Origin of the sequence: Botrimarina colliarenosi (genome assembly GCF_007859955.1) — a bacterium.
GTDB classification, from domain to species: domain Bacteria; phylum Planctomycetota; class Planctomycetia; order Pirellulales; family Lacipirellulaceae; genus Botrimarina; species Botrimarina colliarenosi.
In genome coordinates, this window is record NZ_SJPR01000003.1 from 528510 (window position 1) to 584978 (window position 56469).

Annotated in this window: 52 protein-coding genes (2 of these 52 running past the window's edge); 24 read left to right on the top strand and 28 right to left on the bottom strand. The window is 65.6% G+C overall.

Features of this window, described 5'->3' with window-relative positions; genetic code table 11:
- A protein-coding gene (gene ligA, locus Pla108_RS13810) for an NAD-dependent DNA ligase LigA (RefSeq protein WP_146445537.1) crosses the window boundary here: on the bottom strand, window positions 1–1402 show its 5' portion. It extends 938 nt beyond the left edge of the window; 1402 of the gene's 2340 nt are visible here — the first part of the coding sequence; it begins with the start codon at window positions 1400–1402; its stop codon lies beyond the left edge, outside the window.
- Between the two features lie 179 nt (window positions 1403–1581).
- Between ligA and uvrA the strand changes: the two genes are divergently transcribed.
- From uvrA to Pla108_RS13830, 4 genes are all read left to right on the top strand, one after another.
- Entirely contained in the window at window positions 1582–4527 is a 2946-nt protein-coding gene (gene uvrA, locus Pla108_RS13815) for an excinuclease ABC subunit UvrA (protein WP_146445538.1), read from the top strand.
- Window positions 4528–4618: 91 nt separating this feature from the next.
- Window positions 4619–5653: a ThiF family adenylyltransferase gene (locus Pla108_RS13820; protein ID WP_146445539.1), complete on the top strand. Its 1035-nt coding sequence runs from the start codon at window positions 4619–4621 to the stop codon at window positions 5651–5653.
- 176 nt (window positions 5654–5829) lie between these two features.
- Complete coding sequence (locus tag Pla108_RS13825) at window positions 5830–6744, top strand: serine/threonine-protein kinase (RefSeq protein ID WP_146445540.1); 915 nt, start codon at window positions 5830–5832, stop codon at window positions 6742–6744.
- 154 nt (window positions 6745–6898) lie between these two features.
- On the top strand, window positions 6899–7321 hold the full coding sequence (locus tag Pla108_RS13830) for a ComEA family DNA-binding protein (RefSeq protein ID WP_146445541.1): 423 nt from the start codon (window positions 6899–6901) through the stop codon (window positions 7319–7321).
- A 69-nt stretch (window positions 7322–7390) separates the two neighbouring features.
- Here the strand turns inward: Pla108_RS13830 and Pla108_RS13835 are convergent, their stop codons facing one another.
- Window positions 7391–8350 (bottom strand): DUF1559 domain-containing protein, encoded by a 960-nt coding sequence (locus Pla108_RS13835; RefSeq protein WP_146445542.1) that lies wholly within the window; start codon window positions 8348–8350, stop codon window positions 7391–7393.
- 121 nt (window positions 8351–8471) lie between these two features.
- Here Pla108_RS13835 and Pla108_RS13840 point away from each other — a divergent pair, with 121 nt between their 5' ends.
- The gene (locus tag Pla108_RS13840; RefSeq protein ID WP_231934495.1) at window positions 8472–10178 is read left to right on the top strand and encodes an amidophosphoribosyltransferase; all 1707 of its coding nucleotides are present in this window, start codon (window positions 8472–8474) and stop codon (window positions 10176–10178) included.
- Window positions 10179–10231: 53 nt separating this feature from the next.
- On the opposite strand, the gene Pla108_RS13845 is transcribed toward Pla108_RS13840, so the two are convergent.
- From Pla108_RS13845 to Pla108_RS13855, 3 genes are all read right to left on the bottom strand, one after another.
- Complete coding sequence (locus Pla108_RS13845; protein WP_146445543.1) at window positions 10232–10945, bottom strand: hypothetical protein; 714 nt, start codon at window positions 10943–10945, stop codon at window positions 10232–10234.
- Between the two features lie 223 nt (window positions 10946–11168).
- Complete coding sequence (locus tag Pla108_RS13850; protein WP_146445544.1) at window positions 11169–11705, bottom strand: Fur family transcriptional regulator; 537 nt, start codon at window positions 11703–11705, stop codon at window positions 11169–11171.
- A gap of 179 nt (window positions 11706–11884) precedes the next feature.
- Entirely contained in the window at window positions 11885–12199 is a 315-nt protein-coding gene (locus Pla108_RS13855) for a flagellar biosynthesis anti-sigma factor FlgM (protein ID WP_146445545.1), read from the bottom strand.
- Window positions 12200–12931: 732 nt separating this feature from the next.
- Between Pla108_RS13855 and Pla108_RS13860 the strand changes: the two genes are divergently transcribed.
- The 3 genes from Pla108_RS13860 (at window position 12932) to Pla108_RS13870 (ending at window position 14497) form a co-directional block, all read left to right on the top strand.
- The gene (locus Pla108_RS13860) at window positions 12932–13123 is read left to right on the top strand and encodes a hypothetical protein (protein WP_146445546.1); all 192 of its coding nucleotides are present in this window, start codon (window positions 12932–12934) and stop codon (window positions 13121–13123) included.
- Between the two features lie 106 nt (window positions 13124–13229).
- A complete protein-coding gene (gene ispH / locus Pla108_RS13865) occupies window positions 13230–14165 on the top strand; it encodes a 4-hydroxy-3-methylbut-2-enyl diphosphate reductase (protein WP_146445547.1) in 936 nt (311 codons plus the stop codon).
- A 110-nt stretch (window positions 14166–14275) separates the two neighbouring features.
- On the top strand, window positions 14276–14497 hold the full coding sequence (locus Pla108_RS13870; protein WP_197526547.1) for a hypothetical protein: 222 nt from the start codon (window positions 14276–14278) through the stop codon (window positions 14495–14497).
- Between the two features lie 70 nt (window positions 14498–14567).
- Here the strand turns inward: Pla108_RS13870 and Pla108_RS13875 are convergent, their stop codons facing one another.
- The 3 genes from Pla108_RS13875 to Pla108_RS13885 all read right to left on the bottom strand — a co-directional run bounded on the left by Pla108_RS13875 (window position 14568) and on the right by Pla108_RS13885 (window position 17554).
- Window positions 14568–15419 carry an ABC transporter permease gene (locus Pla108_RS13875; RefSeq protein WP_146445549.1) on the bottom strand — a complete coding sequence of 284 codons (852 nt, stop codon included), beginning with the start codon at window positions 15417–15419 and terminating at the stop codon, window positions 14568–14570.
- A 147-nt stretch (window positions 15420–15566) separates the two neighbouring features.
- A complete protein-coding gene (locus tag Pla108_RS13880; protein ID WP_146445550.1) occupies window positions 15567–16409 on the bottom strand; it encodes an ABC transporter permease in 843 nt (280 codons plus the stop codon).
- A gap of 128 nt (window positions 16410–16537) precedes the next feature.
- Window positions 16538–17554 (bottom strand): ABC transporter ATP-binding protein, encoded by a 1017-nt coding sequence (locus tag Pla108_RS13885; protein WP_146445551.1) that lies wholly within the window; start codon window positions 17552–17554, stop codon window positions 16538–16540.
- A 230-nt stretch (window positions 17555–17784) separates the two neighbouring features.
- Here Pla108_RS13885 and Pla108_RS21005 point away from each other — a divergent pair, with 230 nt between their 5' ends.
- Together Pla108_RS21005 and Pla108_RS13890 are read left to right on the top strand one after the other, a co-directional pair.
- Complete coding sequence (locus Pla108_RS21005) at window positions 17785–17961, top strand: hypothetical protein (RefSeq protein ID WP_197526548.1); 177 nt, start codon at window positions 17785–17787, stop codon at window positions 17959–17961.
- Window positions 17962–17979: 18 nt separating this feature from the next.
- Window positions 17980–18801, top strand: coding sequence for a hypothetical protein (locus tag Pla108_RS13890; RefSeq protein ID WP_146445552.1), 822 nt, complete (start codon window positions 17980–17982; stop codon window positions 18799–18801).
- Between the two features lie 7 nt (window positions 18802–18808).
- Here Pla108_RS13890 and Pla108_RS13895 read toward each other — a convergent pair whose 3' ends face one another.
- From Pla108_RS13895 to secA, 5 genes are all read right to left on the bottom strand, one after another.
- Window positions 18809–20152: a 3-deoxy-D-manno-octulosonic acid transferase gene (locus Pla108_RS13895; RefSeq protein ID WP_146445553.1), complete on the bottom strand. Its 1344-nt coding sequence runs from the start codon at window positions 20150–20152 to the stop codon at window positions 18809–18811.
- Window positions 20153–20171: 19 nt separating this feature from the next.
- A complete protein-coding gene (locus Pla108_RS13900) occupies window positions 20172–20519 on the bottom strand; it encodes a hypothetical protein (protein ID WP_146445554.1) in 348 nt (115 codons plus the stop codon).
- Between the two features lie 157 nt (window positions 20520–20676).
- Window positions 20677–20922: a hypothetical protein gene (locus Pla108_RS13905; protein ID WP_146445555.1), complete on the bottom strand. Its 246-nt coding sequence runs from the start codon at window positions 20920–20922 to the stop codon at window positions 20677–20679.
- A 70-nt stretch (window positions 20923–20992) separates the two neighbouring features.
- The gene (locus Pla108_RS13910; protein WP_146445556.1) at window positions 20993–21175 is read right to left on the bottom strand and encodes a hypothetical protein; all 183 of its coding nucleotides are present in this window, start codon (window positions 21173–21175) and stop codon (window positions 20993–20995) included.
- Between the two features lie 78 nt (window positions 21176–21253).
- Window positions 21254–24952, bottom strand: a complete 3699-nt coding sequence (gene secA, locus Pla108_RS13915) for a preprotein translocase subunit SecA (RefSeq protein ID WP_146445609.1) — start codon at window positions 24950–24952, stop codon at window positions 21254–21256.
- 550 nt (window positions 24953–25502) lie between these two features.
- Between secA and Pla108_RS13920 the strand changes: the two genes are divergently transcribed.
- The gene (locus tag Pla108_RS13920; RefSeq protein WP_197526549.1) at window positions 25503–26906 is read left to right on the top strand and encodes a tetratricopeptide repeat protein; all 1404 of its coding nucleotides are present in this window, start codon (window positions 25503–25505) and stop codon (window positions 26904–26906) included.
- Between the two features lie 541 nt (window positions 26907–27447).
- Here the strand turns inward: Pla108_RS13920 and Pla108_RS13925 are convergent.
- The 3 genes from Pla108_RS13925 to Pla108_RS13935 form a co-directional block, all read right to left on the bottom strand.
- Entirely contained in the window at window positions 27448–27978 is a 531-nt protein-coding gene (locus tag Pla108_RS13925; protein WP_146445558.1) for a hypothetical protein, read from the bottom strand.
- A gap of 252 nt (window positions 27979–28230) precedes the next feature.
- Complete coding sequence (locus tag Pla108_RS13930; RefSeq protein ID WP_231934496.1) at window positions 28231–29898, bottom strand: DEAD/DEAH box helicase; 1668 nt, start codon at window positions 29896–29898, stop codon at window positions 28231–28233.
- A 136-nt stretch (window positions 29899–30034) separates the two neighbouring features.
- Window positions 30035–30496, bottom strand: coding sequence for a hypothetical protein (locus Pla108_RS13935; protein ID WP_146445560.1), 462 nt, complete (start codon window positions 30494–30496; stop codon window positions 30035–30037).
- Between the two features lie 360 nt (window positions 30497–30856).
- On the opposite strand from Pla108_RS13935, the gene Pla108_RS13940 reads away from it, so the two are divergent.
- The 9 genes from Pla108_RS13940 (at window position 30857) to Pla108_RS13980 (ending at window position 41263) form a co-directional block, all read left to right on the top strand.
- A complete protein-coding gene (locus Pla108_RS13940; RefSeq protein ID WP_231934498.1) occupies window positions 30857–31327 on the top strand; it encodes a hypothetical protein in 471 nt (156 codons plus the stop codon).
- A gap of 317 nt (window positions 31328–31644) precedes the next feature.
- Window positions 31645–32757: a hypothetical protein gene (locus Pla108_RS13945; protein ID WP_146445561.1), complete on the top strand. Its 1113-nt coding sequence runs from the start codon at window positions 31645–31647 to the stop codon at window positions 32755–32757.
- Between the two features lie 272 nt (window positions 32758–33029).
- Window positions 33030–34454 carry an aldehyde dehydrogenase family protein gene (locus tag Pla108_RS13950; protein ID WP_146445562.1) on the top strand — a complete coding sequence of 475 codons (1425 nt, stop codon included), beginning with the start codon at window positions 33030–33032 and terminating at the stop codon, window positions 34452–34454.
- Between the two features lie 75 nt (window positions 34455–34529).
- Window positions 34530–34952, top strand: coding sequence for an endonuclease domain-containing protein (locus Pla108_RS13955; protein ID WP_146445563.1), 423 nt, complete (start codon window positions 34530–34532; stop codon window positions 34950–34952).
- A 3-nt stretch (window positions 34953–34955) separates the two neighbouring features.
- Window positions 34956–36068 (top strand): iron-containing alcohol dehydrogenase, encoded by a 1113-nt coding sequence (locus Pla108_RS13960; RefSeq protein WP_146445564.1) that lies wholly within the window; start codon window positions 34956–34958, stop codon window positions 36066–36068.
- Between the two features lie 217 nt (window positions 36069–36285).
- Window positions 36286–37305 (top strand): outer membrane protein assembly factor BamB family protein, encoded by a 1020-nt coding sequence (locus tag Pla108_RS13965; RefSeq protein ID WP_197526550.1) that lies wholly within the window; start codon window positions 36286–36288, stop codon window positions 37303–37305.
- A 6-nt stretch (window positions 37306–37311) separates the two neighbouring features.
- The gene (locus Pla108_RS13970; protein WP_146445566.1) at window positions 37312–37713 is read left to right on the top strand and encodes a GxxExxY protein; all 402 of its coding nucleotides are present in this window, start codon (window positions 37312–37314) and stop codon (window positions 37711–37713) included.
- Between the two features lie 38 nt (window positions 37714–37751).
- Window positions 37752–39062, top strand: coding sequence for a coproporphyrinogen-III oxidase family protein (locus Pla108_RS13975; RefSeq protein WP_146445567.1), 1311 nt, complete (start codon window positions 37752–37754; stop codon window positions 39060–39062).
- 230 nt (window positions 39063–39292) lie between these two features.
- Window positions 39293–41263 carry a PAS domain S-box protein gene (locus tag Pla108_RS13980; protein WP_146445568.1) on the top strand — a complete coding sequence of 657 codons (1971 nt, stop codon included), beginning with the start codon at window positions 39293–39295 and terminating at the stop codon, window positions 41261–41263.
- Window positions 41264–41304: 41 nt separating this feature from the next.
- Here Pla108_RS13980 and Pla108_RS13985 read toward each other — a convergent pair whose 3' ends face one another.
- From Pla108_RS13985 to Pla108_RS14025, 9 genes are all read right to left on the bottom strand, one after another.
- Window positions 41305–41697, bottom strand: a complete 393-nt coding sequence (locus Pla108_RS13985) for a HEAT repeat domain-containing protein (RefSeq protein WP_146445569.1) — start codon at window positions 41695–41697, stop codon at window positions 41305–41307.
- A complete protein-coding gene (locus Pla108_RS13990; protein ID WP_146445570.1) occupies window positions 41694–42392 on the bottom strand; it encodes an ABC transporter ATP-binding protein in 699 nt (232 codons plus the stop codon). Before Pla108_RS13990 ends, Pla108_RS13985 begins: the two co-directional genes overlap by 4 nt.
- 33 nt (window positions 42393–42425) lie before the next feature.
- A complete protein-coding gene (locus Pla108_RS13995) occupies window positions 42426–42869 on the bottom strand; it encodes an acyl-CoA thioesterase (RefSeq protein ID WP_146445571.1) in 444 nt (147 codons plus the stop codon).
- A 123-nt stretch (window positions 42870–42992) separates the two neighbouring features.
- A complete protein-coding gene (gene rpsR, locus Pla108_RS21345) occupies window positions 42993–43268 on the bottom strand; it encodes a 30S ribosomal protein S18 (protein WP_231934500.1) in 276 nt (91 codons plus the stop codon).
- Between the two features lie 240 nt (window positions 43269–43508).
- Window positions 43509–44804: a glycosyltransferase family 4 protein gene (locus Pla108_RS14005; protein ID WP_146445572.1), complete on the bottom strand. Its 1296-nt coding sequence runs from the start codon at window positions 44802–44804 to the stop codon at window positions 43509–43511.
- A gap of 132 nt (window positions 44805–44936) precedes the next feature.
- Complete coding sequence (locus Pla108_RS14010) at window positions 44937–46559, bottom strand: sodium:solute symporter family protein (protein WP_146445573.1); 1623 nt, start codon at window positions 46557–46559, stop codon at window positions 44937–44939.
- On the bottom strand, window positions 46556–46774 hold the full coding sequence (locus Pla108_RS14015; protein WP_146445574.1) for a DUF3311 domain-containing protein: 219 nt from the start codon (window positions 46772–46774) through the stop codon (window positions 46556–46558). The genes Pla108_RS14010 and Pla108_RS14015 overlap by 4 nt, the downstream gene beginning before the upstream one ends.
- Window positions 46775–46939: 165 nt before the next feature.
- A complete protein-coding gene (locus tag Pla108_RS14020; RefSeq protein ID WP_146445575.1) occupies window positions 46940–47899 on the bottom strand; it encodes a ferredoxin--NADP reductase in 960 nt (319 codons plus the stop codon).
- 218 nt (window positions 47900–48117) lie between these two features.
- A complete protein-coding gene (locus Pla108_RS14025; RefSeq protein WP_146445576.1) occupies window positions 48118–48552 on the bottom strand; it encodes a Dabb family protein in 435 nt (144 codons plus the stop codon).
- A 145-nt stretch (window positions 48553–48697) separates the two neighbouring features.
- Here Pla108_RS14025 and Pla108_RS14030 point away from each other — a divergent pair, with 145 nt between their 5' ends.
- Window positions 48698–49816 (top strand): alkene reductase, encoded by a 1119-nt coding sequence (locus Pla108_RS14030; protein WP_146445577.1) that lies wholly within the window; start codon window positions 48698–48700, stop codon window positions 49814–49816.
- A 62-nt stretch (window positions 49817–49878) separates the two neighbouring features.
- On the opposite strand, the gene Pla108_RS14035 is transcribed toward Pla108_RS14030, so the two are convergent.
- Complete coding sequence (locus tag Pla108_RS14035) at window positions 49879–51387, bottom strand: carbon-nitrogen hydrolase family protein (protein WP_197526551.1); 1509 nt, start codon at window positions 51385–51387, stop codon at window positions 49879–49881.
- Between the two features lie 305 nt (window positions 51388–51692).
- Here Pla108_RS14035 and Pla108_RS14040 point away from each other — a divergent pair, with 305 nt between their 5' ends.
- Window positions 51693–52526 carry an Fpg/Nei family DNA glycosylase gene (locus Pla108_RS14040; RefSeq protein ID WP_146445579.1) on the top strand — a complete coding sequence of 278 codons (834 nt, stop codon included), beginning with the start codon at window positions 51693–51695 and terminating at the stop codon, window positions 52524–52526.
- Window positions 52527–52634: 108 nt separating this feature from the next.
- On the opposite strand, the gene Pla108_RS14045 is transcribed toward Pla108_RS14040, so the two are convergent.
- The gene (locus tag Pla108_RS14045; protein ID WP_146445580.1) at window positions 52635–53447 is read right to left on the bottom strand and encodes a hypothetical protein; all 813 of its coding nucleotides are present in this window, start codon (window positions 53445–53447) and stop codon (window positions 52635–52637) included.
- A gap of 365 nt (window positions 53448–53812) precedes the next feature.
- Here Pla108_RS14045 and Pla108_RS14050 point away from each other — a divergent pair, with 365 nt between their 5' ends.
- Both Pla108_RS14050 and Pla108_RS14055 read left to right on the top strand, forming a co-directional pair.
- Window positions 53813–55138 carry a DUF1570 domain-containing protein gene (locus tag Pla108_RS14050; protein WP_197526552.1) on the top strand — a complete coding sequence of 442 codons (1326 nt, stop codon included), beginning with the start codon at window positions 53813–53815 and terminating at the stop codon, window positions 55136–55138.
- 367 nt (window positions 55139–55505) lie between these two features.
- Window positions 55506–56144: a PEP-CTERM sorting domain-containing protein gene (locus Pla108_RS14055; protein ID WP_146445582.1), complete on the top strand. Its 639-nt coding sequence runs from the start codon at window positions 55506–55508 to the stop codon at window positions 56142–56144.
- A gap of 321 nt (window positions 56145–56465) precedes the next feature.
- Here the strand turns inward: Pla108_RS14055 and Pla108_RS14060 are convergent, their stop codons facing one another.
- Window positions 56466–56469: the 3' end of an IS3 family transposase gene (locus Pla108_RS14060; protein WP_197526553.1), read on the bottom strand. It continues 635 nt past the right edge of the window; only the last 4 of its 639 coding nucleotides appear in the window; the start codon falls outside the window, past its right edge; it ends in the stop codon at window positions 56466–56468.

Genomic DNA, 56469 nt, shown 5'->3' on the forward strand with positions numbered 1-56469 from the left:
CCAGCGCAGCGCCGCACGAAGGGCAAACGGTCGGCAGTTCGACGGGTTGGCCCCGGTCGGCGCGTTCCGGGTCGAGCACCCGGACGACCTGCGGGATGATCTCGCCCGCCTTCTCGATGATGACGGTGTCGCCGATCCGCACGTCCTTGCGCCGCAGTTCGCCGACGTTGTGCAGCGTCGCGTGCTGCACGGTGGTTTCGGCGACGAAGACCGGCGCCATCTTCGCCCGCGGGGTGAGCTTGCCGGTCTTCCCCATCTGCCACTCGATATCGAGCAGCTCGGTTGCGGCTTGCTCGGTGGCGTACTTGTAGGCGAGCCGCCAACGGGGGAACTTGCTGGTGTAGCCGAGCCGTTCTTGCAGATCGAAGCGGTTCACGGTCACGACGACGCCATCGACGTTGTAAGGAAGCGACGCCTTCTCCTTTTCGAACCAATCGACGTACTCGACCACTTCTTTGATGGTGTCGCACGGGCGTGACAGGGGGCTCGTCACCAAGCCGTAGCTCGCCGCGGCGTTGACCAACTCGACGTGCGACGTGAGCACCAGATCGTCCGACCGTTCGCCGGCGCCGTGGACCACCAGCCGGAGGCCGCGTCCCTCGACGTTCTTGGGGTCGAGCTGCTTGAGCGTGCCGGCGGTGGCGTTGCGCGGGTTGACGAACGGCTCGACGCCGGCGGCGACCTGCTCGCGGTTGACCCGGTCAAACTCTTCCCGCGGCATGTACACCTCGCCCCGGACCTCGAAGATTTCCGGCGCGTCGCCTTCAAGCACCAGCGGCACGCTCCGCAGTGTCCGCAGGTTGTGCGTAATGTCGTCGCCGCGGTAGCCATCGCCGCGGGTGAGTCCTTGGACGAGGGCGCCCCGTTCGTAACGGAGGCTAGCCGCGACGCCGTCGACCTTCGGTTCGGCGACATAGCCGCCGGGGAGGGGATAGCCTTCGGACGCCGCGACACTGAGGCAGTTGAGGCGGTCTTGCAGAAGCGCCGCTCGTTCGCTCACCAATGCTTCACGACTCGCTTTCGATTCCGCATCGCGTTTGCCCTTGAGTTGTGACTCGCGGTCGTCAAGCTCGGCTAGTCGCTCGTTGATTCGCAACAGTTCGGGGTCGATCGCTTCGAAGCAGCGCTGCGCCCAGCGGGTGAGCTCTTCCTCGTCGTACGAGTTGTCGATCGAGTACATCCGCCGGGCGTGGTCGACGGTGCGGAAGCCGGTGATCGGCTCGCCCCCAACCCGCTGGGTAGGGCTATCGGCCGTGACTTGGTCGGGATGCTCTGCTTCTAGTGCGCGCAGCCGCTCCAGCAGCGCGTCGTACTCCCGATCGGAAATCGTCGGCGCCGCCTCGACGTAGTACCGCCGGTCGTGCTCGCGGATCGCGCGGCGGAGCTGTTCAAAATCTTCCACTTCTTATTTACCGCCGATTAACGCGGATGAACACGGATGCTGTCTAGCGATTCGGGCCGGGCCTGCCAAACCATATCGGCGTAATTCCGCGTCTATCGGCGGCAGAAAACGACGGTGGTGGCGGGTTGCTTGGCCGCCGGGTATCGTACGGGACTGCCTCCAGGACAGCCACGCCCGCTATGTCGATCGCCCCCGAACCTGCCGAAACCGCGACCAGCGTGATCCGCGTTCAGGGCGCCCGCACCCACAATCTGAAGGACGTCGATCTCGACCTGCCGCGGAACTCGCTCATTGTCTTCTGCGGCGCCTCGGGCAGTGGCAAGACGTCGATGGCGATCGACACCCTCTACGCCGAGGGGCAGCGCCGCTACATCGAGAGCTTTAGCGCCTACACGCGGCAGTTCCTCGAGCAGCTCGACAAGCCCGACTGCGAGCGGATCGACGGCCTGCCGCCGGCGATCGCCGTCACGCGGGCGAGCGGGTCACGTTCAAACCGGGCGACGGTCGCCACGGCGACGGAGGTAGCCGACCACCTGCGGGTGCTGTTCGCACGCGTCGGCATGATCGTCTGCCCGGAGTGTCAGATCGAGGTGCGTCGGGACACGGTCGATACGATCGTCGACGCGCTCCGCGGCCTCGCCGAGGGCGAGCGGGCGATGCTCGGCTTCGAAGCGCCGCTCGGCGAGCAGCCGGCGGCGCGGGTCGCGGAACTGATCGAGGCGGGCTACGTCCGCGCGCTGGTCGGCGACGAGGTCGTCGCGTTGGCCGACCTCGCCCACGGCGCCACGGTCCCGGAGAGGATCACCGTCGTCGTGGATCGATTTGTTGGCGGGCGCGTCGACGCCGATCGACTCGGCGAGTCGGTTGAGACGGCGATTGCGGGAGGGGAAGGGGCGTGCGTTGTGGTCACTCCGGGCGCTGACGCTTCCGGCTCGCCAGTCCCCCCGCCCCCCGTCCCCCGCACCCGCTCTTTCGACACTCGCTTGCGGTGTAACGGCTGTGCGCGCGAGTTCGCGGCGCCCGAACCGCCGCTATTCAACTTCAACAGTCCCCTCGGCGCGTGCCCCGAGTGCGAGGGTTTCGGCAGCGTTGTCGAGACCGACATGGACTTAGTCGTCCCCGACAAGTCGTTGTCGCTCAAGCAGGGCGCGGTGGCGCCATGGCGGACGCCGGCCTATGAGCATGAGCTAAAGGAGCTACTGGAGCTGGCGCCCGACTACGGGATCGACGTCGACGCCCCCTACGCCGAGCTTCCGCCCGAAGTGGTGCGGATGGTGATCGAAGGGGTCCCCGAGCGCGACTTCGGGGGGCTCAACGGCTTCATCCAGTGGCTCGAGCGACGCAAGTACAAGATGCACCTACGGGTGTTTCTCAGCCGCTGGCGGTCGTACCGGCCGTGCCCCGCGTGCGGCGGCGATCGGTTGCGGCCCGAGGCGCTCGCCGTCCGCGTCGGGGGAAAGCACTTTGCCGAGCTGTGCCGTTTGGAAGTCCGCGATGCGGTCCGTTGGTTCGAGGCGCTACCGCTCGAAGGAGCGGACGCCGAAATCGCCCGCGCGGTGCTCACCGACGTGACGGCCCGGCTCAACTACCTGGCGGAGGTCGGCGTCGGCTACCTGACGCTCGACCGCACGCTCCGCACCCTCAGCACCGGCGAAGCACAGCGCGTCGCGATGACGGCGACGCTCGGCTCGAATCTCGTCGATATGCTCTACGTCCTCGACGAGCCCTCGACCGGGCTGCACCCGGTCGATGTGGCGCCGCTCGTGGGGGCGCTGCGGCGGTTGCGTGATCGCGGCAACACCGTGATTGTTGTCGAGCATGAGGAAGAGGCGATCCGTGCGGCGGACCATGCCGTTGAGTTCGGCCCGCTCGCCGGTGTCGAAGGGGGCGAGATTGTCTTCGAGGGCCCGCCCGACCAGCTCGTCAACGAGAAACAGAGCCGCACCGGCGATTGGCTCTCGGGTCGGCGGATGGTTTACCGGACCGCCGAGAACCGTCGGTCCCCGCAGCAAGGGAAGCTAACGCTCCTCGGCGCCACTGGGGCCAATCTGGGCGGAGAGGGCAGGGCAGACGCCGGCAACGCGGGCCTCGACGTCGAATTCCCGCTCGGGGTTCTGACCGTCATGACGGGCGTCAGCGGCGCCGGTAAGAGTAGCCTCGTGCGGCGGACGCTGTTCCCCGCCCTCAACGACCGGCTGCACGACGGCAATGGGTCGGCCGAGGCGAGGCACGAGGCCGACCGGCCGCTGCCGTACGTCGACTTGCTGGGCTGGAAGCAGCTCGACGACGTCGTGTTCGTCGACCAGTCGCCGATCAGCCGCTCGCCGCGCTCGAACCCCGTCACTTACGTGAAGGCGATGGACCCGATCCGGGCGCTCTTCGCCGATCTGCCCGACGCCAAGGCCCGTGGCTACACGGCGAGTCACTTCAGCTTCAACGTCGATGGCGGCCGCTGCGAGGCGTGTCAGGGGGCGGGCCATGTCGAAGTCGATATGCAGTTCCTCGCGGACATCACGATGCGCTGCCGCGAGTGCGACGGCCGACGCTATCGCGACGAGGTCCTCGACGTGCATTATCGCGATCGCGATATCGCCGAAGTCCTGCAGATGACGGTCCACGAAGCGATCCGTTTCTTCCGCGGCGAGACCAAGATCCAGCAACGCCTGCGGCCGCTGATTGATGTGGGCCTCGATTACCTGCAGCTCGGTCAGCCGGCGAGCACCCTGTCGGGCGGCGAAGCGCAGCGGCTCAAGCTGGCCGGGCGGCTGGCGACCAAGTCGGCCGGTCGCACGCTGTTCTTGCTCGACGAGCCAACGACCGGACTGCACTTCTCGGATGTGGAGCAACTCGTGGATTGCTTCAACGCCCTGGTCGATGTCGGGCACTCGCTCATCGTGATCGAGCACAACGTGCCGATGATGATGGCCGCCGACTGGCTTATCGACCTCGGCCCCGGCGCCGCGGCGGATGGCGGCCGTGTCGTCGCGCAAGGGACGCCGGAGTCGGTGGCCCAGTGCGCGGAGTCGGCGACCGGCCGTGTGCTCGCCGAGGCGCTCGCACGGCGCGACGCGGCGATCGCTGCGCTCGAGGCGGAGGAAGAAGAGTTGGAGGAGGACGAGGTGTGACGCACCTCCGGGAGCTGACGCTTCCCGGCTCGATAGCCGAGTTGCAGCGAGCCGGGAAGCGTCAGCTCCCGGAGTGAACCACCAACCAGCCATGCCCCCCAAAGACCCCTACGCTCGCTACGCCAAACAGACGCGTTTCGCCCCTTTGGGAGAAGCGGGCCAGGCGAGGCTCGCAACGAGTAGCGTGCTCCTCTGCGGCTGCGGCGCCCTCGGCTCGGTGATCGCCAGTACGCTGGTCCGCGCCGGCGTCGGCAAGCTTACGGTCGTCGATCGTGATTTCTTGGAAGTCTCGAATCTGCAGCGGCAGGTTCTCTTCGACGAGAACGACATCGCCGAAGGCTTGCCAAAGGCGGTCGCCGCAGCGAACCACCTCCGCGCCGCCAATTCGACGGTCGAGGTCGAGCCCCTCGTCGCCGACGTGACGGCGGCGAACCTGCCCAGCCTCGCCGCGGGCTGCGACCTGCTGCTCGACGGCACGGACAACTTCGAGACGCGGCTCCTGCTCAACGACTACGCGGTCCGCGAAGGGGTCCCATGGGTTTACGGCGGGGTGATCGGCGCCGAGGGACGCGTCATGCCGATCGTCCCGGGCTCATCAGCGTGCTTGGCGTGCCTGCTGCCGGAGCCACCCGCCGCCGGCGAGACCGAGACGTGCGACTCGGCCGGGGTGCTCGGCCCCGCGGTCAACGTCGTCGCGTCGCTGCAGGCGATGGAGGCGATCAAGCTGCTAGCCGGCGCGGGGGACGCCATCGCCCACGGCCTCACGGTTGTCGATCTGTGGGCGGGCCGCTGGCGTCGCTTAGCGGTGCCGCGCGACCCGTCTTGTCGCTGCTGTGGCCAGCGACAGTTTGATTGGCTCGAGGGCCGACGCGGCAGCCGGGCGGTCGTCCTCTGCGGCCGCGGCGCCGTGCAGATCAGTCCTCCGGAAGGGTCGCCGCCGGTTGATCTTGCCGTGATGCGGGCGAAGCTGGCGCCGCTAGGCGTGGTAGCAGGGAACGCTCACTTGCTGCGTCTGAACTACGACGGCCACGAGGTGACACTCTTCGCCGATGGCCGCGCCATTATTAGCGGCGTCGACGACGAAGCGGCGGCGCGGAGCGTCTGGAACCGCGTTTTAGGCGGGTAAACCCGGGGACGAGCCGTCTGCTGGGCAAGCCGTTGGGCGACTCCCCGACGGTCGCGGTTCGTACGCAGCGCGTTGTCCCGCTCAACTTTGCCGGCCGTTCTAGCCGACCATAACGCTACGGTCACACATCCCGGGGGGGACGCGGCCGCTTTTCTTTGCGAGTCGTGTAGAGCGTTATGACGACAACCGACCAGGTCACCGCTGCCGCGCTGCCCCGGCTAGGGCTGAAGCAGAAGCCGCCGCGCAAGGTGCTGGGCCGCTTGGGCCCGTGGCAGCTGCTGAGGACGCTTGGCGAAGGGTCGATGACCCGCGTCTATCTGGCCCGCCCCGCCGAAGCCGAGAGCGCCCCGGCGGCCTACGCGATCAAGTCATTGCGCCGCGAGTGGTGGAACGACCCCACCGCGATCGAGATGCAGCGCCGCGAGGCGTGGGTCGGCCAGCGGGTGAACAGCCCGCACGTGGTGTCGGTGCTATCGGCGGGCGTCGCCGCGCCGCCGCATTACACCGTCATGCCGATGCTAGAGGGCCAGACGGCCGCTCAGCTGCTCGCTACGGGCCACAAGCCGGCGCTGTCGGCCGCGTTGTGGATCGCTCGCCAAGCGGCCCAGGGCCTCGACGCCATCTGGCAGTCGGTCGGCATGACGCACGGCGACGTGAAGCCGGCCAACCTGATGGTCGGCGCCGACGGCCACACGACACTGCTCGACCTCGGCTTCTGCGAAACGCCCCGCGACGCCCGAGGCTGGGCCGAACGGCCCGTTGTCGGCACGCTGCGCTACTTGGCGCCGGAACGCGTTACGTCCGCCACGACGGTTGACGTCCGCAGCGACCTCTACAGCCTCGGGGCGACGCTCTACGAACTCATCACCGGCCGGCCGCCGCACGATGGCCAGACGCCTGCCGCGTTGATTCAGCAGCACCGCACCGAGCGGCCCGAGTGCCTGCGGACCGTGGCGCCGGGGACGCCCAAGCCGGTCGCCTCGCTGGTGCACCGTCTGTTGTCGAAGGACCCGATGCGGCGTCCTGCGACGCCCGCCGAGGTCGTCAACGAGTTGGCCCCGCTCGAGATCGAGTGCTTCGGGCTACGCTGAAAGTGGTCAACTGAGCGGCACGGCGCTAGCCGCCGGTACTCGGGTTGATCGGCCCGACTCATCGATCACCGGCGGCTAGCGCCGTTCCGCTCACTCTCGGATCCTCCGGGGCGGCTTGGTGGTTCACCCCGAGCAGGGTGGTTAACCTGATGCGGTGCCGACCCCGCTTATCCGCCGCGCCGATCAAGCCGTCATCGCGACGCTTACGGGCGTGGCGATTCTCGGCGCCACCCTCTGGTGGGTGCGGGCCGGGGGACTGCGCGGTGGTTTAGTCGACATCGACGCGGCGGCGCCGCTCGACTACCGGTTCCTCGTCGATGTGAATCGGGCCGACTGGCCCGAGCTGGCGCAGCTGCCCGGCATCGGCCCGACGCTCGCCAAACGGATCGTCGCCTCGCGCGGCGTGGAGGGGGACTTCCGCACCGCCGACGACCTGCGTCGCGTCAACGGCATCGGCCCGCGGACGCTCGAAGGGATGCGACGCTACCTGCTGCCGCTCCCCGACGACACGCAAGTGGCGGGGGCGGCGACGTCGGGAGAAGAACCGGGCGAGGAGCAACGCGGATCAAGCGGATAGGCGTGGGTCACCAGTAGATGACTTGCGCCCGCGTCCTCGCACCGGGATCAACTCGATAGAAGCCGGCGCTTAGTCGTCGAACGCCTCATCGGGGATCGTTCCGCCGTCGCCGATTGCCGCCATGCTATCGAAGACCTCTTGGTCGATGTCGTGCGGGATCGCGCGGACGCTGCCGTCGAGGAAGCCGAAGTGCGACAGCCCGCTGTGCTCGCTGCCGAACGCGCCGCGGTTGCGTTGGTCGCGGTCGTCGTCGGCGCTGCTGAAGTAGCCGCGCTCCTTGGGGAACCCGGCCGAGCTGCGGCGGACGGCCCCGTGGCGGTTGTCGCCGGCGAAGAACGCCGTGTCGCCCCGACGGAAGTCCTCGGTCCCGGGCGCGGCGTCGGCGAGCGGCGGCGGCATGTACTTCTCACCGATGGCGAAGGTCTTCGACAGCCCGTCGGTCACCCGGCGGGCGGCGATCTCCGAGTTGGTGTACATTGGCCCGAAGGTCTCGGGGTCGAACGTCGTCTGGTTGAATGACCCCATGCCGTTGCGGGTGCTGAGGCCGGCGTTGGCGGCGAAGTCACCGCCGGCGGCCGCTTCCATGACGACGGCTGGCAGATTGTTGTTATCGAAGTCGCGGTCGGCGGCCGGCTCGCGGCGTGACGGGCAGTAGAACAGCGCCATCGGGGTCCGCATCGCCCGCGCGTTCGTGTCGGAGTCGACCCGTGCGGTCGGGTCCCACGTGTCCCAGAGCGCTTGCTCTTCGATAAAGGGGGTCAAGAAGAACGCCCAAGAAACGGAGTGCTGCTCGGTCCCCTGGGGGTAGCGTGGCGAACCGGCCCGGCCGGGGGGGAAGTGCCCCTTCGAGTCGTGGAACGTCTGCAGGGCGATCGACTGGTTCCGCAGCCGGCTCTTGCACTCGGTCCGCCGGGCCGCTTCGCGAGCCGCCTGCACCGCTGGCAGCAGCAGGGCGACCAGGATGCCGATAATCGCGATGACGACCAGCAGTTCGACGAGCGTAAAAGCGGCGGGGCGGCGGGAGCGCATAGGGGGGCAGGCCTCGGGGGGAGATGGGGTCAGGGGGCTTACTGCAACGCTTCGCAAACCGGCAGGGGGCGGTTGCAGGTTGAGCCTCCCCGTGGGGGACCCCTAGAATACAGGCATCACCATGCCGCGGCGACCCGCCGCCACCCTCGCCGGGCCGCTGACGCGGCTGCTTCTGATGCCCCTCGACCCCCGCGGTCAACGCGATTCGTCCGTCAATTCCCCGATCGACGACGGTAGCGACGACTCTCCCCGGCACGAGTGCGGCATCGCCGCGCTGTACCACCTGCCGGGCGCGACGAGCCCGTTGTGCCCCCCCCAGGGGCCGGAAGAGGCGTCTCGGCTGATGCCCCGCATGCTGCTGGACATTCAAAACCGCGGGCAGCTCTCCACCGGCATGACGACCTGGGCGCCGGGCCGCGATCTGTTGCTAGAGACCTACAAAGAGCTCGGCGGCGTCAGCGAGGCGTTCCGGCTCAGCCACCGCGGCAAGGCCGAGGCCCTGATGACCCGCTACGCCGGGCGGGCGGCGATCGGCCACGTCCGCTACGCCACCTGTGGCAAGGAAGACCTGAACTTCGCCCAGCCGTTCGAGCACCGCCACCTGCAGAAGCGGAAGTGGTTCGCGTTCGGCTTCAATGGGCAGCTCGCGAACTACGGGACGCTCCGCGACGAGATCCTCGCCACGGACGAGCACCACGTCGCCCTGAAGAGCGACACCGAGATCCTGATGCACGAGCTGGCTCGGCAACGCTCCAGCGAGCACCTGCCGCCCGGCGCGCCGCAGCCTTCATTGATCGACGTGATGCGCGGCGTCGGCGAGCGGCTCGACGGCGCCTACAGCATCGCGCTGCTGAACGCCCAGGGCGAGATGCTCGTCGCCCGCGACCCGATCGGCCTCAAGCCGGTCTCGTACGGCCTGCAAGACAACCTGTTCGCCGCGGCGAGCGAGAGCGTCGCCCTGCTGAACCTCGGCTTCGAGCCGGAGAACATCCACGCCCTCGGCGCCGGCGAGGCGGTCACGATCGTCGACGGCCAGATGAAGGTCGAGCGCTACGCCCCGTCGCCGCGGACGGCCCACTGCTTCTTCGAGTGGGTCTACTTCGCGAATGTCGCCAGCACGCTCGACGACCGCAGCGTCTACCTGGCCCGCAAGGCGCTCGGCGAAGAACTCGCCGCGAACGAGACGCTCGAGCTCGACGCCGACACCGTCGTCGTCCCCGTGCCCGACACGTCGAAGGCGGCGGCCGACGCGATGGCGTACAAGCTCGGCATCCCGAGCGTCGAGGGGCTGATGCGCAACCGCTACTCGGGCCGCACCTTCATCGAAGGAGGCGACGCCCGCCTCGCCAAAGTCACCAGCAAGTACACGCCGCTCCGCCAGGTGCTGGAGGGCAAGAAGGTGCTGCTGGTGGAGGACTCGATTGTCCGCTCTACGACGATGCGGGCCCTGATCGGCCGCCTGCGGGACGTCGGCCGGGTGCGTGAGATCCACGTCCGTGTCGCCTGCCCGCCAATCGTCGCCCCGTGTTTCTACGGCATCGACATGTCGACAGTCGGCGAGCTCTTCGCGCCGCGGTTCCTCGCCGAGAACCAAGACCTAGAGTCGGCCTACGCCGCGATGGCGGAAGAGCTCGGCGCCGACTCGCTGCGTTATCTGCCGGTCGAGTCAATCGCCCGCGCGATCAAGAAGCCCGCCGGCGACCTCTGCCAAGCGTGCGTAACGAGCGACTACCCAACAGCCGAGGGCCAGCGGCTGTACCAGATCGCGCTGTCCGACGCGGCGAGCGGCAACGGCGCGGCGCGGACGTATGAAGGGGCGGGCGTTTAGAGCGGTCTCATGCCAGAGTGATCACCTGTAACACCTGTAAGGAGTGCGTCAGTCTACGCCGCCGATAGACTTCTCACGTGATTCAAATAGGCGATCCCTTGTTTGCAAGCGGAACGAACATCCGGTCGCAAGTATCGCAACCAAGCCGGAGAAAGTTCTGACCTCGCGATGGCGTAGTGGCTCAACGCGTAGCCGTACGCTCTCAGCGAGAGGTAGCCTCGTTGGCCAACCGACCAGCCAGAGTAACTGCCTTGAATCCAATTGGCTTCGACAACCGCGTAGTTCGCTGTGAGCAAACCTAAACCGAGGAAAACGGTTAAGAGGTCGGTAAGGGGCTCGTGGTCGTCTTCGTCGGGGTTGATGCGATTCTCGCCAAGCAAGATGACGTGACCGAGTTCGTGCGCAAGTGTCGCTACGACACCTAACGGATCATTCAATCCCGCCAACTCGATCCACACCGTGAAACGGCCCTCCTCTGCGGTGTACAGACCGCTTGTACGAGATTCGGCGTCGCGATAGAAAGCCAACTCGACTTTTGACGGATTTATCCCCATGTGCTCGGCGAGCAATTTAAGCAGCCGCGATATTTCGCCCTTGGTTGCTTTGTAAGTTGACGGAAAGAAGTCCGTTGTTGGCAGTAGGGTAGTGGCGGACGTTAGGCGGTCGCGACCTAGCTCCGCCAACAGCCAGTTGAATCGCCTGCTTATCCACTCTGCTTCAGTGTCTGAGACCGGACACGACGGTTCGGCCTTAAACCAGTTGAGCATTGCTATCCGTGCAAAGAGGCTTTTGCGTCGAGTTCAGTTGGACACCCCATCCGGCCTCGATGCCGGCTTGGGCGGGCAATTGGATAGCGATTCCGAGGCCCGCAGCAAGACCAGATCGGTTACATAAACAAGACGATCAACGGATTGGCCGAATAGCCATTTCGTCGATGCGCGAGAGCCCACAGCGACTCCACGTCGCTGTCCGAGATCGAAGTGACCCGACTCAGATCAAATCAAGCGGCGAGGGCCGCCGGTGGCGCTTCTCGGCGCACGCACGGCAGATGCCGCTGATCGTCAGGCGGTGGCCGGTCACGCGGAAGCCGTGCTCGCGGGCGACCGCTTCGCGGAGCTTCAGGAGCTCGTCGCTGCGGAACTCGATCAGGTCGTCGCACTGCGTGCAGTGCAGGTGGTCGTGCTGCGGGTACCCGTAGTCGTGCTCGTAGACGCTGCGGCTGCCGAGCGACATCTTCCGCAGCAGGCCCGCCTCGACCAGCTCGTCGAGCGCCCGATAGACGGTGGCCCGGCTGACGCGGTCGTCGCCGCGGGTCTTCTTGTTGAGCTGGTCAATCAGCTCGTCGGCGTCGAAGTGCTCGTGCCGGGCGAAGACGTGATCGACCAGCACGCGCCGCTGCGAGGTGGTCCGTTTTCCCTTGCTTTGCAGGTACTCTTCGAACCGCTCCTGCGGCGAGAGCGAGACGCGGACCTCGCCGAGCGAGAAATCGGCGGCCGCGTCGGTCAGTTGCGAGGTGTCCTGGATCATGGCGGAGCGGCTAGAGGCGGTGCGGATAACGATTCTAGGCCGTTCGCCCCCGACTCACAACTAAGTCATTGGTCGGGTTCTAGCAGGGGAACCACGTAGCAACAAAGGAACGAAGGACTGGGACGCTACCGTCCGCAAGTTCCTTCGTTCCTTTGTGGTTCAATAATGTTCGACGACTCTCAGCCGATCTCGTCGAGGAGGCTGTTCAGAGCGGCGTCGAGCTTGTCGGCCGACTCGTAGGTGCCGGCGGCGATCTGGCTGCGGAGGCGATCGACGAGGCCCGTGCGGACGCCGTTGGCGTCCTTTACGTGCTCGGCGGCGCGGGCGTCGGCTAGTTCCGAGACGCGGGCCGCCTCGGACGCCTCGGGGGAGATGTCGAGTTGGTCGGCAGGCTGGGCCGGGGTCGCGCCTTCCGCTGGGGCCGCGGGGCGGCGGAAATGGGGGCCGTTGAGGGCCTGGGCGCCGTGAACGTTGTTCGTGCCGTGGATCTGCATCGGGGGGGAACTCCTCGCACGCGGCTTGGGCTAGCGTGAATCGGCCAACGGGGCCGGGGGGCTAGCGGGAGGCTTCTGCTGATGACGGGGTTGGATCGGACTGGATTTCGACGCGCACGCCCCCTGGGGGGCTAACAACGCCGCGGGACTCTCCCGGCCAGTTCCGTCTGACCTGTTCGCCGAAACAGCACTTGCTGGGATGAGGGGCCCGTATCCTACGGACTAACCCAGCCAGGGTTCGGCGACTCCGCCTCCTTGTGGCAGCCGCTGCGGCGCCAGCCCAAGGGCTGGTGATAGCAGCGACTCCGCGATGAGTCTGTTCGTTGCATCGGGCCCGCCGCCGGCTGGGCTGCAACGAATTGGCCCGGTAGCCGATCAGCACACAAACGCCCACTTTGCCGGGCGGGCAGGATGATACGGCGGCGTGATGCCTGGCGGCAACAGCGGATAAGCGGGCCGCGTTGCCGGAGGGCAACAAGCGGGGCACGGCTCGCGGCGCCAAGTCCCCCTCCCCCACGGGGGGAGGGGCTAAGGGAGGGGTCTCTCTTTCAGCCGTCACAAATCGCAACGGAATTCGCTTGGCCAGCTAGCGGGGCGGCGGACGGCGGGCAATCCGTCTAACTGCCCCGAACCGGAGAACCCCCCTACGGTGTCCTCCGTAATGCAAGCACCAGGGCGGGCGGTCGACGATCGAGCGGCCACGCGTCCCCGGGCTCACGGGAAGAGGCTCCCATGAATACCCAGGCCCCCAATTCCGAGGTCTTCGCGGTCGACACGTTCGGCCAATTTCACCCGATCCGCCTCCCCGCCGAGGCGTTCGAGACGCTGCATAGCGACACGCTCGACTCGCTCCGCGAGTTCGTAAAAGGCCATCGCGAGCGGTTCCCGAAAGGCCCGAAGGGCCGCCGGCCCAAACCGCGATGAACGGCCCCGGTGATCCCGCCGGCCCGTAGGACGGTAGGTGGGGAGGAGGGTAGGCTTTCTACCGAGAGCCTTTCGTCCTCCCCACCTACCGTCCGCTCGTTTTGCTATGCAAGTTCTCCTCGCCAGCCCCCGCGGTTTCTGCGCCGGCGTCAACATGGCGATCGACTCGCTGGAGCTCGCGCTCAAGGCGTTCGGCGCCCCGATCTACGTCTACCACGAGATCGTCCACAACCGGCACGTCGTCGAGCACTTCCAAGAACGCGGCGTCGTGTTTCTCGAAGAGCTTGAGGAGGCGCCGACCGGCTCGACCCTGCTGTTCAGCGCCCATGGGGTCTCGCCGGAGGTCCGCCAAAAGGCGAAAGAACGCGACCTGCGGGCGATCGACGCCACCTGCCCGCTGGTGACCAAGGTCCATCTAGAGGCGATCAAGTACGCCAAAGAGGGCCGCACCATCGTGCTGATCGGCCACGAGGGGCACGACGAGGTGATCGGCACCATGGGCGAGGCGCCCGAAGCGATCCTGCTGGTCGAGTCGCCGGAGGACGTCGACGCCCTCGAAATCGCCCACCCCGAGCACATGGCGTATCTAACGCAGACGACGCTCAGCGTCGACGACACGAGCCGCATCATCGCCCGGCTCCGGGAACGCTTCCCGCTGATCGCCGGTCCCACCAAAAGCGACATCTGCTACGCCACGCAGAACCGCCAGGAAGCGGTCGCCAAACTCTCGGCCGACGCCGACCTGACGCTGGTGCTAGGGAGCCAAAACAGCAGCAACAGCCAACGCCTCGCCGAGTTGTCGAAAGAACACGGCGTGGCGGCCTACCTGATCGACGGGCCCCAGGACCTGAAGCCCGAGTGGTTCGAAGGCGTCGAGACGGTCCTCGTGACGGCCGGCGCGAGCGCCCCCGAGACGGTCGTCGAAGCGGTGCTCGACTACCTCAAGGAACACTACGACGCGAAGATCGAGCCGCGCTTGGTGCGTGAGGAAAACGTCTCGTTCCCGCTGCCAAGGGAGCTGCGCCAACTGGCTTCTTCGTAAGTCTCCCGCAGAGACGCGGAGACGCCGAGAAATCGCAATCCAAAAGAAACAGCGAGCCCCCAGACGTCAGTCGGGGGAGTGAATCACACAACGGCCTGAAGGAGCATATGGTGGAGGAGATCAAACTAACCCCCGAGCAAGCTTACCTTTCTACTTTTGCCTTTCTCGAAGGCATCTATCGCGTTACCCGGAGTAATGAGTTGGGTACGCTGCTCGGTTCTATGTTGCTGCGTGCCGAAGGCGGAACGGCTGATCCCGCGATTGCTGGCGAGTGGGAACAGGCGATGCGTCAAGCAATTTCAGGCTCAGTGGACGCTCGATTCGAGAGGTGAGATTAATTCTGATTCACTCTCCGACTGGTGTCGCGCTACCGTTTGCTCCGCGTCGCTGCGTGAGACCTCCTCACGAGCTCGCCGAGCGATAACTCGCCAGCGCCTTCTGGAATACCCAGCGGCTGCCCACCAGCGCCAGCGCGGTTGCGACCAGCGCGAAGATCGCCAGGCCCGCGTACTCGGGTGTGAACGGCTTCGCCAGCACCCGTGCCGGGACGTTGATCACCACCAAGATCGGCAGCACGTAGGTGAACCCGAGCCGCAGGCCGTCGCCGAGCACGTTGCCCTGGTAGATCTCCATCGGGTAGCGGCTGAAGTTGGTGATGTAGAACCAGAAGTCGTACAGCGTCTGGTTGCGGCCGAGCCAGATGCTGGTGGCCGCCAGCGAGATCATGATGCTGTACATGATCAGCACCCCGCACAGCAGGTAGAGCGGGTAGAGCAGCCAGGAAGCGAGCGACGGCGGCGCCGGGAGGTGCGGCACGGCGTAAGCGATCAGTAGCAGCGCCACGAAGAAGTTGCTGAGGCTCGACCAGCTGCTCTTGCGGAGCGAGACCAAGAACTGCGTATCGATTGGCTTGAGCAGCGCGAAGTCGAGGCCGCCGGTGCGGACCAACTCGCTCAGCTCCTGCGCGTTGGGCATGAAGAACGCCTGCATCACGCTGTTGACGATCATCGTCGTCGCGATGAAGACGAGGAACTCGGGTTTCTCCCACCCGGCGATGTCGGCGGTCGCCCCCGCGGCTTGCGACTCTTCGATCTTGAGGAACACCAGCAGGTAGAACCCGAGGTTCATCACCATCCAGACGAGGCTGCTGAAAGCCTCGATCAAGAAGTTCGAACGGAACGTCATGTCGCGGATCAGCGAGTTCCGCGCGAACGTCCAGAGGAGCTTCGGGTAGAGCCAGACCGAGTCTTTCATGGTGCTTCTGTTGGGAACCGCAAAGACGCCAAGAGCGCCAAGTGTTTCTATGACAGGATTTACTGGATCGACGGGGATCAACTGTCATGCTTCATCTGGTTGATCCGGTAAATCCTGTCTCAGATAGTCTCTGGATTGAGCGGGCTTTCATCCGCCAAAGCCGCTGTAGCGGTTGTAGCCGCGGTGCATCGCCACGCGGGCCGTGGTGTAGAAAAAGACGACCCACGCCGCTTGCAGCGCCAAGCCTTGCCACAGCTCGGGGCCGGTGATTTTGCCGAGATAGACCGCCGACGGGAAGTAAGCGAGGAACTGCAGCGGCTGGAACCAGAGCAGCGACGCGAACCACGGCGGCACCGAGTTGGTGAGGAACTCAAGCGGGAACATGTGGCCCGAGAAGAAGAAGTTGGCCAGCATGTAGAAGAACAGCAGCGAGCTCACTTCGAGGAACCAGAAGCCGATCATGCCGAGGGTCGCCTCGAGGAAGAATCCCAGCACGAAGCCCATCAACAGCGACAGCAAGAAGGCGACCCAGGTCGGCCCGTCGGGCCAGGGGGGGAAGTAGTCGCCACACAACCAGAACACCAGCGCAAACGGCCCCGCCGCCACCGCGTAGTAAACCAGCTTGTGGGCGACCCGCGCCAGCAGCAGGTAGTGCAGCAGGTCGATCGGCTGGATGAGGAACTTCTTGATCTCGCCCGAGCGGATCTGCCCGGCGATGCCCGACGCGAGCCCCGGCATGCTGCTGAACGCGCGGCCGAGCATGGTTAGCAGGTAGTAGGCGATAACGTCGTTGCGGGTGTAGCCGTTGATCGATCCGCCCGCCGCGGTGTAGACGGCCGTCCAGAGGAAGATCTGCGTGATGATCGGCAGGAACCGCATCAGGGTCCCCAGCGCGAAGTCCCCCCGGTAGACGAGACGCTCTTCGACACACGTGCGGAAGATGATCCACGCGGATGAGAAGCCGGTCGGGTTCGTGGTGGTCGAAGACATCAACGTGTGGGACTTATTGTGGGAGGGGTCTCCTGACCCCGATGACGGCATCTTGGCCGTTCAACATCTTGGCCGTTCAACCTAGCACCGGGTGATTGGCGCCGGCGACGCCTCCCACCGTTGGTTGCCTAAGTGGATACGGCCGCCAGCTCTTGCGAATCGCTCACGTCTTCGGCCGTGGCGAACATCTCGGCGATGACCTCCTCGAGCGGTGGGTCTTCGACGCTGACATCGGCGACTTGGTAGCCGCTCAGCACGCTCGAGAGGACGTCGGCGATCCGCTCGCGCTCGACCTTGATGCGCGCCTTGGGGGGCTGCACGTCGAGCGGCTCGCCGAACCGCGCCAGGTCGGTCGGCATCGCGTCGTCGGCGAACTGTAGCGTGAGCACCTTGTGGCCGCTGAAGCGATCGACGATTCCCGCTAGCGAGCCGTCGTACATGAGCCGCCCGTTGGCGATGATCACCACCCGGCGGCAGAGCGCGGCGATGTCCTTCATGTAGTGGCTGGTGAGCAGCACCGTCGTGCCGCGCGTCTCTTGGTAGTGCTTAAGAAACTGCTGGATCTTGTGCTGGGCGACAACGTCGAGGCCGATCGTCGGTTCGTCGAGGAACAGCACCTCGGGGCGGTGGAGCAGGGCGGCGATCAGCTCCATCTTCATCCGCTCGCCGAGCGAGAGCTCGCGCACCGGCTGGTTGAGCAGCTTGCCGACGCTGAGCAGGTCGGTCAGCTCGGCGGTGGTGCGGTCGTACTCGTCGGGCGGCAGGCGGTAGATCTGCTGGTGGAGTCGGAACGACTCGGCCGCGGGCAGGTCCCACCAGAGCTGGTTCTTCTGCCCCATCACGAGGGCGAACCGGCGGCGGTATTCGTTGGCCCGCTGCCAGGGCGTGAATCCCATGACGGTCGCCTCACCGGCCGTGGGGCTGATGACGCCCGACAGCAGTTTGAGCGTCGTGGTCTTGCCGGCGCCGTTGGGACCGAGGAAGGCGACGAACTCGCCCTGCTCGACGTCGAGGTCGATGCCGCGGACGGCCTCGACCTCGCGGTACTCGCGGTGAAACAGCCCGCGGAACGAAGCGAGGAGCCCCTCCTGCTTCTGGTAGACGCGGTACGACTTCCGCAGCCCGCGGATCTGAATGATGGCCATAGGCTGGATTGTAGAGGGGTCCCGCGCGGGCGGACAGCGAGCGGGCTAACCCGAAGAGTCGGGAGACGCTATCCAGAGAGCCGTGAGACGTCAGTCCCCGGAGGGAAGCGGGTACCCGGCGCCCTCCGGGGACTGACGTCTCCCGGCTCCCTGGGTCGTTCAACTCCACCTTTGCCCGGGCGCGTCGGAGCGGTAACCTGTAGGCATCAACCCACGGAGACGCCCCCGCGATGCTTCCCGATATCAAGATCTCGCTGCCAGTCCTGTTCGTGCTCTGGTGCGCCGGCGGCTACTGGGCGATGAACGGGCCCGTGATGCTCGCCTACCCGGCGATGTGGCTCGGCGTGGCGGTGCTGTTCCTGGTCGTTAGCAAGGCTGTCGGTGGGGCGTCCAAGGACGCGAAGTAACGCGTTTCGGGGCGATTCATGGACTTGCTGACTAAGCTGGAACGCCGGTTCCGCCATCTGGCGGTCCCGCATCTGGTCACCGCGATCGTGATCGGCCAGGTGATCGTCTACACGCTCGCCTACTTGCAGCGAGTCCAGGGACTGCCCGGGATCAACATCGATGCGATCGTCCGTCTCCGCCCCGACCTGATCCTGCAGGGCGAGGTCTGGCGCCTCGTCACGTTCCTGTTCGAGCCCCCGCGGACTTGGTTCGTGTGGATGTTGCTCTACTGGTACGCGATGTGGTTCATCGGCTTGGCGCTTGAGCGAACCTGGGGGGCGTTTCGTCTGACGCTCTATCTGTTTATTGGCTATGCCGCGACCGTCGGCGTGTCCTTCTTTCTACCGGCTGGTTTCGAGGCCACCAACGCCTACCTCTACTCGTCCCTCTTCCTCGCGTTTGCGAGGATATACCCCGACTTCGTGTTCTACATCTACTTTGTCCTCCCGGTGAAAGTGAAGTGGCTCGCCGCGTTGACGTGGGTCTACTTTGCGCTCGACATCGCCGCTGGCGGATGGCCCGTGTTCTGGCTCGTTCTCGCCACGGTCGCGGATTTCCTGCTCTTCTTCGGGGTCGATATCTTCGCCCGGGTCAAGGACGCCAAACGCAAGCAAGACTTTCGGCTCAAGGTCGCGTCCGGCACAAAGCCGATTGTGCACGAGTGCCGCACGTGTGGCCTCACCAGCGCGATGGCCCCGCGGACCGCGTTCCGCTACTGCTCGCAGTGCGCGGGGCAGTGCTGCTACTGCCCGGACCACCTGCGGAACCACGAGCACGTGGTGGAAGCGAAGCCGGAATAAGCAGGCTCTAAGCCGCTCGTCGTTGTCGTTCGATCGACGCGGGGACGCCCATCAGCTTGTCGATCGCGTCGGCGGTCCGACGGGTCGCCCCGAGTTGGGTCGCCACGAATCGCCGGGCCCGATCGCCGAGCGTCTGGGCTTCGACCGGCATGGCGAGACACGCGCTGACGAACGCCTCGAGCGCCGCTTCGTCGGCGACGACACGGGCGCCATCGGCCCGCAGCAACGCCGTGACGATGTCGCGGAAGTTGCGGGTGTTCGGGCCGAAGCAGGTCGCGACGCCGTAGGCGGCGGGCTCGATCATGTTCTGGCCGCCGCGGTCGCCGAAGCTGCCGCCGACGAAGCCGATCTGCGCCGTTCCCCACCAAGCGCCGAGCTCGCCGACGGAGTCGACGAGGAGAACCGAGGGAGAGGGGCCAGGGGACGAGGTGACGGGGGGAGTGGGAGTCAGCTGCGTGCGTCGCTGCCAGTCGAGGCCGCTCTGGTCGAGCAGACGGGACACTTCGGCGAAACGCTCCGGGTGCCGCGGCACCAGGACCAGCCGGAGATGGGGGTTGGTCTCGGCGACTTCCTTGAATACCCGCAGGCAGATCGCCTCCTCGGGCGCCTGGGTGCTGCCGGCGAGCCAGACGGTGTCCGCTGCGTCGAACCCCGCGAGCTCTCGCAGCTCGGTGGTGCGGGGGTTGCCGCGTCGCGTCTCGGCGCCGTCGTACTTCAGCGAGCCGGGAACGTCGGTGCTCCGCCGGCTGGCGCCCAACGCGACGAAGCGCTCGCGGGTCGCGATGTCTTGCACCGCAACGAGGTCGATCTGCCGCAACGTCCGGTGCACCAACGAGCGGATGCGTGAGTACCCTCGAAAACTGTTCTCGCTAAGGCGGCCGTTGACGATCCCGACGCGGGCGCCGTGGCGTTTGGCGGCGTCGATCAGGTTGGGCCACAACTCGAGTTCCGCCAGCAACAGAAGGTCGGGCCGCACCCGGCGGACCGCTTCGGCCACCGCCCATGAGAAATCGAGCGGGCAGTAGAACACGGTGTGGTCGGGGCCGTACTTCTTCTGCGCCAGGTCGTAGCCGGTCTTGGTCGTCGTCGAGACGCAGAGGTCCCAGTCGGGATGCCGGTGGCGTAGCTCGGCGATCAGCACGCCCAGCAGATTCACCTCGCCGACGCTCACCGCGTGGAGCCAGACGCAACGCCGGTCGCCGTCCCGCTTGGGGACGCGACCCAGCAGCTTGGCGTCGTAGCCCTCGCGGTACTTCCCCTTCCGCCACGCCGACCAGGCGATCAGGGGCGAGGCGAGCGCAATCGCCAGCAGGTAAGCGGTGTTGAACGACCAGCGTGCGAGTCGCGACATGCCGAAGTTCGCCTCGCTGTCAGCGGGAATAGCGGTCGCCGACGACCGACTTGTCAGCCGCCGCGGCGCGGAACGATTCGTCGTTGAACTCGACGACCGGCTTGGGGCCCGCCGCCCGTGGCGCGGGGTTCGCGTAGCGGTCGTACGTCGCGGTGACGGCGGCGGTCGGCGGCGCCGTGGGCGTCGCAACAGCCATCGGGGTTGGACTCGCCGCAGCGGGACTGGTCGCCGCAGAACTGGTCACCGGAGGACTGGCGGCCTGCGGCGTTGGGTCGGTCGTCGCCCCACCCGAGCAGCCGATGGCGAGAATCAAGGCCGGCGTCGACCAAACGGCGCCAGAGAGCAGGCGGTAGCTAGCAAGGGACATAACGCCACTCCGTTGGCGAACACGCGCCCGCGCGACCACTGCGCAGCGCAACGAGCGATTCGTAGCAGAATTGCCGCCACCGAGAGAAGGGCGATTCGCGAGGGGTGAACCGCAAAAGACGTCGGCGAAGCCTCCCACAAGCTCAAACGGAGGGGGGCTAATATTTCCGCTGCCGGGTCATCGGCGCCATCTGCATGGCGTGGTCGATGTCGTAATGGACGCCAACCGCCGAATAATCGCTAGCAAGCGCGCCGGCCGGCGGAGCCTGTTCGAGCACCGTGACGCGTTGCTCGAGGTCCGACACCTGAGACCGCAGCGTCAGCACCCAAGACCCGAGGGCGACGACCAACGCCAGCAGCGGGCCGAGGACAACAAGCGTTGCGAGTCGGAAACGCTTGGGCATGGTTTTCTTTTGAGTTCAGGAAGGGAACCGCTGATAGACGTGGATGTTGTTTAGCCACCGCGGTTGACTATTAATTTTGAGCAGGTTGATGCAGCGGTGAGACATTCGGCAGTTGCTGCTCAGCAGCAACTGCTTGATCAATAATCTTCCGAAGCTCTTCGTTGCGTTCGTGCGTCTCTTCGAGTTCCTGATAAGCAGACCAAATCGCCAGTGCGACTAACGCAGCACCAGTAAGACCGAACAGCCATTGCATTAAGCCATGCCGTAAAAGCCATGAAGACCAAGCTTCTCGGTATCTGCGTTTATCCGCGTGCATCTGCGGTTCCTCTTGTTAAGCCGCTGAACCCGACCCCGTTCGCAAGCAGCACTGCTTGTACTTCTTGCCGCTGCCGCAGGGGCACGGGTCGTTGCGGCCGACTTTTTGGTCGCGGGTGCGGATTGGCTCGGGCTTGGCATCCGACTGCGACTGGGTCGGGTCGTCGGGGTCGGCGGACTCTGACTGCTGGCTCGCCGCGTCGCTGAGGCTCGACGCGCTCTCGTGCTTCGCCGTCGCGTCGGCCCAGGTGTTGCTGACGAAATCCTCGTTGAGCTGCTCCATGCGGAACACCAGGTCGGTGACGTACGCCCCGACCGAGTCCCACATCTGCTCGAACATCCGCATTCCTTCGCGCTTGTACTCGACCTTCGGGTCGACCTGGGCGTAGCTCCGGAGGCCGACACTCGAGCGCAGGTGGTCCATCGCCAGGAGGTGCTCTTTCCAACCCTGGTCGAGGATCTGCAGCAGCAGTTGCCGCTCCATCCGCCGCATCTCGGGCCGGTAGCGGTCCTCGACGACGCGGTTGACGCGGCGGAGGGCCTCGTCGCGGCCGAGCTTCGCCAACTCGTCGGCGTCGACCGACTCGCCCGTCTCGCCGCGGAGCCAAGCGGCGAGGTCGTCGAGCTTTCCGTTGCTGCCGGTGACCGAGCCGAGGGTTGCGTCGCTCTCGGCCGAGGCGAAGAGCTTGGCGACCCGGTTGTGGGCCTCTTCGGCGACCTGTTTGGCGTGGACGTTCGCTTCGCGGCTGTACTCGATCAGCTGCTGGCGGATCTCTTCACGCTGCTTGCTCTTGAGGTCCTCGAGCGAAATCGTGACGCCGAAGCGGCGCGACGCCCAATCGACCAGCCCGTCGCGGTCGAGCGCCTGCTGCCGAGCCCCGAAGCGGTACATGGCCGCCAGCACGGGGTACTCCGCCTCGCGGGCGTCGTAGGCCGCTCGGGCGCGCTGGTGCGCGATCTGCTTGACCTCGTTGGGCTCGGCGGCGCCGAGCTCTTCGGGGTTCATCTCGACGCCAAACTTGTCACGCATCCAGCCGCAAGCGCTCGCCACGCCAAAGCCGGGCTCGAGCAGCCGGGCGCCGTCGGTGAGTTCCACCCGGGCGAGCGCCTCGTTGGCGCGCTCGATCAACTCGGTCGAGAGGTGGTCGCGGCCGATCTTCTTGAGGTCACGGTCCCGCAGGTTGAGACCGAACCGGGCGTTGGACCACTTGGTGAGGGCGTCCCAGTTCCATTCGGTTTCGTCGTCGGAGGGCAGGTTCTCTTCGATCGCGTCGAAGATCTGCGCCTCGGCGTAACGCTCCGCCTCATCGTGGGCGAGGCGGTCGGCCTCCTCGAACGGCAGGTTGCGGAAGTCCCGCGGATCGAACTCGACGCCGAACGCCTTGCCGGCGCCGGCGGCGAACGACTCGACGCCGTACTTCGGGTCGAGCAGCACGTCGAGCCGCTCGTCGATCTGCTCGCCGATCATTTTCAGAAGCAGGTCGCGGCAGTTGGCGCCGTCGAGGATCTGCTGGCGGTAGCCGTAGACGCGCTCGCGCTGCGAGTTCATCACCTCGTCGTACTCGAGCAGGTTCTTCCGCGCCTCGAAGTTCATCTCTTCGCGTTTCTTCTGGGCGCCCTCGATGCGACGCTGCACCATGGACGACTCGATCGGCTCGCCGTCCTTCAGGCCGAGCGACTGCATCATCTTGCGGACCCAATCGCCGAAGAAGATCCGCAGCAGGTCGTCCTCAAGCGACAGGAAGAAGCGGCTGGAGCCGGGGTCGCCCTGGCGGCCCGAACGGCCGCGGAGCTGCAAGTCGATGCGCCGCGCCTCGTGACGCTCGGTGCCGACGATGTACAGGCCGCCCAGTCGCTTGACCTCCTTGCCCTGCTCCTTCATGCCGAACTCTTTGTCGATCTGATCGACCAGCGTGTCCCACTCTTCGTTGGGGACGTCGAGCCGCGAGGCGTACTTCTCTTGCAGGCGCGCCCACGCCATCGTCTCGGGGTTGCCGCCGAGGACAATGTCGGTGCCGCGGCCGGCCATGTTCGTGGCGATTGTCACCACGCCGAGCCGGCCCGCCTGGGCGACGATTTCCGCCTCGCGCTTGTGCTGCTTGGCGTTGAGCAGTTCGTGCTTGACGCCGCGCTGCTCGAGCAGACGCGACAGCCGCTCCGATTTCTCAATAGACACCGTGCCGACCAAGATCGGGCGGCCCGGGTACTGGATGTGCTTGACCTTCGCCTTGTCGAAAGTCTTGGTCTCTTTCTTGCCGACCAGCTGGATTTCAATCTCGCTGTCGGTCTCTTTGACGATCGATCCGATGAACCAATCGCCGCCAGCCAGCTCGACGGTCGTGTGCTTGTTGACGCGCTCGATCTCGTCGGCGAGCGACTCGAACTTCTCTTTCTCGGTGCCGTAGATGACGTCGGGCATCTCGATGCGTTGCATCGGGCGGTTGGTGGGGATGCCCACCACGTCGAGCTTGTAGATCTGCCAGAACTCGCCCGCCTCGGTGAGGGCGGTGCCGGTCATGCCGGCGAGCTTGTCGTACTGCTTGAAGAAGTTCTGCAGCGTGATCGTCGCGAGGGTTTGGTTCTCCTGCTTGATCTCGACGCCTTCTTTGGCCTCGACCGCTTGGTGCAGGCCGTCGGACCACTGGCGGCCCTCCATGAGGCGGCCGGTGTGCTCGTCGACGATGACGACGCGGCCATCGGCGACGACGTAGTTCACGTCCCGCTTGTAGAGGTGGTGCGCCTTCAACGAGTTATCGATCAGGTGCGGCCACTGCATGTTGCCGGCCGTGTAGAAGCTCTCGACGCCGGCCAGCTTCTCCGCCTCGCGGACGCCGTCCTCGGTGAGGTTGGCCGAGTGCTCCTTCTCCTTGACCTCGAAGTGCAGGCCGGGCTTCAGCGCGCGGGCGACGCGGTCCGCCTTCTGGTACTTGGTGATGTCGTCCTGGGCGGGTCCCGAGATGATGAGCGGCGTCCGCGCCTCGTCGATCAGGATGTTGTCGACCTCGTCGACGATCGCATAGTTCAGCGGCCCCTGGGCCTGCTGCAGGTGCTTGGGGAAACGATCGTCTTGGAGGGCCGCGACCCGCATGTTGTCGCGCAGGTAGTCGAAGCCGAACTCGTTGTTCGTGCCGTAGGTGATATCGCAGGCGTAGGCGTCTTGACGCTCGTCGGGCTCCATGCCCGAGTAGATAGCGCCGACCCGAAGGCCGAGGTTTGTGAACAGCGGCCCCATCCACTCCATGTCGCGGCGGGCCAGGTAGTCGTTCACCGTCACCACGTGGACATGCCCGCCCAAGGCGTTCAGGTAGGCCGGCAGCGTCGCGGTCAGCGTCTTGCCCTCGCCCGTGACCATCTCGGCGATGGCGCCCGAGTGGAGGATCATGCCGCCGATCAGCTGCACGTCGTAGTGCTTCATGCCGAGGAAACGCTGGCCCGCCTCACGGCAGACCGCGAAGGCCTCGACCAGCAGGTCGTCGAGCGTCTCGCCTTGCTCCAGACGCTGGCGGAAGCGGACGGTCTGCTCGCGCAGCTCGTCGTCGCTCATCGCGGCGTACTTGGTGGCGAGGGCGTTGATCGCCTCGACCTTCGGGTCCATCTTCCGGAGGTTGCGCGCGTTCGCCGAGCCGAAGAGGCTCGTGACGGTGCGTTCAACCCGGCCGAGGATCGCGTTGACGATCGAACCGAGGATTTCCCAGAGACGTTCGAGCAGCTCCATGGCGAGCCAGCGGGGGTAGCGGGTGCGGTGGATGGGTCGGCCCGCGGGGTCGCGGGGGCGGCAGGGCCCCTCGAGCTCGTCTGCCATACTGGCGGACCCCCCGCACACCGCCGTCCGCCATTATCGCGGGGCAAGATCGGCAGCGGGGCGAGCCGGGTCGGCTTTGGTAACGAGACGCGTCGCGGGCAGCGGCGGGTCCGACGGGACCCGCTCTTGTGTCGTAACTACTTGCAGAACAAAACTTTATCGCTGTTTCACGGGGCGGTCAACGCTGACCACCGACGGGAAGCTTTCGGTCGCCCGAGTTGGCCTAACCGGCCGAGTCGGACGCCAATCGCGGCCTCGCTGGGGATTTCGTCTGCAACACTTGTTCCAGCACGCTGTTGGTCGCGGCGCGTTGCGGTAAGCTGACAGCACGCCAAACGGGGGGAACCAATCCGCCGTTGGCGGCGACTCAAGGGGTCGGCGCCTGCCCTAAGTCCTGGCGTTGCCTTATCTTTTCACACGTTCGTTCAAGTCCCATCCCGGGATGCTTAACCCGAGAAGATCCATGACTGCCGTCATCCGCTCGCTACTTTCCGCCCGCATTGCGAGCGTTCTGGCCGCCCTGCTCCTGCTGGCGGCAGGGGTCGCCCCCGCCATCGCCCAGTCGTCCGATGACGCCAATACCCAGGTCGCGGCGATCGGCGTCGAGGCCCTGATTGGCGACAGCGTCAGCAATCCAAGCGACGCCCGCTACAGCGACGTCGCCGAGGCGATCCAACGCTTCCGCAATCGCGACCAGCTCAGCGCCCGGACGTTCCTCGAGCGGGCCGTGCAAAAGAACCCCAAGCTGCCGCCGGTGGGGGTCATGCTCGCCAAGCTGCAGCTCCTCTCGGGCAACGCCGCCGCCGTGCGGCCCGCCCTGGAGCAAGCGGTCCAGGAGGATTCGGCGGGCGACCCGGAGCCCTACCTGCTGCTCGCCGAGGAGGCCCTCGCCGGTCAGCGGACCATCGAGGCCGACGCCCTGTTCGACAAGGCGGTCCAGCTGATCAACGACTACAGCGCCAACGCGAAGCGGAAGCGGCAGTTCGAGATCCGCGCCTACCGCGGCCGCGCGATCATCGGCGAACGCCGCAAGGACTGGGAGCAGGCCGAGAGCGACCTCCGCAAGTGGATCGAGCAGGACCCCGACGAGGCGAGCGCCCAGCAACGCCTCGGCCAGGTGCTGTTCCAGTACCAGACCGACGAGAAGGACCGCCAAGGCTTCGAGGCCTTCACCAAGGCCAAGCAGCTCAACAAAGAACTGCCCAGCCCGTACGTCTCGGCGGCGCTGATGTACAGCCGCAACGGCAAGACCGCCCGCGCCATGGAGGCCTTTGAGAAGGCGTTCCGCGAGAGCGGCACCGACCAGACCACGCTCATCGCCTACGCCCAAGCGCTCGTCAAGGCGAACCAGCTCGACAAGGCCGAGTCGGTCCTCAAGAAGGCCCGTGACGTCGCCCCCGACGCCGACAGCGTCTGGTTGCTCTCGGGCGTCGCCGCTCGCATGGCGGGAGATTCGAAAGCGGCCGAGCAGTACCTGATGAAGGCGTTGTCGCTCTCACCGTCCAATCGTGACATCCTCAATCAGCTCGCGCTGACGCTCCTCGAGTCGGGCGATGAGGGCGCCAAGGCGCGGGCGCTACAGTTCGCCCAGCTCAACCAGCAGCTGAACCAGAACAACCCCGACATCAACGTCACGCTCGCCTGGGTCCTCTACCAGAACGGCGACGCCCGCAACGCCACGACCGCGTTGCGGCAAGGGCTGCAAGGCGGCGCGCTGAGCCCCGACGGCAGCTTCCTGCTAGCGAAGGTGCTGCTCGAACGCGACGACAAGACGAACGCCAAGCGTCTGCTCGAGTCGGCCCTCAAGAGCGACCAGGGGATCTTCGTCGAGCGTAAGGAAGCCGAGCAGATCCTCAGCACGCTGTAGGAACCGCTGTGCGGACCGTGATTCTCGCACAGAGGCGCGGAGACGCAGAGGGTTTAAGAAAGGACTCACGCAAAGGCGCAAAGCCGCCTAGAGCGTGAGACCTTAGGTAACCTTTGCGCTTTCACGCCTTTCGGTGAGCCTTTAATCGCGTCTCTGTGTCTCCGCGTCTCCGCGTCTCCGCGTCTCCGCGTCTCCGCGTCTCCGCGTCTCTGCGCGAATGACTTGGCGACGGCCATTTTTGGAGTTGGCCGAGAACTGCGGTCCGCACAGCGGACCCTACGAAAAGAATGAGCGCAGCAAAAAAGGTCGTGACAGGCCGATCCGTCGACCTGCCACGACCTTTGTCCTGAAGCAAAACACGAGCCGTGTTTCGCCCTCCCGTCTCCGACAATCGGCGCGACGGGACGGAGTCGTGCAGGGAAATCGCCAGAATCGGCCGGATCGGGCGACAGGGTGACGGTTAGCGAAGCGGGGCGATTTAGTCGCCCTTGCCAGACGCCCCTTGCCAGATGCCCCTTGCCAGACGCTTAGTACCCGACGCTTAGTACCCCTTGTCGGGGTCAATCATCATCTTGCGTTGGATCGTCTGCAGAGCCTCCATCCAGAGCCCGCCATTGGCGCCGGCCGCTGGCGCTGGCGGCGCCTCGAGCGGGCCAAGTCCCGACGGAGGCCCCAGCGGAGCGAGCGCCGGACGGCTCAACGAGGGGTCGACGGCGACCGTTCCGAGCGATTCGGAGAACCCCCCCTCGATGCCATCGGGGATCCGCATGGCTTGGCCATCGATGGGTCCTCGTGTCGTGCACGGCGGAAGGAACCGGCCGTGCGGGCGGGTCCCCAGGTCGCGGAGGTCATTGCGGCAAGGGCTGTAAGTCTGCCCGTTGCAGTACCCCAGGTGCGAGGGGTCGCAGGTCCAGTAGGCGTTGTGGCTCCGGTCGGCCGTCGTCGAGGCGAGCCGCATGCCGTTGGTGTGGGTCACCACCGGATCGGACAGAAAGCCGGCGCCGAAACCGGTGGCCGGAACGGCGGCGACCGTTAGCGCAGTGCGCAGCACAAGGAGTTGGGTAGCGTTCATAACCAATGCTTCCGCTAGTGGCGGGGCCGCGCCGGGCGATCGGCGGCGGTGGGTGCGGGAGGGGAGGGCTCTGCAAGTGTTGCCGCGCTCTCCATGGCAAGCGGGCGCCGCGGATCTGAAATAGACGGGGTTGCGCGTCAGCAGATTCACTAATCAGAGCCGGCGGACCTTCTTACGCTGTCGGGAGATTTTGCGCAAGCGGAAAGGTTGTCCGCCAACTTAGACGCTCGATTCTCCAACGCATTCAACCGCTCACGCCGCCGCCCGTCCCGAGGGTCCGCGTAGCGGGAAGAGCCCGAGCAGTTCGTCGCGCGACAGGCCCGCCGAGCCGGCGCCGACGCCGTCGCGGAACACCTCGTCGAAGAGCTCGCGCTTCTGCCGCAGCACTTGGTCGATCCGTTCCTCGATCGTCCCCGTGGCGAGCATCCTCGTCACCGTGACCGGCCCCGCGGCGCCGATGCGATGGGCGCGGTTGATCGCCTGGTCCTCGACGGCCGGGTTCCACCAGCGGTCGAACAAGAAGACATAGCCGGCGAACTGCAGGTTGAGTCCCACACTCCCCGCGCCGTAGCTCATCAGCAGCACGGGGCAGTTCGGGTCGTTCTTGAACCGGTCCAGCACCGCGTCACGCCGCCGCTGCGGTATGCGGCCGTGATACTGTTCGGTCTCGTAGCGAACTGGGCCGGACTTGCCGAGCCGCGCGGCGATCTGGTCGATCGTGTCGACCCACTGGCTGAAGACGATCGCCTTACGCCCCGACGCGACGCACTCTTCGAGGTCGGCCTCCAAGCGGTCGAGCTTCGCGCTCGCGCCGGTGACCGGGTCGAAGTTGCAGACCTGCTTGAGCCGTAGCACCAGCTCGAAGACGTGATGGATCGTGAGCTCACGCCCTTCGGCGCCGTCGAGTTCGCGGAGGTGGATGACCCCCTCGTCCTCAGCGCGTTGGTAGGTCTCCCACTGCTCGGGCGACAGGTCGATCGGTTCGTCGTGGACCATCTTCGGCGGCAGGTCCTCGAGGACGAGGTCCTTCGTCCGCCGGATGACGCTGTCGCGCACCGTGTCGCCGACGACACGCGGCGTGAGCCCGGGCCGCAACAGTCCTGGCGAGACGAACTCGAAGATGCCCACGAGGTCGTCGATCGAGTTCTCGATCGGCGTGCCGGTGAGGGCCCAACTGCGCTCGCGCGTCAGACCGCGGACCGCGGCGCTGGTGGCGCTGCCGGGGTTTTTGATCCGCTGCGACTCGTCGAGCACGACCAAGTCGTAGGGCCGTTCGCCGGCGAGGGCCGCGTCACGCACCAAGGTCTCGTAGCCAACGAGCGTCACCGCCGACGACCCGTGTCGCCAGGCGTACTCGCGCCGCGCCGGGGGGCCTTCGATGACGTTGACCGACAGCTCGGGCGCCCACTGCAGCAATTCGCGGCGCCAGTTCGTCACCAGCGGCTTGGGACAGACCAGCAGCACGCGGCGCACGTCGCCCCGATGGACCAGCAGCCGCATGGCGGTGATCGCTTGCATCGTTTTGCCGAGCCCCATCTCGTCCGCCACGACCGCGTGCCGACGCGGGCAGAGAAACGCGACGCCTTCCATCTGATAGGGGAAGGGGTCGAACGGCAGCGGCAGCGACTCGGCCCGCAGCAGCGCCTCGATTGGGGGCTGCAGCACGCACATCAGCCGGTCTTCGAGCTTCACCATGTCCGCCGGCGGGCGGACTCGTGTGCTCCGTGTCGTTCGATTGGTAGGTGCCGATCCAGCCGCGTGCCGCTCGCGTCGCGGCGAGCGGTTCGAAGCGGGTTTCCCGGCCAACCACGCTTGCCCCTCCGGGAGCACCGCGCCGTGGGTCCGCACCGCGAGGTCGGGGCGTGGCATCGTCAGCACCTCGGGCGCCCGCCGGCCGAGGTCGCTCGACTCGGTGGCCAATACGGCGCGTTGACACGCTTCGGCCCAAGGGCTCGGGTCGCGCAGATCAACAGCGGGACCTTGGAGAGGTGACCAACTTTGTACTGGCAAGCTCGCGGCACCGTCACAACTCATGGCGGCCGGCGATTGATCGGGGTCAAGCGGCGGCACGGTCTTCGCCTCCGCCCGAGACGAGGCGCTGCGCTTCGCAGATCGCTTCACGGACCCGATCGAACGGCTCGGCCGGGTCGATCGCGATCGCCAGCGTTTGGAGGGCGTCGGTCGGCGGGGCGCCGTCGGCCAGGACGATCGTCGGCACCCCCGCGGCGCGGCCCGCGGAGGCGGTCGGCTCGTCGAGGGTCAGCAGCGCTGTCAGTGGCAGCTTGGTCTTCGCCAGCAGGGCGCCGCCGATTTGCTCGCCGCAGACAAAGTCGCGGAGCGTCGGGCCGAACAGGATCTGCTGGGCCCGGCTCGGCTGGACCGGTTCGGTGCAGTGGAACTCGAGGGGCCGCCCCCGGTCGCAGATCACCAACAGCCCGCCGGTGAAGCCGTGGAGCGAGTCCTCGACAACGAGGAGATAGCCGAAGGTCGCAGGACGTTGGTCGCTGGGGGACGTCACAGGGGGTCTCGTCGAAGAGGCGTCAATTCAAGGGAGAAGCCGCCGGGGGGGCCGATGGTCCCACGGACCGAAGGGCCGCCCCCGCCTTGTTCTGATCGGGACGCCGGGCCGCGCCGCTTTAGCAACCCGCAACTTCGTTGCGACCGGCCGCAGCCGGCGCCAGCAGCGCGGGCGGTAATAATCGGAGCGAAAATCCGGCCGCTTGCGCTAAAGTCGGGCTGCCGGATGCTGGATCGCCTGACCCAGCGTCAGTAGACTGGTTGGAACGCTGCCGCCGCGTGCCCGTTTGGCGCGCCAACCAACAATCGATCCCGTCGCCGCCCCCTTCGGCCGCGTTTCACCACCAGCCTTCGAGTCCCGATGAGCGAGAAAGGCCTTCTCCCGCAGCTGTTTTCGCAGCTCGACGTCACCTCGGGAGCCCACCGCCCGTCGCATGTCGAGCCGCAGGACGACCAGACCGGCTTGCTACGGGACATGCTCACCGCCCAGGACCGGACCAACGAGCTGCTGGAAGAGTTGGTCGGCACGCTGACCGCGCAGCAGCGGCACCGCCAGCAAGAGATGCAGCGCTGGCGTGACGCCAACCCCCAGCTGGCCACCAACTGCCGCGAGGCGGCCGAGGTGCTCAGCGAGGTCCAGGTCGATTTTCTTGAGCGGCTCACCGAAGACGTCAAGGATAACGGCGAAGAGATGGCCTACGGCGACTTCATGCTGACGGAGTTTGTCGATCGCTACGGACCGCGGCTGGCGCACCTGAATGGCGTCATCCAGGCGCTCGCGCAGCTGGGCGGTTGCCAAGCGGCGCCGGCCGACGAAGAGCAAGAGGGCTGAGCCCCCCCCGTCGGCGTCACCTTTCGTCGGCGTCACCTTTTGGCAATGCCCAAAGCTGCACAAGACAGCGAGCCGGGAGGCGTGAGCCCCCGGAGTGAGGCGGGTACCCGGCGCCCTCCGGGGGCTCACGCCTCCCGGCTCGCTGTCTTCTTGCAGCTCTTTCGCGTCCTTATGAGGCTTCTTTAGCGAGGCCTCCGCGCGCCCCGGCGTGGGAACGGTCGGTTACCACGGGCGGACTGGGTCGGTTGTCTGCGGGGCGGCACGATTCTATGGTGCCAGCATCCCCTTTGCGTCCGCCTCCCCCCGCACCGACGATCATGCCCGCTGCCGACCCCGCCGCTGTCGCCGAGGCCCGTGCGAAGCTCGACGCCCACGCCGTCGAGACGGTCCAGTGGCACTTTCACGAGTCGACGGGCTGTCCCTTCTGGCTCGAAAAAAAGAAGGAACTAAAGTTCGACCCGCTCACCGAGGTCCACTCGTACGACGATCTCAAGAAGTTCCCGGAGTTCGAGGACGAATGGCTCCGCGGCGGGCCGGTTCGACGTTGGGTCCCCCAGGGCTTAGCCGACAAGCCGGTCTACGTTTTTGAGACGGGCGGCACGACCGGCGTCCCCAAGAGCCGGATCGCGATCGACGACTTTCGGACCGACTACTCGAACTTTAGCGAGACCCTCCCCGATAAGTACTTCCCGGTTGGCAGTAACTGGTTGATGCTGGGGCCAAGCGGGCCGCGCCGGTTGCGTCTAGCGGTCGAGCACCTCGCGCAGCACCGCGGCGGCATCTGCTTCTGCATCGACCTCGACCCGCGCTGGGTCGTGAAGTGCCTCAAGAAGGGCCAGATCGACCACGCCAACGACTACAAGAAGCACTGCATCGACCAGGCGATCACGATCCTCACCGCCGGGCACGACGTCCGGTGCCTGTTCGGCACGCCGAAGCTGATCGAGGCCCTCTGCCTGGAACTCGAAGAGCGCGGCACGAGCCTCGCCGAATGCGGCATCACCGGCATCTTCTCCGGCGGCACCGAGTTCACGCCGCAGTGGACCAAGTTCTGCGTCGAAGAGCTCTTCGGCGGCCCCGCGGAAGAGTCGGGTGTCTACATGACGCCGACCTACGGCAACACGCTGATGGGCCTGGCTTGCAGCGAACCGGTCACCAAAGAGAACGGCTACAAGATCACCTACCACGCCCCCGAGCCGCGCGCCGTCTTGGAGGTGGTCGACTTCGACAAGACCGACGAGGTCGTCGGCTACGGCGAGACAGGCCGCTCGAAGCTGACAACGCTCACGAAAGAATTCTTCGTGCCGGGCTTCCTCGAACGCGACGAGGGCGAACGCGAACCGCCCCACACGATGTACCCGTGGGATGGCATCAGCGGCGTCCGGCCGTTCAGCCGGCTGGCGGGCGGAACGACCGTTGGGGTTTATTAGGAACCACAGATAAACACGGATAGACACAGATGATGGTTTGCCCTGAAGGGGCAACGGACGATAGCCCAGGGCGACGCCCTGGGTGGCGTCACGACAGCGTCACGATAGAAGCCCATGGACGCCCCCCGCGGCGTCATATCCTTGGCCCTTACAGGGCTTGCAACACCAATTGAACGGTTACAACCCAGGGCGATGCCCTGGGCTATCGTCCGCCGGCCCTTTAGGCCGATGAGACATCTGCGTTCATCCGCGTGCATCGGCGGTTCCAAACCATGATCGAACTAAAAGCCATCCGCTGGGGCGAGCCGTACGAGTCGCTCGAGGTGGACGAGGTCAACCACTTCTACACCGGCGAGCCGGTCGCGCGCGTCCACTGTGTCGGCGCGGGGATCATCCAGCGTGACGCCAAGAAGGCGGTCCGGGCGCGGAAGGCCCTGCAAGCGATCCCGCCCGCGGAGCTCGTCGATCGGCTCAAGAAGGCGGGGGAGCTGTTTGAGTCGGGGACGCTCGCTGTCGGTGACGGCAAACAGTCTCCCGACGACTTCATCGCCCAGCAGTCGGCCACCACCGGCATGCCGGTCGCGATGTGTAAGGCGAACGTCACCAAGAACGCGTTCGTGCTCAAGAACATCGATACGATCCTCGATTGCCTCACGCGCGGGTTGTCGCTCGACACGCTGGCGCGCGGCTATGGCGACGAAGGACGCGGCGTCATCGTGAGCTACCAGGCGCAGTGCGACGCGCTCGGCGCCGTGTTGCCGTCGAACTCGCCGGGCGTTCACACGCTGTGGTTGCCGGTGATCGCGCTGCAGATGGGACTCGTGCTCAAGCCGGGCAAGAGCGAACCGTGGACGCCGTACCGGGTCTACGCGGCGATGGTCGAGGCGGGCATCCCGCCCGAGACGTTCTGCCTCTACCCGGGCGCCGGCGCCGACATCGGCGGGGCGATCCTGTCGAGTTGCCGTCGCTCGATGATTTTTGGCGGCCCGCAAACCGTCGCCCAGTACGCCGGCAACGACAAGGTGCAGGTCCACGGCCCCGGCTTCTCGAAGGTGATCTTCGGCGATGACTGCGTCGACGACTGGGAGCAACACGTCGATCTGCTGGTCGACAGCGTCTACCGCAACGGCGGTCGCAGCTGCCTGAACGCCAGCAGCGTCTACGCGTCGCGACACACGAAGGAGATCGCCGAGGCGATGGCGGCGAAGCTCGGCCCGATCGAAGTGCTGCCACCGGACAACCCGGAGGCGGGTCTCGCGGCTTTCACGATCGAGGGCGCGGCGAAGGCGATTTGGGGATCGATCGAGTCCGACGCCGAGGCGCCCGGCGTCACGGATATGACCTCGAAGTATGGCGACCGCCTCGTCGAGCGTCCCCCGGTGGCGTACCTGCGACCGGTCGTGCTGCACCACGCCTCGCACGAGAGTGAGACCCGCAACAAGGAACAGATGTTCCCGATGGTGAACGTCGTGGAGTGCCCGCAGGCAAAGATGCTGTCGGCGATGGGCACGACGCTGATCTGCTCGGCGATCACCAATGACGAGGCGTTCCGTCGCGACCTGATCAACTCGATCGACATCGACCGATTGAACTTGGGGCCGATCCCCACGCCGCAGGTCGATTGGCTGCAGCCGCACGAGGGGAACCTGATCGAGTTCCTGTACCGCAGCCGGGCGCTGCAACTGGCGGGCGCGTAGCAACTAGCAAGAGGCAGCGCAAGCTGCCTCCGTTTCCCCTCCCCCTCAGGGGGAGGGCTAGGGTGGGGGCGCCCCGTGTACCAATCATCCAACCAACGAGACTTTGCACGCGAGCTGCGTACAAAAGCGACGGAACAAGAACGATTGCTTTGGTCACAATTGCGAAAGAGACAGCTGCTGGATTGCCGGTTCAGACGGCAGTTTGCGATTGGCCCCTACGTCGTCGACTTCGAGTGCTTCGAGAGATTGCTAATCGTCGAGCTCGATGGCGGACAGCACAACACGCTGGAGTCACGGGACTACGATGCGAAGCGAACGACCTATCTGGAGCAACGTGGCTATCGCGTCTTGCGATTCTGGAACAGCGACATCGCCGATGATTTCGATGCGGTCTTGGAAGCGATTGCGAAGGCGCTTGTAGAGCGTGCTCCGGGGCGCCCCCACCCCGGCCCTCCCCCTGAGGGGGAGGGAGAACTTGGAGGCTACCCAATCGAGTAACCCATGCCCCCCTTCGATTTCAACTGTCCGACGCGCATCGTCTTCGGCCCCGGCCGGGTGGCGGAGCTCGGCGCGTTGACGGCCGGGCTCGGCGTGAGGCGGGCGATGCTCGTCTCCGACCCGGGGATCATCCAGGCCGGCCACACGGGGCGTTGTGTCGAGTTGCTCGGCGCGGCGGGCATCGAGGCACTCGTCTTCGATGGCGTGCAAGAGAACCCGACGACCGACAATGTCGAGCGTGGCGTCGAGGTCGCCAAGGAGTACCAGCCCGACGTCATCGTCGCGGTCGGCGGCGGCAGCAGCATGGACTGCTCGAAAGGGATCAATTTTGTCCACTCGTGCGGCGGGCGGATGCAAGACTACTGGGGCGTCGGCAAGGCGACCGGCCCGATGTTGCCGATGGTGGCCGTGCCGACCACGTCGGGGACCGGCAGCGAGGCGCAGTCGTTCGCCCTCATCAGCGACGCGACGACCCACACCAAAATGGCGTGCGGCGACAAGCGGGCCGCGTTCCGCCTCGCGGTGCTTGACCCCGAGCTGACGCTGACCCAGCCCCAACGGGTGACGGCGCTCACCGGCGTCGACGCGTTGTCACACACCGTCGAGACGCTGGTCACGAAGAAGCGAAACCAAGTGTCCATGGCGTTCAGCCGCGAGGCGTGGCGGCTTTTGTCGCAGGGCTTGCCCTGTGTGCTCGAAGACCCCGCCGACCGGACCGCCCGCGGTTGGGTGCAGCAGGGGGCCTGTCTGGCCGGCTTGGCGATCGAGAACTCGATGCTCGGCGCCGCCCACGCCCTGGCGAACCCGCTGACGGCCGTTTACGGCGTCGTGCACGGCGAGGCGGTCGGCTTGATGCTCTCTCACGTCGTGCGGCACAACGCGGCAAGCGATGAGGGCTGCCGGATCGCGTATGGAGAACTCGATGACGACCTGCCCGGGCGGCTGGCGTCGATCACTTTTCAGGCCGGGCTGGCGGGTAGACTAGGAGAACTCGGCGTCGAGCGGTCGCGGCTCCCGCAACTCGCCGCCGACGCGGCCCGTCAATGGACAGGCACGTTCAATCCGGTCGAGATGGGCGAAGATGATTACCTGCGACTCTACGAAGCGGCGTTCTAGCAAACTCCCTCCCCCCTTGGGGGAGGGCCGGGGTGGGGGCGTAGCGGGTACCCAGTTCACCCCCACCCCAGCCCTCCCCCAACGGGGGAGGGAGATAACGCGCGTTCTCTATGCGTCTCTGCGTCTCTGCGCGATCTTACTCATCTGCAATCCGGCTGCAGCCGACTGGCCGTTCGCGCGGGGCGGGGCGGAGTCGACCGGGGCGACCGACGTTGCGTTGCCCAACGAGCCCGAGGTTGTTTGGACCTACGAGGCGGGCGAGACTTCGCTCGAAGCGACGCCCGTCATCGCCGCCGGAGTGGCGTACTTCGGCGACTTCGACGGGACGATGCACGCGGTTCGCGTCGTGGACGGTTCGCTTGTTTGGAAGCAATCGTTCGACGGTTCGGGATTCGTCTCGCCCGCCGCGGTCGCCGGCGACGCGCTGTTCGCGCCCGATATGAACGGCGTCGTTCATTGCTTGGCCCTGAAGGATGGCGTCGAGCGCTGGACGTTTGATTCGGAATCCGAGATGTACGGTGGGCCGCTCGTTCACAAGTTAGTGAGCGGCGACTCGATGGTGCTGCTGCCGACCGAGGGGGGGACGCTCTACGCCCTCGACGCGGCGACCGGCAAGGAATTGTGGAGTTTTGCGATCGATGCGCCGCTGCGCTGCACGCCGACAGTTGTCGGCGGGCACGCCCTGCTCGCCGGCTGCGACGCCAAGCTCCACACGCTCGACGTCGAGACGGGCCAAGAGACCGGCGCGGTCGAACTGGGCGACCCCACCGGCAACACCGCGGCGGTGGTTGGCGGCGTGGCCTATTTTGGAACCGAGGGAGGGTCCTTTGAAGCGGTCGACGCCAACGACCCCGCCAAGCCGGTCGTGAAGTGGTCGTACCGCGACCGCCGCAGCAGTCAAGGGATCCGCACCGCCGCGGCGGTCACGAAAGACGCCGTCGTCTACGCCAACCAAGGCAAGCTCGTCGTCGCGCTCCGCCCCGAGAACGGCGACGTGCTCTGGCAGTGGCGGACGCGGAGCCGCGTCGACGCCGCGCCGTTGTCGATCAAGGACGGCCGCATCCTGGCGGCGACAACACGCGGCCGCCTGTTGCTGATCGACCCCGTGAAGGGCAACCCCGTATGGAATTACGAAGTGGGCGGCTCGTTCATCGGTGCCCCCGCCGCGGCGGACGGCGTGGTGCTGCTCCCGAACACCGACGGCAGACTTTATGCGATCGGCGGGAAGGAGGACTAGCCGCAGATGGGCGCAGATGATCGCGGATGGCCCCTTGAGGAAATGACCGAGACGGTGATTGGTGCGGCGTTCACCGTGTCGAATGAGTTGGGGATTGGCTTCCTCGAAAAGGTATACGAAAACGCCCTGGCGATCGAATTGCGGGGGTGTGGATTGCTTGTCCAGCAGCAAAAGCCCGTGCAGGTTAGCTATCGTGGTAAGATCGTAGGTGAGTACGTCATTGATCTGCTAGTCGAAGACCGGTTGGTTCTTGAACTCAAGCACGCAAAGGCGTTGTCCGAAGCCCATCTCGCACAGAGCTTGAACTATCTGAAAGCGACCGGTTTTGAACTGGCCCTAATAATCAATTTCGGAAACCCACGCGTCCAAGTGAAGCGGGTCATCCGATCAAGTGACCAGCATCAGTAGACATCCGCGATCATCTGCGCCTATCAGCGGCAAATCAAATGTCAGAAGCGACCAAGACCGAAGTCGGCTCCTACTTCATCAGCAACTACCCTCCCTTCTCGCAGTGGTCGAAGGAGGCCGTTGCGGAAGTCGAGGCGGCGTTTGCCGCTCCGCCGCTGGAGGACACGCCGCTGGGGCTCTACCTGCACCTGCCGTTCTGCCGTAAGCGGTGCAAGTTCTGCTACTTCAAGGTCTTCACTGACAAGAACGCCCAAGAGGTCGAACGCTATCTGGCGGCTCTCTCTAAGGAGATCGAGCTGGTCAGTCAGCAGCCGATCATGGCCGGCCGACCGTTCCGCTTCGTTTACTTCGGTGGCGGGACGCCGTCGTTCCTCTCCAGCCGCCAGCTGACGCGGCTCGTCGATCGGTTGCGGGAGAACATCGATTGGTCGGCCGCCGAAGAAGTCACCTTCGAATGCGAGCCCGGCACGCTTAGCGAAGCGAAGGTTGGCACCCTCAAGGAGATCGGTGTCACGAGGCTCTCGCTTGGCGTTGAGCACTTCGACGACAAAATCCTCCGCGACAACGGCCGCGCGCACGAGTCGATGGAGATCGATCGGGCGTGGCCCTGGATCGAGGCGGCCGGCTTCGACAGCGTCAACATCGACCTGATCAGCGGCATGGCGGGCGACACCACCGACAAGTGGCAGGAAGCGGTCCGTCGGGCGATCGCGATGAATCCCGGCAGCGTGACCATCTATCAAATGGAACTGCCGTTCAACACGGTCATCTCCAAGGGCGTGCTTGCCGGCGAGGAGTCGCCGATCGCGTCTTGGGAACAGAAGCGAGACTGGCTCGATTGGGCCTTCGACCAACTGATCGCCGCGGGGTACGAAACGTCCAGCGCCTACACGATGGTCAAGCCGGGCACCAAGTTCAGCTACCGCGACAACCTGTGGCGTGGCAGCGACCTGCTGGCGACCGGCATCGCCAGCTTCGGCCACGCCTCGGGCGTCCACTATCAGAACCTGCCCGAGTGGGAGCAGTACCTCGGCAAGCTCGAAGGAGGGCCCGATCAAGCCAGTCAGTTACCGCTCGGCCGCGCGCTGCGGATCACCCCCCATCAGGCGCTGATCCGCGAGATGGTCCTCCAGCTCAAGAAGGGCCACATCGCCCCGGCGTACTTCCAGGAGAAATTCGGCGTCGATATCCGCGCCGAGTGGTCCGACGTCTGGTCCCGCTACGAGTCCGAAGGGCTTGTCGTGTTGACCGACGATACGATTGAGCTGACACGGGCCGGCCTCCTGCGGGCTGACTCCCTGCTGCCGGCCTTCTTCGAGCCGGAGCACCAAGGGGTACGGTACACCTAGTTCGCGTCACCGTCGCCGGTGCGTATTTGCCGAACGTCGCCGATCAGGTCCCTTCGTTGGGTGATCGATTCATCGCTACGGATTACGGCAATTCTGCCATTCGTCTCGGGTTGCCGAAGTCGCCGGCGACGGGAACGCTGAAGTATTCTGGGGCGGTGCTCCCGAATACGTCGGAGCAGCGACGTAAGCTGAGAGGTCTCTGTCTAAACCTCGACTTCGCATCGGCAGCTATGCAGTTGTGGAATGCCATCAACGGCGACTCCTGTGGCGGCACGCCACGAGATCCCGCCCCCGCACTGCGACGCCGGTACTTGATCGGCATGGCGACGATCGCTTTCCTCACGATCGCTGCAATCGTTGCGCTCGACGGGACCGTCGCCGAGGGACACAGTGACGGCCACTTGGTGAATCTCGCGGGGCGTCAACGGATGCTGAGCCAGCGGATCGCTAAATGCGTTCTGGCGATCGAGAAGGCCTCGGGTGACGACGAGGCCCGTCCTTACCGGCGTCAGCTCGAGATCGCCCTAGCGCAGTTCCGCGACGGCCACGCCCAGGTGGTGGAACTGGCTGGCGACTCCGATCGTGTCACGCTGGCTTCGTCAACCAAGGATTGCATTCAACTATTGGCTTCTGACTTTGACACGGTGGAGAACAGCTCTCGCCCTTACATCGATAGCGCGTCGATCCCCGCCGAAAGCACTACGGAAGTGCTGACCACGGCGGAGCGGTACCTCGACCTGATGGAGCAGATTGTCGAGGACCTTGCCGAAGACAGCGACGTCCGGGTCCAAGCCCATCGTCAATTGGCGATTGAAATCGTGGTGGCGAGCCTCGTCGTGACCGTACTCATCTCGCTCGTGGCTTGCGAGCCCGCCGTGCGGTCGGTCGGCCGGGCCTACAACTCGATTATCGATCGCAACGCGCTCCTTGTTGACGAGCGGAAAAAGGCCGAGCAGACAGCCAGATCGCTGCAAGAGTCACTCCGATTCATCGACGCAATCCTCCAGACGGCGGCCGAAGGCATCATCGTCATCGATCGCTCGGGGACGATCCTGTTGGCGAACCCTGCGGCCCATCGGGTCTTCGCCGTCGACGCGGAGTCGCTGGTCGGCGCCGACATAACCGACCTGATGAACGACTTCGACCGGGTCCATCACCACGAGTATGTCAGCAACTACGAGAAGACCGGCGCAAGCAGCGTTATCAATTCGACGCGCGAAGTGGTTGGTCGCCGTCGATCGGGAGAAGAGTTTCCGATGGACCTTTCGGTCGCCGTGATGGAATGGGACGGGCGCCGCGCCTACACGGGGATCCTCCGTGACATCTCTGAGCGAAAGGCGTTTCAGCGGAGGATCGCCCAATCAGAAAAACTCGAATCGATCGGCCGCCTCGCCGCGGGGATCGCCCACGAGATCAACACGCCGCTGCAGTTCATCGACGCCAACACCCGCTATCTCAAAGAAGCCGTCGAAAGTCTGGCCCTCCCGGAGACGGAGGGGGAGACGGGCGATGACGCCGCGCGCCGGGCGAAAGTGCGGGCGAACATCGCCGGCGCGATCGACGACAACCTTGCCGGGATCGGTCGGGTGAGCGAAATCGTCGCCGCCATGAAGGAGTTTTCGCACCCGGGCCAGAAGCACAAGTCGATGGTGTCGCTCAACGATTGCGTCAGCAGCACCGTGACGATCAGCCAGAACCGCTGGAAGGGCGTCGCCGAAGTCGACCTGCAGCTCGACCCCTACCTGCCCGCTTGCGAGGCCTTCCCCGCCGAGATCAACCAGACGCTGCTCAACCTGGTGGTGAACGCCGCCGACGCCATCGCCGAGACGCAGAGTAAAGCCGACGGGGAGCACCGAGGTTTGGGTCGCATTACCGTCCGCACCTGGACCCATGACGACGCGGTGTCGGTCGCCGTGGAAGACTCCGGAGCCGGCGTCCCGGCCACTCTGATCGCGAAGATCTTTGACCCATTCTTCACCACAAAATCGGTCGGCAAGGGGACCGGTCAGGGTCTCGCGATCGCCCACGACATCGTTGCGAAGCTGCATGGCGGAACGCTCGACGTCGAGAACCGTCCCGAGGGGGGCGCGCGATTCGTCATGACGATCCCCATCGTGGCGCCCGAAACCCCCATCGAGGCGTCCGAAACAGAGCCCTCGCCACCGTCGAGCGGATGCCCGCTCGTCGCCGAGTTCGTTTAGACGCCCGTCTGCGGCGCCGCGGGAGTGGCGGCCAGCGCCCTCTAATTCGATCGGACCTTGCGGAGCGCCCACGCCGCCCGGTTGCGCACCGCTTCGGGAGTCGAGGCGTCGCCGGCAAGGTCCTCTAAGACCCCGGCGTAAGCCGCAGCGGCCGACCCCGCGCGGCCCAACAGCGTGGCCGCCCAGTACGCGACATCGAGCTGCTTCACCTTGGCCAGTTCGGCCAGCTGGGGGAGTTGATCGGTCGGCGGCGGGCCGAGCTCTTCCAGGGCGCCGACACAAAGGTCCCGCAAGGCCGGGTCGCTGCACGCCTGCACCAGCGCGGCAGTCGCGGGCAGCGCCTCGGGGCCGCGACGCGACAAATCGTCGGCGGCCGTGAGGCGGCGTGTCGGCTCGTCCGACAGGAGCTCTTTGACGAGTTGATCGACCGTCATGACGGGCTCCTTTCCACGGATTGGCCTTCGACGAGGCGGCCGTCCAGCAGATGGGTTGGGCGACCCATCCGGGCCGCGAAGGCGTCGCTATGCGTGACGGCGATGAGCATCCCGGCGCGACCCGATTGGAGCTCGAGGAGCAGGTCGGCCACCGCATCGGCGTTGCGGCTATCGAGGGCGCCGGTCGGTTCGTCGGCGAGCAGCAGCAGCGGGTCGCGGACGAGCGCCCGGGCGATCGCCGCCCGTTGCCGTTCGCCGCCCGACAGCTGAGCGGGCCGGTGCGTGAGCCGCTCGCCCAGCCCAACCCGACGCAGCAGCTCGGTCGCCCGATCGGCGTCCTCGCCCGACGCCTGGCCGTCCGCCAGCAAGGGCACGAGGACGTTCTCGAGCACGGTGCACTGCGGCAGCAGGTAATGGTCCTGGAAAACGAAGCCAATCGACTCGGCCCGGAAGGCGGCCTGTTCGCGTTCGCCGAGCGTGAAGGGATCGACGCCGCCGAGCGTCACCGAGCCGCCGGTCGGCTCGTCGAGCGCCCCGAGGATCGCCAGCAGCGTGCTCTTGCCCGACCCGCTGGGGCCGACGACCGCGAGGCTCTCGCCGGGACCGACCCGTAGGTCGACCCCGTCCAGCACCACCAGCGGCTCGGCCGGCGTGGGGAAGCTCTTCGTGAGGCGTTGGACAACGAGATCGGGCATGCTGACCATTCTGACGCGGCGCCCGCGGCTTGCCTACACGCCGTCCGTCACGGCATACCGTCGCAAGAGGCTGGCGACGTCGTCCGGCAGCGGGATCGGCTCGGGCTTCTGCCCGGTGCGCATCCGGCAGCAGACGCTCGTCATCTGGCCGGCGGCCAACTCGTCGCCGTCGCGGCTGAGGCGGAAGCCGTAGGTGACGCTCGATCGACCGAGCTTCTTGACCGAGACATCGATATCGAGCTGGTCTTCGCAGCGGGCCGGGCTCGAAAAATCGCAGCTAGCGCCGACACGCGGGAAGCTGATCACGGCGTCGCCGCCCGCCGGGTCGTCGATCCCGTAGACCGAGAGCCCCAGGCTCCGCAGCAGGGCGTGCTCAGCGCCTTCCATGAACCGGAAGAAGGCGGAGAAGTGCATTATGCCCGCCATGTCGGTGTCGGCGAACTCGACCATCCGGCGGGTGCGGAACGGGGCGGGCATCGGCTTGCTTTCCTGCTGAAGTGGGTCCCGCTGAAACGCAACCGGCCGCCGCTGATCGACGCCAGCGACGGCCGTGTTGCTTGAATTTTCCCGACGCCGGTTCAGTCAGCGCCGTACTGTCAATCAGTCAGCGATGTACGGCATCAACGCCATGAAGCGGGCCCGCTTGATCGCCGTGGCGACCGCGTGCTGGCTCGCGGCGTGGCAGCCGCTCTTGCGACGGCTAACGATCCGCCCGTGGCGGTTGGTGAGCTTGGTGAGCAGCTCGACGTCTTTGTAGTCGACGTACATCGGGGTCGGCTTCACGCCATCAATGTACAGCGGGTCCTTGCGGACCGTCTTGACCTTGTTGCGACGCTTGGCGGGGGCGCGGCGGATGCGTTTTTTGCCGAAAGCCATAGAAAAACCAGCGGGTGCAGGGCCAACAAAGGTAGGGGAGGACGACGCTCGGGAGCTGCCGAGCCCCATATCTTAGCGGTTCGCGCCGGGGGCACAAGGGCGCTGGATCGGCGGATCCGGGGCGTTTGGGTGGCGATCTCCGAGGGCTTGCGCCCCCGGCTCAGGAACACGCCGATGGTCGCCCGTCACGTCTCGCATCTGAGCCGGGGCGCAAGCCCTCGGAGCGATCGACCAAACCGCTCACCCCCCAATCAGCTGCCGGTAGACCGCCAAGGTCCCTTCCGCCATCTGGTCGGCGTGGAACCGCTCGCGGATCGCCGCATGTCCCGCCTCGCCGTGGCGGCGGCGGGCGGCCGGGTCGTCCAGCAGCTGGGCCAGGGTCTCGGCCAGGGACCCCGCGTCGTGGGGGTCGTGCAGCAGCCCCCCGCCGGTGACGGCGATCATCTCGGGGAACGATCCATGCCCCGGCAGCACCACCGGAACGGCGACCGCCATCGCCTCCAGAGCGGGCAGCCCCTTCGCCTCGGCGTAGATGGTCGGCGTGCTGAACACGTCGAGCGACGCCAGCAGGGCGTACTTGGCGGCCCGATCGAGCTCGCCGTGGTAGTGGAACTTGCCCGCCAGCAGGCCCGTGTCGGACCGTTTCCGGAGGTCGATCAGGTAGTCGCGGTCGCCGGCGCCCAGGTAGCCGCCGGCGTGCAATTCGATCGGTAGGTCGGGCCGGTGTTCGGCGAGCAACTCGCACGCCTCGACCAGCAGGTGCAGCCCTTTTTCGTGACAGACGCGGGCGAAGTAGCCGATCCGCAGCGGGCCCGTCGGCGCCGCGTCGTGGGAGCGGGCCGCGATCCCGTCGAGGCTCAGGCCGTGGGGGACGACGTGGACGTTGGAGCGATCGACAGCAAGGTACTCGGCCATAAAGTCGGCGTAGTAGCCATTGAGGGCCGTGAAGCCGGCGACCTCGGCGGCGCGTTCGCGGAGCAGCGCGCGGGCCTCTTCGTAGTGGGGCGGCGTCAGCGCCTCGAGGAACAAGTCCTCGCCGCTCAGCGAGCAGACAACCGGCGGCCCGCAGCGGTCGGCGATCCGCCGGGCCATCCCCAGTAGCATGGAGTTGGAGAGGTGCACCACGTCGGGCTTCGCTTCGTCCACCAGCCAATCGACGAGTTGGTCGAGCTGCCGGGCTTGGTTCCCTTCCTCGCCACGGAGCATCGAGACGGTGAGCGCGCCGAGTTTGGCCGGGTCGACGCTGCCAGCGCCGCTGGTCGCGAACTTGAGGAACCGCGGGTGATCGACCAACCGTTCCAGCCACCGCGGCGCCCGGCGGAACCACGGCGCGACTTGTTTGAGGTACGAGTTGACGCCGCCGAAGAAAATTCGCGGCACGGGCGAGCTCGGCTCGTCGGTGCGGAGCGGCGTGTAGGTCGGCACGAGGAACACGTCCTCGCCACGCGCCCGCAGCGCGTTGGCGAGCGTGTTGTCGTGCAGGCAACTACCGCAGTACATCCCCGCGGCACCGGCGGCTAGGTAGGCGATTCGCATTGAGGATTTACCGCGGAGTTCGCCAAGGACGCGGAGAATTGGTAGGGTCCGCTGTGCGGACCGCCGAGTGGACTTCGTCGCATGCGCGGCGTTCGATTGCCATATGCGGTCCGCACAGCGGACCCTACGCGGTTAAACCGAACCCGGAAAGAACTTCGCCAGTGTTTCCGCCTTCGGCTTGGGCGTGATGAACGACACGACGAGCATTGCGACCGTCGAAGCGAGCACCATCACGGCGACGGGCATCACCTCGAACGTTGTTTCGCCGAGCGTCACGGGGATCGCGTACGCCTCGTCGTCGGCGTAGCCCGACGCGCGGAACAGGTAGAACCACGTGCCGATCGCCGTCAGCACGGTTGCGTAGGCGCCCCACTTCGTCAGTCCGCGCCAGTAGACCGCCGCCAGGGCGAGCGGGAACAAGCTGGCGAAACCGCTGAAGCACCACACCCCGAGCGTGAAGACGCCGCGCGGGTCGAACAGACTGAAGAAGTAGGTGAGGGCGACGATCGCGATGATGAACGCCCGGGCGGTCCAGATGTGCTGGGCGTCGGTGTAGCGGTCGCGGCCGCCGTAGTGCAGCATCACGTCCTCGGTGAACATCGTGCCGAGGCAGAGGAACTGGCTGTCGAGGCTCGACATGATGGCGGCCAGCACGCCGGCGGTCAGCAACCCGGCCAGCACCGGCATGCCGGTCGATTTCACCATGAAGGCGAGTACCTTGTTCGGCTCGGCGGCGATCGGCGGCGGCACATTGACCAGCGCCCCGGCGGCCCAGACGCCCAACAAGATGCAGGGCACCCAAACGATCATGATAAAGATCGGGTGGACGACCACGGCGAGCTTAAAGCTGTTGGCGCTCTTGGCCGTGAGCCAGTGCTGGAAGAGGTGGGGAAACATGCCGACCGAGAGCGGCACGAACATGTAGGTGAGGAACTTGGAGGTCGAGATCCCCGAACGGGTGAGCTTCTCCGGCGGGATGCTCGCGCTGAGTTTCTGGAGGTTGGCGAAGAAGCCCGACTCGCCCCCCAGCTTCTGGGTGAGGATGTAGAACATCACGAGCCCCAGGACCATGAAGACCATCGTCTGAAAGCCGTTGGCCCAAGCGGTGCCTCGCATGCCGCCGAAGAAGACGTAGGTCAGCACCACGCCGCAGATCACGAGCGAAGCCAGGTGTCGTGGGACACCTCCTTTGCTGCCGGCTTCGGTCGCGTAGCCCGATTCGAGGAACGACGGGAAGGTCCCCTCGGCGAAGGTCGCGTTTTGGACGGTCGGCCCTTCGTCGCCGGCGACGACGCGGCCCTGCGTAACGACGTTGATGAACAGGCCTGCCGACATCACGCCGATCAGCAGGTAAGGAATCACCAACGCCACGAGCACGGGGAACAGCACCAGACCAATGCGGTCGCTATCGAGCCGGTCGCGGAAGAACTGCACCTGTGTGCGGTAGCCGTACTTCTGGCCGAGCTTCCAAAGGGGAACGCCGAGCACGAAGAAACAGAGCGAGTGAATGATGCCGCTCGACGAGGCGAGCATGCCGTAGACGCCGACGCCCCGTTTGAACGCCTCGCCGGTCGAGCCCACGAGGGCGAACGCCGTCATCGTCGTGCCGAAGAGCGACAGCAGCAACAAGATCGGCCCGATCGAGTGGCTCGCCAGCATGTAGTCGCTCGACGTGCCGCGGCCGAATCGGCTCGCGCCGAAACCGAGCAGCAGGAGCAGGGCGAGGTAGCCGCCAATGATCCAGAGTTGAATCATGCCGCACCTCCCGCCGTGGCTTGCGTGTCGTCATCGGCCGGCCAGCAGTACTTGGTCGCTAGGAACCAAGTGATGCTCGCCCCAATGCTGATCCCCATATGCCAAGCGAGCCCGATCGGCAGGAAGCCGAAGACGAGGCGCTCGTCGGTCCAGAACCAGACGTCCTGGTGAAGCACGATCAAGAGGAGCACGAGGCCCCAGACCACTTTGTTCATCGCCTGTCTCGGATCGGAGTATAAACTAGGCCGCTTGCCACTCTATCAGGCGAGTCACCACTGTAGGAGGCGTCTCTGACGCCGATCACACGCGCACCACGACGTTTCGGCATGGACGCCGTAATCGGCGTCGGAGACGCCTCCTACAGCAAAAACACTCATTCGCTACCAGTATTTCTCATAATGGATGTTGCCGGGCTTCTTCGGCTCGTCGGCCTGGAAGCCGAGGGCCTCGAGCGCTTCGACGGTTCCGCGCGGCGTCGGGTAGCGGCCTTCGGGATGCCCGTCCTTGTGGGGGATGCCGATCATCGCCGGGTTGCCGCATAGGAAGACCTTCGTTGTGCGCGGGTCGAGGTCGAACCCCAGCTGCGCCGAAGCGGTCGCGCTGCCGAGCAGGTCTTGCACATAGACGGCCCCCGTGTAGCCGGGTTCGCTGACGTTGCGGTTCTCTTTTTCACGGGTGGTTAGCGGAACGTAGCGGTACTGGGGGTAGGCTTCCATGAGCCGGTGGTGCTCGGCGAGGTAACCCAGATCGGCGCGGTAACGGACACAGCAGAGGCTGGCGATGCGGCCCTCGTGCCCGTCGGCGAGCAGCTTGGCGAGCATCGCGTTGTGCGGCGCCTCGCCGGTGCCGGTGCTGGCGAAGACGATGTTGTCGGTCGGCTTGAGGTCGCCCAGCACGAAGTGCCCCTTGGGGCGGGGATTCATCTCGAGCCGGTCGCCCACTTGGCGGAGGAAGAGCCGCGGCGTGAACGCCGGGGGCGCCTTCTCGGCCTGCGTCACGAGGGCGATATAGAACTCGATCTCGGTCTCGTCACCGGCCGCGGCGACGCTGCCGTCGTCGTTAAGCAGCCGGCAACTAATCGAGTAGGCGCGTTTGGCGAGACGGCGGACCGTCTTCTCGTTGTGCGTTTCGGGGTCCGCCTCGGGGTGACGTGGCTCCCAGTTCCCGAGGCCGAGGGTCGTGTACTGCCCCGGTTCGTAGCCGAGCGCTTTCCCCTCATCGAGCCGCACGCGGAGACGCGCCAGCCGGTCGTTCACGAGGCTGAAGTGCGTGAGCGTCGCGTTGTAATGCAACGCGCGAAGCTCGGCGATTTCCTCGTCGGAGAGGCGAGGGGTCTCCATCAAACCGTCCTGGGCGAGACGAGCGGCGGGCGAGAGTACGGGCGCTCTCGCAAGGTTAAGTAGAATAGCCGAGCGGCCTTGCGCCGACCATTGCGGTTGGCGCCACGTCGCGCGATGACGAGAGAATCCATCCGTCGAAGGAGGCTTCTCCACCCGCTGCGAGCCACGATGAGCCAGATAGCTCCTTCGATGCGGCTGGCGTCTCCGAGCCGCTGCGGCTACTCGCCGGCGGCGGCTTTCTCCTGCGGCGCCGCGGCTGAAGGGGCGGCGGCCGCCGACGCGGCGACAAGGTTCGAATCGAACACCTTGACGCCCGACCACAACGGCCCCGCTTCTTTGATAAACGCCAAGTGCCGCGGGTGGGTCTGGTACGTGTCGTGGGCCGCGGGGCTGTCGAACACGACGTGCAAGGCGACCTGGAACGACGTGTCATTCACCTCTCGGTCGCGGTCTTCGGCGATCGTGCCGACAGTGAAGTAGATGACGCCCGTATGGTCGGCGAGGTACTTGTGGCAGGCGGCGACGAGCTGGTCGCGATTCGCGTCGTTCGGCTCGGTGAGCGTGAAGAAGACCATGTGCGCCTGCGGCGCTGCGACGGCGTAAGGCGTGGACACGAAAAGGATTGCGGCGACCAAGGCGAGGGCTTTGAACATCGTTGGGTTCTCGTGCGTAGCGGAGGGTCGGATAAGACGATTGGCAAAGTCGAGGTTAGCCCGCCGGGGCGCCGCTGGCCACAGTCGCCTTGCCGTCCCTCCCGCCCCAGCGGCCCCCGGCCGCCCCGCCCCGGAGCCCCTCGAAATGTCCAACAGCCCCCTGCTGCAGCCGTTCGACTTGCGTGGCCTTGAACTGAAGAACCGTGTCGTCCTCGCCCCGCTGACCCGCGCCAGGGCCGGCAAGGACCGCGTCCCCAACGCCTTGATGGGGAAGTACTACTCCCAGCGGGCGTCGGCGGGACTGGTGATTAGCGAGGGGACCACCATCGGCGAGCAAGCCAACGGCTGGACCGAGTCGGCCGGCATCTATACCGACGCGCACGTCGAGGGCTGGAAGCCGGTCGTGCAGGCGGTCCATGACGCCGGCGGTGTGTTCTTCTGCCAACTCTGGCACTGCGGGCGGGCTTCGCATCCCGATTTCCACGACGGCGAGCCGCAGGTGGCGCCGTCGGCCATCAAGATTGAAGGCGACGAGGCCCGCACCCCCGAGGGGAAAAAGCCGCACGTGACGCCCCGCGCTCTGGAGACCGACGAGATCCCCGACGTGGTGGACCTCTATCGCCAGGCCGCCAAACGGGCCAAGGCGGCCGGCTTCGACGGCGTCGAGATCCATGGCGCCAACGGCTACTTGATCGACGAGTTCTTGCAGTCGAAGACCAATCACCGCACCGACGCCTACGGCGGCTCGATCGAGAATCGCTACCGGTTCCTCGATGAGATCGTCCAGGCGATCGGCGAGGTTTATCCGACGAGCCGAATCGGCGTGCGGCAAAGCCCCAACGGCGCGTTCAACGACATGGGCTCGCCCGACTACCGCGAGCAGTTCCTCTACGTCGCCGAGAAACTTTCCGCCTACGGTCTGGCTTACCTACACGTGATGGATGGGCTCGCGTTCGGATTCCACGACCTGGGCGAGCCATTGACGCTGGCCGACTACCGGAAGGTGTTCGACGGCCCGCTGATGGGCAACTGCGGGTATGTCCAAGAGTCGGCCGAGGCGGCGATCGCATCGGGGGACGCCGACCTCATCAGCTTCGGCCGCCCTTACATCTCGAACCCCGACTTGGTCGAGCGCTTCGCGAATGGCTGGCCCCTCGCCGACCCGGCGCCGGTGTCGGCCTGGTACTCGCACGACGCCGAAGGGTACGCCGACTTCCCAACCTACAAAGACCAGCTGGCGTCGACGGAAACAGCGACGGCTTAGCCCCCCCCTCGACGAGTCCCGCTAACGGCCAACACCGGCAAATCGGCTGAGTCGGTCGTGGGTTATCGCACTTGTATCGTCTCGATCCGCATGGTGGTCGTTACTTGGTAAAGGTCCTTCCGCTCGTCTTGGAGCGGGCGGACCGAGCCGATGTCGCGCTGCACGGCGAGGTCGTTCAGATCGAGTTCGGCGATGACGACCGATTCGTTGTTCGCCTCACCCTCGGCGAGGACGCCATCCTTGGGGAAGGCGAAGTCGCATGGCGTGCAGACGGCGGCCTGGCCGTAGTTGATCAGAAAGCTCTTCACCTGCGGCAGGTTGCCGACGCAGCCCGCCATGACGACGTAGACCACGTTCTCGACCGCGCGGGCTTGGGCGCAGTGGCGGACGCGGTTGTAGCCCTTCCGCTCGGTCGTCGCGAACGGCACGAACAGCACCTCAACGCCGTGCCTGGTGAGCAGCCGTGAGAGCTCGGGGAATTCAATGTCGTAGCAGATCAGGATGCCGATCCGGCCGAGCGGCGTGTCGAAGACCCGAAGGTCGTCCCCGGGCTGCATGTTGTAGTACTCCCGCTCGGCCGGGGTCATATGCAACTTCGGCTGCGTGTAGATCTGACCGCTCGGGGTGAACAGGTGGGCGATGTTGAGCAAATCCCCTTCGTGGTCGATCACCGGGTGCGACCCCGCAATGAAGTAGAGGCCATACTTCATCGCCATCCGCTTGCAGAGCTCGCAGTAGCGGTCGTGCATCTTGGCGATCTCACGCACCGCTTCGAGCGTGTCGGTCTGTGAGGGCAGCAGCGTGAAAAGCTGGACCGTGAACAGCTCGGGCAGCAGCAAGAAGTGGCAGTGGTACTCGTTCGCGGTGTCGGCGAAGAATTCGACCTGCATCTCGAACTGGGCCCAGTCGGTGAGGGGCCGTAGCTGGTATTGCCCGGCGCAGACGCGGACCTTGCGGACCGGCCGGCGGATCGGCGGGGCCGCGATCAGCCGCCGTGCGGGGTCGAAGTCCGGGTTGAGCATCTCGAGGAACGTGGCGTAGTTCATGCTCTCGCCGTCGCTCAGGTATCCGTAATGGATGCCGAGCACCTGGTAGCCCGCCTTGAGGTGGGCCGACAACGCCTGGTCGTGGAGCATCCCCTGCTTGACGGCTTCGACGTACTGCATCGGGGTGAGCCGCTTGGCGTGTTCCGCGTAGCCCGGCATGCGCCCGCCGGCCACCATCCGCCGCAAGTTGAACCGCTTCAGCACCGCCTTACGCCGCTTATAAAGCCGCGCCGCGACCTTCTTGCCGCGCCAGTCGGGCACGACGGCGATGTCCGACCCGTACAGCGTGTCGCCCGCCGGGTCGTGCGTGCCAAAAGTGCCGACGCCGGTGATCTCGTCGTACGAGTGCCAAGGCGACTCGTCGTCGAGAATCACGATTAGCGAGGTGGCGTAGCCAACGACGCGGCCCTCGATTTCCGCCAGGTACTGCCCCTCCGGGAACGCCGCCAGCTGCATCCGCAGCTTGCGCTCGTCCATGAAGGTCTCTTCCGGCATGCCGGGGTAGCACTCCCGTTGGCAGGCCACCAGTGCCGCGAGATCCTCGCTCGTCCAACGGCGGATCCGAACGGGGTTCCTTTCAGACGCGGGCTTTTCGTCCATTCGGGAGCAGGCGTGGGGTAAACAGGTATCGACGGGGCAAGTCGCGGCAAAGCCGCTGGAGAACTTCCTCACCGAAGATACCGTACGGAGCGAACCGTTGTGAGATGAATCGTCAGGCACGCCCGTCGCGAGCCGCAGGACGCGAAGCGGCCCGGGTTGGATTGACGCCCCCCCGGACGACGCGATAACGGTAAAAGACGAACTTCGCACCACCAACCGAGGCCCGAGCCATGCCCGAAGGAGACACGCTCTACCGCGTCGCCTCCGCGGTGCGCCCGGTCCTGGAGGGTCGCCTTATCGAGGCCGCTAGCAGCTCCGACCGCACCACGGTCGATCCGATCGACGCCGGGTCGTTGGTCGGCCGCACCGTGACCGAGGTCGCCGCGCGGGGCAAACACCTGATGATCACAACGGACGACGACCGGGTCGTCCATCTGCACCTCGGCATGACCGGCTCGGTCCACGTCTATCCCTTGGGCGAACCGTGGCGGAAGAACCCCTCGAGCGCCGCCATCGCGCTGACGACCTCCGCGCATACGATCGTCTGCTTTAGTCCCAAGCTGCTCGAGCTGGTCACCGTGACGCACCTTCGACGCAACGGCTACCTACAGCGTCTGGGCCCGGACCTGATGCTCGCCGACAGCGACCTGGCGGCCGCGCTGCAGCGATTGCGCGTGCACAACGTGACGCCGATCGGCGAGGCGGTGATGAACCAGACGATCGCCGCGGGGATCGGCAATGTCTACAAGAGCGAGACCCTCTTTATCGCCCGCATCAACCCATGGACGCGGGTCGGTGAACTGTGCGACGAGCGGCTCCTCAATTACCTCAGCGAGTCGCGCCGGCTGATGCGGCTCAACCGTGGTCCGGGGCGCCGCGTGACACGCTTCCGAGACGATGGCAAACGCCACTGGGTCTACGGCCGCCGCGGCGAACCATGCTACGAGTGCGGCACGACGATCACGCTCCGCCGCCAAGGCGACGCGGGCCGTACCACGTACTGGTGCGCGACCTGCCAACCGACGATCGAGCCGCGGCGGCCGTCGAGCGAAGGCGTTATCTAAGGAGACCTTGAAAACGACAGCCGCCCGCATGGCGAGGCCATGCGGGCGGCGGAGAGATTCTTGGCGTCGTCGATTCGTCTCAAGCGAGCGAACGGCAACGAAGGGGAATCAGTTGTCAGCGTTGCGACGGCGGCGGTAGCGGACACCGGCGACCGCGGCGCCCAACGCCCAGACGCCGGCGAGAGCCGGCTCAGGGATCGCTGCCAGGCTCGTGTTGTCGATCGCCAGGCCAGCGATGTCGTTGTAGGTGAACCAGCCGTACCGATTGCCGCCAACAATCGAGGCAATGTCATCGCCCGCGTTGGAACGCGTCACGGAATAGAGGGCCGACCCGCCGTCATCGTAAAGATTGAAGTCGACCGCCAGCGCCCCGCCGTCGTTGTAGAAGTTCTGCTCGAAGGTGTACCAGCCGGCGCCGGTGATGGTGAAGTTGTTGCCGCCATTCTCGTTATTCAATTTGAAGGCGTTGAAAACGGCATCGGTGTTGTTGGACGCGTTGACCTTCAGGTCCGAACCGTCCATGCCGACGTGCCAAATAAAGTCACGCAGGTGACTTCCACTCTGATTGCTGACCGCAACCGAGTAGTCGAAGCCCTCGCTCGGCGAGAACGCCGCCGGATCGATGTACACATCGAGCGACGCGATGAATCCGCCGTCGAAGTTGCTGCTGTAGCCTCCGAACCGAGTGAAAGGCCCGCCGCCAGAAAGCACCGCGTGGGCGCCGCCGCTGCTTGAGGTGATTCCCGCCGTGCCTGAGGTGGCCCGCGTAATGGTTCCGGCGTTGTCATTCCAGTTGTCGCCGCCGGCCGTCCACGAAGGGTCCTCAAACCCTTCGAAGTGACCGAGAACCGCTTGGGCGGAGTGCGTGGCGGCAAGGGTCGCGAACAGCGCGAAGGCGACTTGGCAGCGGAGCTGATTCATCTCAGAGGTTCCCCTGGCGGATTCGCTTTGGACCCATGGACGATTCCCGTGGGCCGGCTTGGGCGAAAAGGTTCTCTTAGTTTGCGAGGTTAAGTTAACCAGTAGAGCCCAACGGGGTCAAAGGTTCGCGGCGGTATTGGGGGGATTTTTCTATAATTTCCCATGCTTTTGGCTCGTCATCCCGATCGGCTCCGCTGTGCGCTCGGTTGGCTCTGTCGAGCGAACTACCTGGCAGGCGGCGCGGGCTATAATCCGTCGGTATGTCGCGATTCGCCCTTCTCGTCGCCTTTCTCCTAGTCGGCGCCAGTGCGTCGGGGCAGGGCATTCCCCCCGAGGCAGCGTCCCCGCGTCCGGCAGGAGCCGGCGTGACACCCGCCCCGAACGACGGGGCGCTCGGGCTAGCGATTCCTGACAATGCCCGACCCACACCACCCCGGAGCGAGTTTGCCGAACTCGAAGGCCGGGTCGTCCGTGTGCTCGCCGAGTTGGGCGACGAACGCGGCGTTGTGCTCCCGACGGGCGAACTCACCGTCGTTCCCAGCGACAAGACCGAGCCCAGTAGCGGCCCCTTCCGATCGGCGACCCGCGATGAGCTGGTCGCCTCGCTCAAGGCGGAGGGCTTCGACGAGTACCGCTTCGCCCCGGCCGGCTACTACCTGTTCGCATACGACTGCAGCGACGCCTACTACCTGCACACCCGGTCGATCCTCGAGAGCATGCTCCGTGGCGTCGTGAAGCAGCTCGCCGAGTGGGGGCTCGAGCCGCAACGGCCCGAGACGCCGCTGGTGGTCGTCATCACGCCCAACCGCGCCGCCTTCGACGCGATCATGGAGATGCCCGAAGGCGTGGCGGCGTATTACAACGGCGTCAGCAACCGCGTCGTGCTCTATGAGGACGACCGCCTCTTCGACGCGGCGCCGGAGTTCGCCCTCAAGCAGGGCGCCTACGTCGTCGCCCACGAGGCGATCCATCAGCTGCTGCACAACACGGGGATCCAAGGCCGACTCGCCGCTTGGCCGATGTGGATCAGCGAAGGCGTCCCCGAGTACTTCTGCCCGCTGCGGGTTCATTCGAGCCTCGCCCGCACCGACGGCGATGAGCTGCCGGTCCGCACCGTCAAATGGAGCGAGGCGGGCATGGTCAACGACATCCGCATGCACGACCTGCTACGAACCAAACCCGCCGCCGGGCGGCTGATGCGGGCAGTGGTGAGTGCTCCTACCCTGTCGGCGCGGGGCTACAGCGTCGCTTGGGGCCTGACCCACTACCTGGCCGAACGCCGCACCGACGAGTTCAAGGCGTACCTCGCCGACGTCCGCCAGCAGCCGGCCTTGTCGATGGTCAACGCCGCCGCGTCGCGCGGGCCCGACCCGTTGTTCGTCAAACACTTCGGCGACGACTTCGCGGCCCTCGAGACCGAGGTCCAAAAGCACCTCACCAGCCGGCGGATGCAATCCGCCTACAGCGACCCCTACATCAACCAAACCCACTACGTGGTGAGCGTCACCTTCAAAAAGGGCCGCGTCTACTACACGCAAGCGGGCGTAAGCCTGTCGCCCGCCTCGGCCCGCGAATGGACCAGCGAGAAACGCCAAGAGCTCGCCAAGGAGGGGATCAACGCCCACGTCGTGACCCGCGAATGCCGCGACGCCCGCGAGGCGCAGTTTCAACTGCGGAAGATCCTTGATTGAAGTTATCGAAGGCGTCGTCAGGATTCGTGCTGCTTTCGATCTTGCACGCCAAGTGCGCTTCAAGCCGCCCCATCGTATGCTTCATACCAACAGCAGTCGAAATTATGAACGGACGATCAGTATGCCTTCAATTTGGCTATCGGGTGACGCAGCCTGGGTTCTCGACGTCTAGCTTGCTCGAGGTGCGTCACGTCATTTTTCGGAGGCAGATAGCCACCCGCATTGATCCGCGGAGCCGGAAAGGTGCGAAGCGTATTCTACAAACAAGCTGATTGGTTCTTGTGAGCGTGGCTTTCGCTGGCGATAATGCATGCACATCAAAGCGTGCATATAGCGGCTTTATTGCTACTTCAACCGGACTTGCCTAATGACTCGAACGTTGACTGTTTCAGTGGCTTTTTCAGCTGCAATGCTTGTCAACCCATTGGTGTCGCTCGCCGACGTCGTTTATGACAATGGGCTCTTACCCTTCGGGAATTTCGCGACAGGTTCTGACGCCGCTTTAAACGATAGCGTGGCTGAGAGTTTTATGTTTTCAGAACATACTCTCGTCAACGAGATTGAGTTTCTTGGTCTGTATTCTAATGGCGCAATTGACGACCGATTTGCCGTAGTGTTCTACAACAATGCATCGGGTCTTCCAGGTGCTTTGCTTGGCGCGCCCAATATCTTGTCGTCGCATCGAACGGCCGGTGGTTTTGACGTAGGTTCTTTGCAAGGCTTCCGCTACGAGTTACAGCTGTCAGGCTCGCTGTTTGAAGCGGGTCAGAAGTACTGGGTAAGTGTCACGAACGATTCTTCGATGACCCCTGAGGAGGACCATTGGTCTTGGGCTTCAACGTCCGCTGGTCCGGGGGATGGCTCTGCCATTATGGATCGAGATCCCACATGGCGGGCCAGGGGTTTTGACTACGCGTTTCGCCTCCATGGCTTAACCGTGCCCGAGCCCACCGCAAGCTTGCTGCTCGTCGCTGGGGCAGGCTTTGGGCTAGCTGTTCGGCGATAGCACCTAACACACCACTGCTGCCAACTCTTATCTGTTTTTATACGGGGGGCCTCGACTGTCGTTGGCGTACAACCGGCCTTCCATTTGAGCGGCCTGATCTGCAAATGCAGAGAGAGGTCGAGCAGAGCGACTTTCGTCACGTGTGACCGCCCCCCAGATGATCTCTATGCCTCGGTTGCAATTGCGATCAACTCGCCCGTTGATCGCCGAGGCCTTTCTGCAGCAGCGCCCAGGCGAGCATCGCGGTCCAGCCGACTAGGGCGACCGCTAGGATGCGCTCGCAGGCGCCGTCTGGCCTGCCCCAAAAACCTGTACCAGTTGCTAT

What these genes read in the sequence shown, in the direction of transcription:
- uvrA (WP_146445538.1), top strand. Translation starts at nt 1,582, where the DNA reads ATGTCGATCGCCCCCGAACCTGCCGAAACCGCGACCAGCGTGATCCGC.
- Pla108_RS13820 (WP_146445539.1), top strand. Translation starts at nt 4,619, where the DNA reads ATGCCCCCCAAAGACCCCTACGCTCGCTACGCCAAACAGACGCGTTTC.
- Pla108_RS13825 (WP_146445540.1), top strand. Translation starts at nt 5,830, where the DNA reads ATGACGACAACCGACCAGGTCACCGCTGCCGCGCTGCCCCGGCTAGGG.
- Pla108_RS13835 (WP_146445542.1), bottom strand. Translation starts at nt 8,350, where the DNA reads ATGCGCTCCCGCCGCCCCGCCGCTTTTACGCTCGTCGAACTGCTGGTC.
- Pla108_RS13840 (WP_231934495.1), top strand. Translation starts at nt 8,472, where the DNA reads ATGCCGCGGCGACCCGCCGCCACCCTCGCCGGGCCGCTGACGCGGCTG.
- Pla108_RS13845 (WP_146445543.1), bottom strand. Translation starts at nt 10,945, where the DNA reads ATGCTCAACTGGTTTAAGGCCGAACCGTCGTGTCCGGTCTCAGACACT.
- Pla108_RS13850 (WP_146445544.1), bottom strand. Translation starts at nt 11,705, where the DNA reads ATGATCCAGGACACCTCGCAACTGACCGACGCGGCCGCCGATTTCTCG.
- Pla108_RS13855 (WP_146445545.1), bottom strand. Translation starts at nt 12,199, where the DNA reads ATGCAGATCCACGGCACGAACAACGTTCACGGCGCCCAGGCCCTCAAC.
- Pla108_RS13860 (WP_146445546.1), top strand. Translation starts at nt 12,932, where the DNA reads ATGAATACCCAGGCCCCCAATTCCGAGGTCTTCGCGGTCGACACGTTC.
- ispH (WP_146445547.1), top strand. Translation starts at nt 13,230, where the DNA reads ATGCAAGTTCTCCTCGCCAGCCCCCGCGGTTTCTGCGCCGGCGTCAAC.
- Pla108_RS13875 (WP_146445549.1), bottom strand. Translation starts at nt 15,419, where the DNA reads ATGAAAGACTCGGTCTGGCTCTACCCGAAGCTCCTCTGGACGTTCGCG.
- Pla108_RS13880 (WP_146445550.1), bottom strand. Translation starts at nt 16,409, where the DNA reads ATGTCTTCGACCACCACGAACCCGACCGGCTTCTCATCCGCGTGGATC.
- Pla108_RS13885 (WP_146445551.1), bottom strand. Translation starts at nt 17,554, where the DNA reads ATGGCCATCATTCAGATCCGCGGGCTGCGGAAGTCGTACCGCGTCTAC.
- Pla108_RS21005 (WP_197526548.1), top strand. Translation starts at nt 17,785, where the DNA reads ATGCTTCCCGATATCAAGATCTCGCTGCCAGTCCTGTTCGTGCTCTGG.
- Pla108_RS13890 (WP_146445552.1), top strand. Translation starts at nt 17,980, where the DNA reads ATGGACTTGCTGACTAAGCTGGAACGCCGGTTCCGCCATCTGGCGGTC.
- Pla108_RS13895 (WP_146445553.1), bottom strand. Translation starts at nt 20,152, where the DNA reads ATGTCGCGACTCGCACGCTGGTCGTTCAACACCGCTTACCTGCTGGCG.
- Pla108_RS13900 (WP_146445554.1), bottom strand. Translation starts at nt 20,519, where the DNA reads ATGTCCCTTGCTAGCTACCGCCTGCTCTCTGGCGCCGTTTGGTCGACG.
- Pla108_RS13905 (WP_146445555.1), bottom strand. Translation starts at nt 20,922, where the DNA reads ATGCCCAAGCGTTTCCGACTCGCAACGCTTGTTGTCCTCGGCCCGCTG.
- Pla108_RS13910 (WP_146445556.1), bottom strand. Translation starts at nt 21,175, where the DNA reads ATGCAATGGCTGTTCGGTCTTACTGGTGCTGCGTTAGTCGCACTGGCG.
- secA (WP_146445609.1), bottom strand. Translation starts at nt 24,952, where the DNA reads ATGGAGCTGCTCGAACGTCTCTGGGAAATCCTCGGTTCGATCGTCAAC.
- Pla108_RS13920 (WP_197526549.1), top strand. Translation starts at nt 25,503, where the DNA reads ATGACTGCCGTCATCCGCTCGCTACTTTCCGCCCGCATTGCGAGCGTT.
- Pla108_RS13925 (WP_146445558.1), bottom strand. Translation starts at nt 27,978, where the DNA reads ATGAACGCTACCCAACTCCTTGTGCTGCGCACTGCGCTAACGGTCGCC.
- Pla108_RS13940 (WP_231934498.1), top strand. Translation starts at nt 30,857, where the DNA reads ATGAGCGAGAAAGGCCTTCTCCCGCAGCTGTTTTCGCAGCTCGACGTC.
- Pla108_RS13945 (WP_146445561.1), top strand. Translation starts at nt 31,645, where the DNA reads ATGCCCGCTGCCGACCCCGCCGCTGTCGCCGAGGCCCGTGCGAAGCTC.
- Pla108_RS13950 (WP_146445562.1), top strand. Translation starts at nt 33,030, where the DNA reads ATGATCGAACTAAAAGCCATCCGCTGGGGCGAGCCGTACGAGTCGCTC.
- Pla108_RS13960 (WP_146445564.1), top strand. Translation starts at nt 34,956, where the DNA reads ATGCCCCCCTTCGATTTCAACTGTCCGACGCGCATCGTCTTCGGCCCC.
- Pla108_RS13970 (WP_146445566.1), top strand. Translation starts at nt 37,312, where the DNA reads ATGGGCGCAGATGATCGCGGATGGCCCCTTGAGGAAATGACCGAGACG.
- Pla108_RS13975 (WP_146445567.1), top strand. Translation starts at nt 37,752, where the DNA reads ATGTCAGAAGCGACCAAGACCGAAGTCGGCTCCTACTTCATCAGCAAC.
- Pla108_RS13980 (WP_146445568.1), top strand. Translation starts at nt 39,293, where the DNA reads ATGCAGTTGTGGAATGCCATCAACGGCGACTCCTGTGGCGGCACGCCA.
- Pla108_RS13985 (WP_146445569.1), bottom strand. Translation starts at nt 41,697, where the DNA reads ATGACGGTCGATCAACTCGTCAAAGAGCTCCTGTCGGACGAGCCGACA.
- Pla108_RS13990 (WP_146445570.1), bottom strand. Translation starts at nt 42,392, where the DNA reads ATGCCCGATCTCGTTGTCCAACGCCTCACGAAGAGCTTCCCCACGCCG.
- Pla108_RS13995 (WP_146445571.1), bottom strand. Translation starts at nt 42,869, where the DNA reads ATGCCCGCCCCGTTCCGCACCCGCCGGATGGTCGAGTTCGCCGACACC.
- rpsR (WP_231934500.1), bottom strand. Translation starts at nt 43,268, where the DNA reads ATGGCTTTCGGCAAAAAACGCATCCGCCGCGCCCCCGCCAAGCGTCGC.
- Pla108_RS14005 (WP_146445572.1), bottom strand. Translation starts at nt 44,804, where the DNA reads ATGCGAATCGCCTACCTAGCCGCCGGTGCCGCGGGGATGTACTGCGGT.
- Pla108_RS14010 (WP_146445573.1), bottom strand. Translation starts at nt 46,559, where the DNA reads ATGATTCAACTCTGGATCATTGGCGGCTACCTCGCCCTGCTCCTGCTG.
- Pla108_RS14015 (WP_146445574.1), bottom strand. Translation starts at nt 46,774, where the DNA reads ATGAACAAAGTGGTCTGGGGCCTCGTGCTCCTCTTGATCGTGCTTCAC.
- Pla108_RS14020 (WP_146445575.1), bottom strand. Translation starts at nt 47,899, where the DNA reads ATGGAGACCCCTCGCCTCTCCGACGAGGAAATCGCCGAGCTTCGCGCG.
- Pla108_RS14025 (WP_146445576.1), bottom strand. Translation starts at nt 48,552, where the DNA reads ATGTTCAAAGCCCTCGCCTTGGTCGCCGCAATCCTTTTCGTGTCCACG.
- Pla108_RS14030 (WP_146445577.1), top strand. Translation starts at nt 48,698, where the DNA reads ATGTCCAACAGCCCCCTGCTGCAGCCGTTCGACTTGCGTGGCCTTGAA.
- Pla108_RS14040 (WP_146445579.1), top strand. Translation starts at nt 51,693, where the DNA reads ATGCCCGAAGGAGACACGCTCTACCGCGTCGCCTCCGCGGTGCGCCCG.
- Pla108_RS14045 (WP_146445580.1), bottom strand. Translation starts at nt 53,447, where the DNA reads ATGAATCAGCTCCGCTGCCAAGTCGCCTTCGCGCTGTTCGCGACCCTT.
- Pla108_RS14055 (WP_146445582.1), top strand. Translation starts at nt 55,506, where the DNA reads ATGACTCGAACGTTGACTGTTTCAGTGGCTTTTTCAGCTGCAATGCTT.